We start from the raw sequence: 55,143 nt of genomic DNA on the forward strand, positions 1-55,143 counted from the left end.
ACCGGGATGGACGCACCGCTGGTGTACCAGTTGTTCTGCCAAGGGCATAGCTGGGTAGCTATGTGCGGAAGGGATAAGTGCTGAAAGCATCTAAGCATGAAGCCCCCCTCAAGATGAGATTTCCCATAGCGTAAGCTAGTAAGATCCCTGAAAGATGATCAGGTTGATAGGTTCGAGGTGGAAGCATGGTGACATGTGGAGCTGACGAATACTAATAGATCGAGGACTTAACCATATAATATGAAGCAAATGTTATCTAGTTTTGAAGGAATATAAAAAACTTGTTGACTTTTAAAGTTAAATAAGTTATAATGATTCTTGTCTTAAATGAATACAGTCTGGTAATGATGGCAGAGAGGTCACACCCGTTCCCATACCGAACACGGAAGTTAAGCTCTCTAGCGCCGATGGTAGTTGGGACCTTGTCCCTGTGAGAGTAGGACGTTGCCAGGCAAATGGAGGATTAGCTCAGCTGGGAGAGCACCTGCCTTACAAGCAGGGGGTCGGCGGTTCGATCCCGTCATCCTCCACCATTTAGCCGACTTAGCTCAATTGGTAGAGCAACTGACTTGTAATCAGTAGGTTGGGGGTTCAAGTCCTCTAGTCGGCACCAGTTTTTATTGCAAGAGCCATTAGCTCAGTTGGTAGAGCATCTGACTTTTAATCAGAGGGTCGAAGGTTCGAATCCTTCATGGCTCACCATTTTAATGAAATATGCGGGTGTGGCGGAATTGGCAGACGCACTAGACTTAGGATCTAGCGCCTTTGGCGTGGGGGTTCGACTCCCTTCACCCGCACTTTTAATGAAATATCTCAAACATGTCTTGCGGAAGTAGTTCAGTGGTAGAATACAACCTTGCCAAGGTTGGGGTCGCGGGTTCGAATCCCGTCTTCCGCTCCAATTTCCAATATGACATGCCGGGGTGGCGGAACAGGCAGACGCACAGGACTTAAAATCCTGCGGTGGGTGACCACCGTGCGGGTTCGACCCCCGCCCTCGGCACCATATGCGCCCGTAGCTCAATTGGATAGAGCGTTTGACTACGGATCAAGAGGTTAGGGGTTCGACTCCTCTCGGGCGCGCTTTTATTAACGGGAAGTGGCTCAGCTTGGTAGAGCACCTGGTTTGGGACCAGGGGGTCGCAGGTTCAAATCCTGTCTTCCCGATTTTCCAAAAACATGGGGCCTTAGCTCAGCTGGGAGAGCGCCTGCCTTGCACGCAGGAGGTCAGCGGTTCGATCCCGCTAGGCTCCACTTATTTTAATATCTTTTATGGCGGTGTAGCTCAGCTGGCTAGAGCGTACGGTTCATACCCGTGAGGTCGGGGGTTCGATCCCCTCCGCCGCTACCATAAAGGACCTTTAGCTCAGCTGGTTAGAGCAGACGGCTCATAACCGTCCGGTCGTAGGTTCGAGTCCTACAAGGTCCACCACTAAAGCTTTATATCTCGGAGGTATACCCAAGTTCGGCTGAAGGGATCGGTCTTGAAAACCGACAGGCGGCGAGAGTCGCGCGGGGGTTCGAATCCCTCTACCTCCTCCATTTTTTCTAAATTAAATATTTTATCATCGCGGGGTGGAGCAGCACGGTAGCTCGTCGGGCTCATAACCCGAAGGTCGCAGGTTCAAATCCTGTCCCCGCAACCAAATGGTCCCGTGGTGTAGTGGTTAACATGCCTGCCTGTCACGCAGGAGATCGCCGGTTCGACCCCGGTCGGGACCGCCATTTATGTTGGCTCGGTAGCTCAGTCGGTAGAGCAGAGGACTGAAAATCCTCGTGTCGGCGGTTCGATTCCGTCCCGAGCCACCATTTTTTTATGCCGACTTAGCTCAATTGGTAGAGCAACTGACTTGTAATCAGTAGGTTGGGGGTTCAAGTCCTCTAGTCGGCATCCTTTAGGGGCATAGTTTAAAGGTAGAACTGAGGTCTCCAAAACCTCCAGTGTGGGTTCGATTCCTACTGCCCCTGTAAAGTATATGGGCCTATAGCTCAGCTGGTTAGAGCGCACGCCTGATAAGCGTGAGGTCGATGGTTCGAGTCCATTTAGGCCCACCATATATATTATTCCGCAGTAGCTCAGTGGTAGAGCTATCGGCTGTTAACCGATCGGTCGTAGGTTCGAGTCCTACCTGCGGAGCCATGGCCCGTTGGTCAAGTGGTTAAGACACCGCCCTTTCACGGCGGTAACACGGGTTCGAATCCCGTACGGGTCATAAAAAAAAGAGTCAGCAATATGCTGACTCTTTTTTATTTTGTGGAATTCTCCTTTATCAACTGATTTTCCTGAAATAAATAAAGGGATTTAGGAAAAGCTATGGTATGTATAAAAAGGAGGAGATACAAATGACACGAGTGAGAGACTTTATGAGTACTCATGTTGTACATTGTACACCGCTAGACAACGTATATGAGGCTGCTGTAAAGATGAAAGAAGAATCGATTGGATTGATTCCAGTTGTTGAAAATGAGCAAGTTGTTGGGCTTGTTACGGACCGAGATTTAGTTGTTCGTGGGATTGCTGAGAAACATCCTGGATCTAATAAAATTACAAATGTAATGACAACAAATATTGTTTCAGTTTCTCCAGATGATTCTATTGAAAAAGCTACAGAGTTAATGGCACAGTATCAAATTAGACGATTACCAGTAGTTGAGAGTGGTCAACTCGTTGGGATGTTAGCACTAGGTGATTTAGCTATAAGAGAATCGGCAGATGATCAAGCGGGATTTGCTTTAAGTGAAATTTCGGAGCATACGGAATGAAGAGAGACGTTCCTTAGTGGGATAAGTTACGTATAAAAATCAGATGCATTATTCTAGTATATATGGATTAAACTAATATGTTAGCATGATGTATCTGAGACATTATATAATATAAGTATACAGTTAGTAATTTCGACAGTTATTTAAAATTTGTCATTCCTAATTTTAAATAAGAGAAAAAATGATATACTGATAGATATAAGTATTATGAAAGATTTCGAATATAACAATATTTATTGTTAACGATGTAATAATGGATTAATATTTCCTATGTAGACAAAAGGGAAGGGGAATTATATGAGGGCTGTACAGCGCGATCCAAATTGGAATTTGGTTACAGATACATATATAGAACCAAATAATTTCGCTGAATTATTTTCTTTGCTTGTACCTTGTCATCCAAAAGGTGAAGGGAAAGAACGAACTATATTAGTGTGGAAAGAAAAAGAATTTTATAAAGAAGAAAATTTAGCGGCATTTATCGTATATGGAATGGATAAAGTAAAGAATTTACCGCAGTTTCATAAAGATGAAATTCCAACTCTAGTACGTATTCTTCGCTTATGCCAAGAGATTGGTTGGTATGAAGAAGCAAATACTTTTATGATAACTCAAGGACTAGCTGAGTTTGTTCACACTTCATTGGAATATGAAACGTGGGATCTGTTGACGCAAGCGGTTGCTTTAAACTATTTAATTATTAAATATCGTATTGGTGAATTGACTGATGGGGATGTAGAAATTTGGGATAGGGTTAAATTTAATGAGAAATGTATAACGGATTGTAAACATTTATTATCTCATAAAGAAGTATTGGAATTTACATTCTTTTATATGTGTAAGAGAGCTAAATTACTATCAAAAGAGCAATTAAATAGTGATATGATGAGTCTAGCGATGTATTGTAATACGTTTGTGTATGACTTATACACACATGACTTATTACGAAAATATCGTAAGTGTACAGATTTCCTATCATATTATGGACCTAGTCAAGCGGTGTTAGCTTGTCAAAGAGCTGTACTTTCTCAAATTTCAGATCGATTAGACCCACTCAAGACTACTCATGTAGATGATTATTTATATGTAATGAAAGAAATGATGGAGCATATGACGATAGGAATAATGGATCGATATGATCATTTTATCGGGAAGTTATTATCATATGTGCCATTTTTCGAAATGATTCAAGTTCCACAACATGCATATTATTGTGAAGAATTGCTGTATATTTGTAAAGGCATTGAATATAAAGAAGAAATATTACGCAATTATATATTTATACAATTACATGATTGTTTACCATCATTCTTTAAACTATTTCTTAAAAATAAACGTTATGCAACAATTCATGATATTCTGTTCTATTGGTGTGATGATGAACAAAGAATGAGCTTAGAGAAAAAATATAACCTTAGCTTTATTTATGAAAAATATGCTTGTGGATAAAGAGCATTTTCTATATAAAAAATTTATATAAATTAAAAAGGATCTCAAGTTTATGTGAGATCCTTTTTTTATTAGTAAAGCAAGGAGAATGTAATTAAGACGAGAAATAACATTCCACAAAGGATAAATTGTGCTGTATTGCTTCCTTGTATACCAAAAAAAGTATTTATTTTGGTGTATACATTCAATATATATTTTAGCGGATTATCTTTGAAAGATTGATACACAGTGTCTCCTCTTTCTAAGCTTCTTGTTCGTGTTTTTTGGTATTAGGAACATGAATGTATCTAGCTATGAATAATAAAACAGCCATAAAGAATACAGGAAATACGGTAGATAAATAAAAACCATTACTAATAATATTTGTTATTAGGGCACTTAATAGAAAGATGGCATTATATATATGGGCAATTTTTTGTTTTAGTTGTACTTGAAAGTATTCCATCATAATTTCTAAAGCAACAAAAGCAATGATAATAGATAAAAATACAGTGTTTGTATTGTAAATGATTAAACAACAGATTAAACCTAAAAAGGCTAAGTATTCAATTAAGAGAGGTATATTGCGTTGCATACAATTTACCTAACTAAATATGGCAGTGGGTTTACTGCATTTGTTTTTTCAAAATTCCATTCTCCATTGTGTAACTCAAAATGAAGATGTTGCCCGTATGAATGACCTGTGTTGCCCATATGACCTACTAATTGTCCAGCTTGTACTTGATCACCAGCTTGTACAGTGCGATCTTTCATGTGTGCATAGACTGTTGTATATAATTTCCCGTTTATTTGATGGGCGATGAACACAACATTGCCATAGCTAGCTGAATAATATGATTTCACAACTTTACCTGCAGCTGCCGCCTGGATAGAGACATTACCTTGAGCTGCAATATCTATACCATAATGCATTTGTTCCCAACGTATATCAAAGGTTGAGCTAATTCTTCCTTGAGTAGGGAATTTGAAAACTGCTGGAATGGAAGTAGGTTGAGCCGTTTGAGCTTGTGATTGTGATTGATTTTGCATCACATAATGTTTTGCTACGTATCCGTATCCTGTGCCAAAACGAATTTTATACCAAGTTCCTACAGTTTCCACTACTTGTATTTGTGTACCATTTTGTAATGAACCAAGTAGTGCACTATTTGTACTAGCGTTGCCACGTACATTAAGTTTAGGTGTTGCAACTGTGTATTTCGTATTATTTTGAACTGTGATGCCTTTTACTAAAGGCTGTGAACCATTAGATACGAATGCTTTTTGTACGTAACCTGTTTTGCCATTATGTAAAATTTTATACCACTCGCCTTGTTCTTCTTGAATGGTAACGAATTTCCCATTTGGTAATACATCTAAAATTGAAGATTCTAAATTAGGTTCAGAACGAACGTTTAATGCATTGGCATTAACGATGTATTGATTAGTAGATTGAAGTTTGTTTTTTAGTAGAATAGCGTCTTTTTGTACGTAACCTACTTTATTATTAACAGATACTTTATACCAGCCATTAGTTGTTTCAAGTATGTTTACTTTCGTATTAAAGCGAATTGTATCAATTGAAGAGCTATTTGCGTTATTTTTTGTATGTAAGGCTACTTGATCGACTTTGACATATCCAGTTTTCACATTAGATAATTGTTCAGCGTTGGCTGTTTGTACATTTGTTTCTCCCATAGAAGGAAGTAAAGAGGCAATTGCGACAGTAGTTGCTGTTAAAGCAGTAGCTTTCATATTCATATAATAGAGACCTCCTCTAGTTGTATAGTTGTAATTTTATTATAGTATAAAGATATAATATAGTGGGTGTATTCACATAAATGTAATATGAAATCAATATAAAAATAAATTTTTTGAGGATAATGATTCCTTTTTATTCAATTAATTAGGATAATAATTTCTAAGATAGAATATAAGTATTATATAGTTTTGTTATTTTGTTGACAATTGAGAAAATTAAAACAGTTGATGATGTCTTATTACGATGTTATACTGACAGTGATAATTTCATAGTTTGCTAGGAGAGCTGGTGTTGCCAGCTGAGAGTAGGCCGTAAGCCTTTGATCCTTTTCATTACCTGATCTAGATTATGCTAGCGTAGGGAAGCAATTCGGACACTAATAATAAGTCCCCGTTTCTTTGCGTATAGAAACGGGGCTTTTTTGTTTAAAAATTTCATATTGAAACCACTAGGGGTGCTTGTTGTGCTGAGAGAGGAATAATCCTTAACCCTTACAGACCTGATCTAGGTAATACTAGCGAAGGGAAGTGGAGCAACGAATAAATTATAATTTTATTTGCTGTAACCACTTCTTATTTAGAAGTGGTTTTTTATTTAAATACACATACCGGAAGGGGATAGGGAAATGAAATTTTGCGATAGATTATTAGAAACTGTACAACCAGTTTGGGAGATGAGTCATAATCATCCGTTTGTAGTAGGTATGGGGGATGGCACGTTAGAAAAAGATAAGTTTCAGTATTACATTATTCAAGATTATTTATATTTGTTAGATTATGCAAAGCTATATGCGATTGGTGTTGTAAAAGCAACGAATCCACAAGTAATGGGGAAATTTGCTGAACAAATTGATGGCATATTAAATGGAGAAATGACAATCCATAAACAATATGCAAAAAGACTGGGAATTTCTATAGAGGAGATAGAGTCTGCAAAGCCATCTGCTAAAAATTTAGCTTATACAAATTACATGATGTCTGTATCTCAAAATGGCACACTTGCGGAATTAATAGCAGCACTTCTTCCATGTATGTGGAGCTACTGGGAAATTGGAAAGCGTTTAAATGATATTCCTGGAGCAAGAGATCATGAGTTCTTTGGTGAGTGGATTCAAGGATATAGTTCTGAAGAATACGGTAACCTTTGTATTTGGTTAATCGATTTATTAAATGAAATGGCAGTTGGAAAGTCTGAAAAAGAGCTAGATCGATTAGAGGAGATTTTCCTATATTCCAGTCGATTTGAATATTTATTCTGGGATATGTCCTATCGTAAGGAGATGTGGGGATTTGAGGAGCAAGAACATACTACAGTTTCATAATGTTTCTTTTCATTATGATGAGAAACCAATCATCAATGAATTAAATGCTTCTATACAAGATAAAGAGTTTGTAAGTATTATCGGACCGAGTGGATGCGGGAAAAGTACTCTATTTCGCCTTATTACAGGTTTAGAAGAAGTAAGTACTGGGCAGATAGAGCTGACAGAAACGAAGAGCCATCCTGTAGGGTATATGCCCCAAAAAGATATGCTCCTGCCGTGGCGAACGATTATTGAGAATGCTGCTCTGCCGCTAGAGTGTCAAGGTGTACAGAAGAAAGAAGCACAAATAAAGGCCAAGGAACTGCTACATAAATTTGGCTTACAAGGGTATGAGACAAAATATCCGAAAGATTTATCTGGTGGTATGAGACAACGCGTATCTTTTATTCGAACTTTATTAACAGGCGGGGAAATATTGTTGTTAGATGAACCGTTTAGCGCGTTGGACGCTTTAACGAAGGCATCTTTGCAAGAATGGCTGTTTGAACAATGGAAAGAGTGGGAAAAAACAATTTTATTTATCACTCATGATGTGGAAGAAGCGTTGTTTCTTTCTAATCGAATTTTAGTAGTAGAGCAGCAACCGATAACTACTTTAACCGAGAGGATTGTACCGCTTGATCGTAATCGAACAAGAAAAGATTTATATAAGCCTGAAGTGTTAGCGCTTAAAGATGAGCTTCTTAGTATGTTACAAAGGCAGGTACTCGTATGATGAACCGGTTGAAGGAGCTATTACCTGCCCTTACACTTTCTAGTATTTTACTTGCCTTTTGGGAAGTAGGCGCAAGAATCGTAGATGAAATGTACATTTTACCGTCACCGTCTGCAATTGTGATGAAGATATGGAAACTAAAAGATATATTATTTACGGTTCATTTGCCGGCAACCTTATCGGTCGTTTTAATAGGGGTGGCTATTTCTATCGTACTTGGGGTAGGGCTAGCGATGTTAATGAATGCGAGTAATTGGATGGAGAGAGCATTTTATCCATTATTAGTTGCCTCACAAACGATTCCTATTACAGCGCTTGCGCCGCTTTTCGTTTTATGGTTTGGATATACGATCTGGAGTAAGGTTGTTGTTACTGTTTTAATTACGTTTTTCCCAATTGCGGTCAATACGTATGATGGACTACGCAGTACGAAAAAAGAATGGGAGGAGCTCTTAGTTACCTATGGGGCAACGAAAAAAGATGTTTTTCTTAAATTAAAGTTACCATCTGCTCTTCCTTATTTTTTCTCAGCTTTAAAAATTGCAGTTCCGCTTAGTGTAATTGGGGCAGCAATCGGTGAGTGGCTCGGTGCACAAGCTGGGCTTGGATATTTCAGTAAAAGAATGATGACACAGTTAGACGGAGCCGGTGTATTTGCACCCATTGTATTGTTATCATTATTAGCTATTTTCTTCGTCATACTTATCTCAGTATTAGAAAAGAAATTTATTAGTTGGAGGAAGTATTCATGAAATTTTTAAAACGCATCTTTGTGTTGACATTATTAGTTGCAATGATTACTGGATGTTCTAGTAACTCAGCGTCAGATAAGGGTAAAAAGGAAAAAGAAATAACGGTCATGCTTGATTGGTACCCAAATGCGGTACATAGCTTTATTTATGCAGCAATTGAAAAAGGCTATTTTAAAGAAGAAGGAGTAAAGGTGAATATAAAATTCCCTTCTAATCCGACTGATCCATTAACTTTAGCAGCTGCAGGAAAAGTAACGGTTGGTTTATATTATCAGCCAGATGTTGTTATGGCAAAAGCAAATGAACAAATTCCAGTGAAATCAATTGGAGCTGTCGTACGTTCACCATTAAATCATGTTGTATCGCTGAAATCAGCAGGCATTCAATCGCCAAAAGATTTAGAGGGGAAAACAGTTGGATATTCTGGAACACCTTTAAGTGAGATGTATTTAAAAACGATGGTAAAAGAAGCTGGTGGTAATCCAGATACAGTGAAAGTAGTCGATGTTGGCTTTGATCTAGTACCGGCATTAATTACGAAGAAAGTGGATGCGGTAACAGGGGCATACATTAACCATGAAGTACCTGTTATGCGTCATGAAGGTCATGAACCGGCGTACTTTAATCCAGCTGATTACGGTGTACCGAATTATCATGAGCTTGTATTTGTAACAGGTGATAAAACGTTGAAAAAAGATAAAGAAGCGTTACAAGCCTTCTTACGTGGTACGAAAAAAGGCTATGATTTCATGAAGAAAAATCCAGATGAAGCATTAAATATTTTATTAAATCATCAAGAAAAAGAAAACTTCCCACTTGTACCAGAAGTTGAAAAAGAAAGTATGAAAATTTTATTAGAGAAAATGGAAACGAAAGATGAGCCATTCTTATCAGATTCAAAAGAATCATGGGAAAAACAAAATAAATGGCTGAAAGATAAAGGAATGACGAAAGAAATCGTTCCGGCCGATGAGTTATTCGAAAACATTTTAAAGTAGGCGAATGAATATGAAAAATGAGCTTCATGTAATCTCAAATGGTCACATGTCATTCGAAGAGTTAGTGAATGTAGCGATGCAAATTGAAAGTGAGATTGACTATTTGCATATTCGTGAGCGTGAGAAAAGTACGAAGGATTTGTATGAAGGTGTGGAAAGTCTTTTGAAGAAAGGCTTTCCGGCATCAAAAATAGTGATAAATGATCGAATTGATATCGCTATTTTATTAAACATTCCACGCGTGCAGCTCGGATATCGAAGCGCCAATGTAAGGTCAGTGAAAGAAAAGTTTTCTTATTTGCATGTCGGCTATTCTGTACATTCTTTAGAAGAGGCGATCGATGCATTTAAGAATGGAGCGGATTCCCTCGTCTATGGTCATGTATTTCCGACAGATTGTAAAAAAGGTGTGCCAGCGAGAGGGCTTGAAGAGGTTTCAGGCATTGCAAAGTGTTTATCCATACCGATTACAGCAATTGGCGGAATTACCACGGAAAATATCGGGGATGTTCTTACTAACGGTGTCAGTGGTATTGCTGTTATGTCTGGGATCATAAGTAGTAGTAACCCGTATAGCAAAGCGAAATCTTATAAGGAATCAATAAGAAAGTGGGCGGAAAAACATGTGTAAGAAGTATGATGTAGCGATAATTGGCGGTGGTGTAATCGGTAGTTCAGTTGCACATTTTCTAGCAGAAAGAGGACATAAAGTAGCGATTGTAGAGAAGCAAAGGATTGCATCTGAAGCTTCGAAAGCAGCTGCTGGTTTACTCGGGGTTCAGGCAGAATGGGATGCATATGACCCGTTATTTGAACTTGCTAGAGAAAGCCGTGTTATATTTCCACAACTTGCAGCAGTTTTACGTGAAAAAACAGGCATCGATATTGGGTATGAAGAGAAAGGCATTTATCGCATTGCCCAAAATGAAGATGAGAAGGAAAGGATTCTTCACATTATGGAGTGGCAGCAGAAAACAGGTGAAGATTCTTACTTTCTAATGGGAGATCGTTTACGAGAGAAAGAGCCGTGTCTATCTGAGTCAATTATAGGTGCTGTATATTATCCAAAAGATGGTCATGTTATTGCACCAGAGCTTACGAAAGCATTCGCACATTCCGCATCAATTTCGGGTGCTGATATATATGAACAGACAGAAGTGTTTGATATTCGTATTGAAAATAATAAAGTGACTGGGATTGTTACAAGCGAAGGTATTATGGCGTGCGAGAAAGTTGTGATTGCGGGTGGTTCATGGAGCACGAAGTTACTAGGTTATTTTCACCGCGAATGGGGTACATATCCAGTTAAAGGAGAAGTAGTAGCGGTAAGAAGTAGAAAACCACTTTTAAAGGCACCTATTTTCCAAGAAAGATTTTACATTGCCCCAAAGCGTGGTGGACGTTACGTAATTGGAGCAACGATGAAGCCTCATACGTTTAATAAAACAGTGCAACCAGAAAGTATTACTTCTATATTAGAGCGCGCGTATACAATATTGCCAGCTTTAAAAGAAGCAGAGTGGGAAAGCGCATGGGCAGGGTTAAGACCTCAATCGAATCACGAAGCTCCTTATATGGGAGAGCATGAAGAAATAAAAGGTTTATATGCTTGTACTGGACATTATCGAAACGGTATTTTATTAAGTCCTGTTTCTGGTCAGTATATGGCTGATTTAATAGAAGGAAAGCAGGAGAATCATTTGCTAGATTCATTGCTTTCTAAAACAGTTTAGAAAGGGGATGGAAGTTTGAATTTAAAAATTAATGGTAACCAACTTGAAGTGCCAGAGAGTGTGAAAACAGTGGCTGAGCTACTTACGCATTTAGAGTTAGATAACAGAATTGTAGTAGTAGAGCGTAATAAAGATATTTTACAAAAAGATGATCATACAGATACATCTGTTTTTGATGGAGACCAAATTGAGATTGTAACTTTCGTAGGAGGCGGTTGATTATGTTAAACATTGGACCATTTTCATTTCATTCTAGACTTTTATTAGGAACAGGGAAATTCCCTGATTTTGATGTACAGCAAAAGGCAATTGATGTATCTGAGGCTGAGGTTTTAACGTTCGCAGTACGTCGTATGGATATATTTGATGCAAAGCAGCCTAATTTATTAGAGAAACTTGATGTGAAAAAATATACGTTATTACCGAATACAGCTGGAGCAAAAAATGCTGAAGAAGCTGTTCGTATTGCAAAATTAGCAAAAGCTTCGGGGCTTTGCGATATGATCAAAGTAGAAGTTATTGGTGATGATAGAACGTTATTACCTGATCCAGTAGAAACGTTAAAGGCATCTGAAATGTTACTAGAAGAAGGATTTATCGTACTTCCGTATACATCTGATGATGTTGTATTAGCACGTAAATTACAAGAACTAGGTGTGCATGCAATTATGCCAGGAGCATCACCAATCGGTTCAGGGCTTGGTATTGTAAATCCGTTAAATTTAAGCTTCATTATTGAACAAGCGACAGTACCAGTTATCGTTGACGCTGGTATCGGTAGCCCAGCTGATGCGGCATTTGCGATGGAATTAGGAGCGGATGGTGTGTTATTAAATACTGCTGTATCGGGAGCAAAAGATCCAATAAAAATGGCACAAGCAATGAAATTAAGTATTGAAGCAGGACGATTAGGATTTGAAGCGGGGCGTATTGCACGTAAGCGTTGTGCAACAGCAAGTAGTCCTTTAGAAGGAATGAGCGTAGTTGAATAATCGATATTCTCGCCAAGAATTATTTTCTCCAATTGGAGAAGAGGGGCAACGAAAGATAAGAGAAAAGCATGTACTCATTATCGGTGCAGGTGCATTAGGTAGTGCAAATGCAGAGATGTTTGTAAGAGCAGGTGTTGGCATAGTAACGATTGTTGACCGAGATTATGTCGATTGGAGTAATTTACAAAGGCAACAATTGTATGCAGAGAGCGATGTAGAGAATAACCTACCGAAGGCTGTAGCGGCAAAAAAGCGTCTAGAAGAAATTAATAGTGAAGTAAGAGTAAAAGCTCTCGTTCAAGATGTAACTGCTGAGGAATTAGAAGAACTCGTTACAAAGGTTGATGTAATGATTGATGCAACTGATAATTTTGAAACACGTTTTATTGTAAATGATATAGCGCAAAAGTATTCTATTCCATGGATTTACGGAGCATGTGTAGGGAGTTACGGCCTTTCTTACACAATTCTTCCTAGTAAAACGCCATGTTTATCTTGTTTATTACAATCGATTCCGCTTGGCGGAGCGACATGCGATACAGCGGGCATTATATCTCCTGCTGTATCTCTCGTCGTTTCTCATCAAGTAACGGAAGCTCTTAAACTGTTAGTGGAAGATTACGAGTCACTTCGAGATGGACTTGTATCGTTTGATGTATGGAAGAATGAATACTCATGTATGAATGTGCAAAAGCTTCGTAAGCATAATTGTCCTTCGTGTGGAGAGAATGCGATATACCCGTATTTAAATAAAGAAAATACATCGAAAACAGCAGTTTTATGCGGGAGAAATACAGTTCAAATTAGACCACCTCATAAAGAAGAAATGGATTTTGAACGATACAAAGAGCTGCTGAATGATCGTGTGAATGATTTAAATGTAAATCCATATTTATTATCATTTTCTGTGGAAGAAAAGAGATTAGTTGCTTTCAAAGATGGACGTGTACTTGTACATGGAACGAAAGATATAAGCGAAGCAAAAACGATTTATCATCGCTATTTTGGATAGAAAAGGATGAGTGGGATGAAAGTAAATAAAGCTTTAACAATTGCAGGATCTGATAGCGGCGGCGGTGCCGGCATTCAAGCAGATTTAAAAACATTCCAAGAGCTTGGTGTGTACGGGATGACGACTATTACGGCAATTACTGCTCAAAACACGCTTGGCGTTCAAGGGGTATATCCAGTTCCGTTAGAAGGCATTACGGAACAGCTGAATTCAATTGGTACGGATTTAACACCAGATGCTGTGAAATTAGGTATGTTATTTAGCAGTGAAATTATTCAAATTGTAGCAGAATATATTAATAAATTTGGCTGGAATAATATTGTGCTAGACCCTGTTATGATTGCTAAGGGCGGTGCATCATTATTACAACAAGAAGCAGTACAAGCATTAAAAGAATATTTGTTACCAGTAGCAACCGTTGTAACACCGAATGTTCCTGAGGCAGAAGTGTTAACTGGGATGGAGATTCATAATGTTGAAGATAGTAAGGAAGCTGCGAAAGTACTGCATGAATTAGGTGCGAAATACGTGCTTATGAAGGGTGGACATGCAGAATATCAAGGTAATGAGGTAATTGATTTACTCTTTGATGGTGAACAATTTATTGAATTTAGAAGTGAACGAATTCCTTCAAAGCAAACGCATGGAAGTGGGTGCACATTTGCTTCAGCGGTTACTGCAGGACTTGCGAAAGGATACTCGATTGAAGAGGCAGTTCAAGAAGCAAAACGATTTATTAGTATAGCAATTGAAGAGCCGTTGAATATTGGAAGTGGTCATGGGCCGACGAATCATTTTGCATATAATTTGAATAAAACGCAAGCATAGGTAAGTAAAAAGTCAGTTGTATAGCTGGCTTTTTTTGTTTACTTTTTCCAAATACAGGAGTAAGATATCAGCCAGAATACATTTTTTTGTAAACGCTGAGTCCAAATATAAGGAGCGGAGGAACCAATTTGTGCAGTGTCACTAGGGGTGAATCTTTCAATTTTGAAAGTAGGGCTACTCTCAAAGTCCGAATCCGACAGCTAACTTCGTAAGCGTCTTGAGAGAGGACGGTGCCATGATGGATACATCACTTCATCGATCTGATTAGTATAGGGGAATATCAATCTATGTTTGATTTCTTTTATGCTAAGGAGGATGAGGTACATGGAGCTAACACTTATTTGTGTTGGAGAAGAAAGCAAGGTAAATAGTTTAAGAGATTTAGTAGCATTTCAACATGAGTTAATTATTTTTACAGCAAATGAAGAGATAGCTGCTGAAGTTAGGAATTGTGGGTTTGATTGGACTTATAGCTGTAGTAAGGCGCAGGATTTTACTAGTATTTGTGAGTGTATTAAGAAGGTGATTTTACTAGGGGATGAGCTTCCAATCGTTAGCTTCTTCACAGAACACATTCGCTTTTCTTTTCAAGCACCTATTACTGTTGTTACAAGGAATAAACGATATCCAACGAGGCTCTATGAAACAATTGGAGCTACATTTGTCTTGTTTACGAATTGTGATAATATTTCTTTTTTATTTTTTGAATAGGGTGGAGGAAAAGAAGATGAAAGTGTTGTTACTAGGAGATATAGCGAATCGTTGGGCGGTATCAGTAGAGCGAGTTCAAGCATTGGTGGTGCTGGATCCTATTTTTCCAAGGCCCTATATCATATTGCCATCGAAAGACGCTTTATATTTAAAAACAGATGTTATCGAATATGAGCAGCTACATGCAGAATTGTCACAAGTTTATATTCGCGGGAGAAATTTACGTGCTTTTTTACGAGGAGAATAAATAGTGAAATAAAAAGAGCGAATGCTAAGTGCAACAAGCTATGCACTTTATGTCATTCGCTCTTTTTATTTCGTATTGAAAAGATCATTTCTGTGAAAATGAAAGAAAAGACGAGTAAATAGATGAAAGAATATTAATAACACTCAATGTAAGCGTTTAAATAGATGGATATTTTCTTATTTTCAGTAATTTAGCTCTTTACAAGTTAAATATAGAGGAGTATATTTACTCTCATAAATCATTCATAAAATTTCCAAAAAAACCTAAAATCGCTGAGTTCCAGAAATGGAGCGGGGGAACCAATTTTGTGCATCGTCACTTGGGGTGAATCTTTCAGTTTTGAAAGTAGGGCTACTCTTTAGGCCCGAATCCGACAGCTAACCTCGTAAGCGTTTAGAGAGGAGGTTTACTTTGTGTTGTTCATTTCGAACACTAAGTAGAGCTTAGTGTTCTTTTTTTGATCATTTAATGGTAAATTTTTACAAAAAGAGAGGGATAGCTATGTTAGATGTTGTAATGATCGGGATTTTTGTTGTGTTAGTCGCATCGATGGCAAGTCTTACAAGTTGGTCAGATAAAGTTGTGAAAGAAGGGAAGCAATCATGACGGTTGCCTTATCGGTTATTGTTGCAGCAATTACGGTGTACTTAGTGTATGCATTATTAAATCCAGAAAAGTTTTAATTAGGGGGAATCATTCATTATGATTTGGGTCGCAGTTGTTATTACAATGCTGTTGTTTATTCTTGTGGCAAAGCCAACGGGAATTTATTTAGAGAAAGCATTTCAAGGTAGTAAAAAGTTAGATAAAGTATTCGGGCCTTTTGAAAAACTTATTTTTAAAATTACGGGTGTAAAAGAATACAATCAAACGTGGAAACAGTACGCACTATCATTAGTTTTATTAAATGGATTTATGATTGTTGTCGTATATTTCATTTTCAGACTACAAGGGGTATTGCCATTAAATCCAGCACACATTGAAGGAATGGAGCCTACGCTCGCTTTTAATACAGCAATTAGTTTTATGGCTGATACAAACTTACAGCATTATAGCGGTGAAAATGGTTTATCTTATTTATCACAATTAATCGGAATTACATTTTTAATGTTTGCAGCACCGGCAACGACATTAGCACTCGTTATGGCATTTATAAGAGGGCTCGCTGGAAAAGAACTTGGTAACTTTTTCGTTGATTTTACGAGAGCACTAACGAGGGTTTTTCTTCCTATCGCATTTATTGCGGCGCTAGTCTTTGTCGCACTTGGTGTACCACAAACGTTAGACGGGGCCGTTACAGCACAAACGATTGATGGCGCGAAACAAAGTATATTACGTGGGCCAGTTGCATCATTCGTTTCCATTAAGGAACTTGGAAATAACGGCGGTGGATTTTTCGGAGCAAACTCTACGCATCCTTTTGAAAACCCAGGACAAATGAGTAATATTTTGCAAATGATGCTTATGATGTTATTGCCAACAGCACTTCCATTTACGTACGGACGAATGGTAGGAAATAAAAAACAAGGTCGTATTCTCTTCGTATCACTATTCATGGTGTTTCTACTAGGGTTTATAACGATTACGACATCTGAACTAAATGGAAATCCAGCGTTAAACGGAATGGGTATCGAGCATGTACAAGGAAGTACAGAAGGAAAAGAAGTACGATTTGGAACGGTATTTTCTTCCCTATACGCAACAGTGACGACAGCTGCTGAAACAGGAGCCGTTAATACGATGCATGATACGTTAACACCAATTGGCGGGTTAGTACCACTCGTAAATATGATGTTAAATACAGTGTATGGCGGCGTTGGAGCAGGCTTTGTGAACATTATTATGTATGCGATTATCGCAGTCTTTATATCTGGATTGATGGTTGGACGGACACCAGAGTTTTTAGGTAAGAAAATTGAAGGTAAGGAAATGAAATTAATTGCGGTAACGATACTATTTCATCCACTGCTTATTTTAGGGTTTTCAGCATTAGCTCTTTCAACAAGTTTAGGAACGGATGCCATTTCTCATTCTGGTTTCCATGGTTTAACGCAAGTGGTATATGAATACACATCGTCGGCTGCGAATAATGGATCTGGATTTGAAGGGTTAGCGGATAATACACCGTTTTGGAATATTACAACTGGCTTAGTTATGTTTTTAGGGCGCTATTTCAGTTTAATTACGATGCTAGCTGTTGCAGCTTCATTGAAAGAAAAGACGGTAGTACCAGAAACAGTCGGAACGTTCCGTACAGATAATAGTTTATTTGGCGGCATTTTCATCGGAACAATTGTAATTGTCGGTGCATTAACATTCTTCCCGATGTTAGTACTCGGCCCAATTGCAGAATTTCTTACATTGAAGTAATGGAGGGTAAATGATGAGACCGGTAGTAGTAAAAGAAAAGAGAGTAAATGAGTCACAAATACATGCTGTAGAAGATGAAGTTAGACAAGCAAAAACGATGGATCGTGATATCGTGACACATGCGATGAAACAATCCTTTGCGAAATTGAACCCGAAAGTCATGATAAAGAATCCGATTATGTTCGTTGTAGAAATTGGATTTATCATTACGTTCATTTTATCTTTTCTTCCAAGTCATTCTAGTAGTGTACCAGGATGGTTTAATATAACAGTTTCTCTCATTCTCTTGTTTACAGTTTTATTTGCTAACTTTGCAGAAGCGTTAGCGGAAGGGCGGGGGAAAGCGCAAGCTGATTCTTTAAAACAGTCGAAGAAAGATGTGTTTGCAAATGTTGTAAAAGAAAATGGAGACATTGTTCAAGTTTCGGCAACTGATCTGAGAAAAGATGACGTTGTTATTGTAAAACAAGGAGAAATGATTCCAAGTGATGGGGAAGTAATTAAAGGATTAGCGTCTGTTGATGAATCTGCGATTACAGGGGAATCAGCTCCTGTAATAAAAGAAGCGGGCGGTGATTTTTGTTCCGTAACAGGCGGAACGATGGTCGTAAGTGATGAGATTACAATTGTCATTACGAGTAATCCTGGTGAATCATTTATTGATAAAATGATTTCGTTAGTAGAAGGAGCTGCTCGTCAAAAAACGCCGAATGAAATTGCTTTAAATACAGTATTAACGAGTTTAACGCTTATTTTCTTAATCGTTGTTGTGACGTTGCCGATTTTTACAAACTATTTAGGATTTCAAATTGATACAGCTGTACTTGTAGCGTTGTTAGTTTGTTTAATTCCAACGACAATTGGTGGTTTATTATCAGCAATTGGTATTGCTGGGATGGACCGCGTGACAAAGTTCAATGTGTTAGCGATGTCGGGTAAAGCAGTAGAAGCTGCGGGTGATATTAATACAATCATTTTAGATAAAACAGGTACGATTACTTTCGGGAACCGAATGGCACATACATTGCTTCCTGTAGGAAATGAGACGATTGAGCAAGTAGGGAAATGGGCCGCGATTAGTTCAGTCTTAGATGAAACACCAGAAGGTCGATCAGTTATAGAATATGTAAAAACGAAAGCTATATCATATAATCGAGAAATTGCAGAGCAAGGTGAGTTTATCCCGTTCAAAGCAGAAACGAGAATGAGTGGTGTGGATTTACAGGACGGAACGAAAGTGAGAAAAGGTGCTGTAGGTAGCGTAATTGAATGGGTTAGGTCACAAGGTGGAACGATTCCGAAAGATGTAAATCAAAAAGCAGATTCCATTTCCAAAGAGGGCGGGACACCACTTGTAGTTGCAGTGGATAATCGTATTTACGGTTTAATTTATTTAAAGGATACAGTAAAGCCAGGTATGCGTGAGCGTTTTGAACAATTGCGCCAAATGGGGATTAAAACGGTTATGTGTACAGGTGATAACCCGTTAACAGCAGCAACGATTGCAAAAGAAGCAGGGGTAGATGAGTTTGTTGCTGAGTGTAAGCCAGAAGATAAAATTGCGGTTATTAAAGCAGAGCAAGATAAAGGGAAACTTGTAGCGATGACAGGTGATGGTACAAATGATGCGCCGGCATTAGCGCAGGCTGACGTTGGATTAGCGATGAATAGTGGTACGACAGCTGCGAAAGAAGCAGCGAATATGATTGATTTAGATTCGAACCCGACAAAAATTATTGAGGTTGTAGGGATTGGTAAGCAATTGTTAATGACGCGTGGTGCGTTAACGACGTTTAGTATTGCGAACGATATTGCAAAATATTTTGCAATCATTCCAGCGATGTTTACACTTGCGATTCCGCAAATGGAGGCATTAAACATTATGAAACTAACATCACCACTGTCAGCGATTTTATCAGCATTACTATTTAATGCAGTTATTATTCCATTACTCATTCCATTGGCGATGAAAGGTATCGCATATAAACCAATGAGTTCGAATGCACTACTTGGCCGAAACCTACTTATTTATGGACTTGGCGGAGTGATTGTACCATTCATTGGAATTAAAGTAATTGATATAATTGTCGGCTTGTTCATATAAGGAAGAGGGGAAAAAGATGGCGAAGAAACAAAGTATACTATCACCAATTATCCGTATTACTTTTACATTTTTAGTGTTGTGCGGGCTTGTATATCCGCTTATTGTTACTGGTATTGCACAAGCAGTAATGAAGGATAATGCGGATGGAAGTTTAATATATAATGATAAAAATGAAGTGATTGGTTCTAAATTAATTGGCCAAAATTTTACAGATCCACGTTATTTTCATGGGCGTGTTTCTAGTATTGAATATAAGGCAGAAGCATCTGGTTCAAATAACTATGCACCGTCTAATCCAGATTTAGAGAAACGAGTAGAGAAAAGTATTGAAGAGTGGAAGAAACAAAACCCAACTGTTCCAGTTACAGAAGTGCCGATCGATTTAGTGACAAATTCAGGTTCAGGGCTTGATCCTGATATTAGTCCGAAGGCAGCTTCTGTACAGGTAGAGCGTATCTCAAAAATAACGAAAGTTCCAAAAGAAACGTTAGATCAATTGATTAAAGATCAAACGGAAGGTGCGGCACTTGGCTTATTTGGGGAGAGCCGCGTAAATGTTTTAAAGTTAAATTTAGAATTACAGAAACTACTGAAATAGTAACAGTGCTACCTCAATCTAACGGATTGAGGTAGTGTTGTTTCGAAAGAAAGGTTGTGAGTGTTTTGTATGCGGATGACTATAAACCAACGTTTCAAAGGCGAACACCAGAAGAGTATTTAGAATATATTCGTCAGCAAAACCGCGGGAAGTTAAAGCTATATGTAGGGGCGGCTCCAGGAGTAGGGAAAAGTTATAAAATGCTACTTGATGCTAGAGAGATGAAAAAGGATGGTATTGATATTGTAATTGGTTTAATTGAAACACATGGGAGGGAAGAGACAGAAGAAGCGATTGCTGATTTAGAAAAAGTCCCTTTAAAAGAAATAGATTATAAAGGAAAGGGATTTTATGAGCTTGATGTGGAAGGAATCATAAAGCGGGCACCACAAATTGTTGTTGTGGATGAACTTGCGCATAGTAATATTCCCGGATCGAAAAATAAGAAACGTTACATGGATGTGCAGGAATTGTTAGATGCCGGTATATCTGTATTATCAGCATTTAATATTCAACATTTAGAAAGTGTTCATGACATTGTAGCTCAAATTACAAATGTAAAAGTAAGAGAGCGTATTCCAGATTTTATTTTGCAAAAAGCAAATGAAATTCAACTTGTTGATGCAACACCTGAGGTACTCCGGAAGAGATTAATCGATGGAAAGATATATAAGGAAGAAAAAATTCAACAAAGCTTACAAAACTTCTTTACGCTTAATAATTTAGGGGCACTCAGAGAATTATCCCTTCGGGAAGTGGCAGATGATATGGACGAGAAAATTAGCCAAACCGTTATAGAACCGATTGGTGTAAAAGAAAAAATTCTCGTTTGTGTACAATACAGTTCAACAGCAGAGAAATTAATACGGAGAGGTTGGCGTATGGCGGATCGCTTAAACGCTGAATTGTATGTATTAAATGTTGAAAGGGAAAATATAGAGTCCCTTTCAGCAGGGAAAAAGCAAACGATTGAAGAGTGGAAGTTGCTAACGAATCAATTTGATGCGAGTTTTGTTTTAGAAGAAGCAAAAGGAAGAAAGCCAGCGGATGTTATTATTGAAGTCGCGAAAAGACTACAAGTAACGCAAATTTTACTCGGACAATCAGCAAGAACAAGGTGGGAAGAAATTCGAAAAGGTTCAATTGTAAATGAAATTATGAGAGAAACGAAGTATATTGATATTCATATCGTTGCAGATCAAAGAGTTTAGAATAGAGACCATCTATAGGTCTCTATTTTGCTTTTTGTACAGCCTGAAAACGTAGCATTTTCATTGCGCATAAAATGATAAATAGAAATGTAATTGCACCTAGGAAGAAAATCCAAAAGTAATTTTGATTAAATACAAGAAAGCCACCTACAAGTGGCCCTGTGCCCATACCGAGATAGCGTATGAAGTTATACATACCGATGGCTGTTGCGCGTTCTTGTACGAATTCTTCCGTTAATAAAGTAGTGTGAGTTGGCATAGAAAGTCCCATACTAAAACCGTATAAAGATGTAACGATAATGATGAATGAGATATTGATGCTATATGTGAAAGAGAATAAAGTGACACATATAATATTGAAGAAACTAGTGATGAATAAAGCTTGCTTTGTTGTGAGGCATTTTTGCAAAAGCTTGTAGCAATAACTTCCTAACATAATAGAAAGGGACATCGGTACAAATATAAGACCAATTTTACTTGCAGTTAAGTGAAATGAATTTGTTAAAATGCTTGGTAAAAAAACGAGGAAGCAAAAGTAAATACAAAATTGAATGAAGCCAATAAGAGTAATAGAAAATCCAGTTTTATTTTTTAAGATAAACCAGTAACTCTTTTTTGCTTGCGGTTGCTTAATTACAGTTGGTTTTGTTTCTGGAAGTAGTGAAATGTTTATAATTAATAAGAGAATGCCAAGTGTAGATAAAAATAAAAATACGTATAAATGGCCATTTATACTGCCGAGATAACCACCTATAAGAGGGCCAATTGCAGGTGCGAGAGCAAGTAACATTTGATACAGGCTCATCGCTTCTCCGCGTTCTTTTCCTTCAAATAAATCACCGATAATCGTTGCTGCAACTACAGGGATAGCTGCTATTCCTATAGCTTGAACAGCCCTAAAAAATAGAAATAAATAAATGTTCGCCGAAAAAGCACATCCGATTGAACCAATTGTACTAATGATTAAACTAGGGATAAGGACAGATTTTCTCCCTTTTGTATCAATTAAAGGTCCATATATGAGCTGCATAATTGCAAGAACGAATGTGAATAGTGAGACTGTTACATTTATTAGATAAAGAGAAGTGTGAAAAGAAGCTTGAATCATAGGCAAGATAGGCGTGTAAATATTTTGAGCGAAGGAACCGAGTAAGGCACTCATACAGACAACGTATAAAATGAAATGTAGTTTGGATTTTTTCATTATGTTAACCTCCTTGTAATTTAGTTTCCTTGGAAACTAAATTTATTTTAACATGTTTTTCTCACTTGTAAATATGAAAAAATGATTTTAAAATGGTATATAGTTAAATTGTTTCTTTGGAAACTTAGGGGGCGAACGGATTGGAACGTACAATGAAACAAATGGAAATAATTTCGGACATTCGTACACTTTTGCATAAAAAAGAAGAACATTTGAAAGGGCAAAATGAGAAGTTTCTTCGTGAGACAGGTATAAGTGGTATGTCTTTATCTGAATTACATGTGATCGAGTGTATCGGAAAAAATGCTCTGATGAATGTAACTGCTATTACGACAGAAATGGGAATGACAAAGGGTGCAATCTCTAAAATTTGTACAAAGTTGTTTCAAAAGCAATTCGTTGAGAAGATGCAAATGTTAGATAATCAAAAAGAAATTTTCTTTCGCTTAACGGAAAGCGGAAATGAAATATATAAAGCTCATGATAAATTGCATAAACAAGCTGAAGAAAAGTGGCTGCTACTGTTAGATGGATATACGGAAGAAGAGCAAAATTTTATTCAAAGGTTTATAAAGGATGTCTCCAAACATCTGGAAATATAATTGGAAGAAAAAACTCCTTTATTTCAAGCCTTTTGAATATAATTTCTAAAAAAACTCATATATAATAGAGAAAGATACTTAACATAGTGAACAATTAAAGAGTCAATATATAAAGAGGAGAGAATAACATGCTTGAAAATACGGGATTAGTATTAGAAGGCGGCGGTATGCGTGGTGTATATACGGGCGGGATATTAGAATATTTTATGGAACAAGATTTATATTTTCCATATGTAATTGGTGTGTCAGCCGGTGCTTGTCATGCAGCGTCGTATCTTTCCAGACAAAGAAATAGAAATAAAACAGTAAATATTGATTATGCATCACACCCACAATATTTATCGTATAAAAATTTATGGAGAAAACGCCAATTGTTTGATATGGAGTTCATTTTTCATGAAATTCCAGAAAAACATGTCCCGTTTGACTTTGAAACATATTTTAATAGTCCAGAGCGTTTCCTTGTAGGCACAACAGATTGTGAAACAGGACAGTCTGTTTATTTTGAAAAAGAGGGAACGAATGATGATGCACTAAATTTATTACAAGCATCTAGTTCATTACCTTTCATTGCACCTGTAGTAAATTACCGTGGTAAGCAGTTATTAGATGGCGGGATTTCGGATCCGATTCCAGTTCGTAAAGCGCAAGAAGATGGATTTAAAAAATCAGTCGTTATTTTAACGAGAAATCAAGGTTATGCTAAGAAAAAGTCAAAGTTTGGATGGGTGGCAGCGAAAGCTTATAAAAAATATCCGAAACTTGTTAATACGATGTTGAATCGTTATGAAGTATATAATGAAACACTTCACTACATTGAAAAAGAAGAGCAAGCTGGGAACTTATTTGTTATTCGTCCAGAAGTACAGCTTCAAGTAGATCGTATGGAAAAAGATACGGCAAAACTACAAAACCTATATGAGCAAGGCTATGAAGATGCAAAGAGACAGTTTGCAAATTTACAGTCGTTTTTACAAAAATAAGTATTAGGCTGTGGAGAAGAGTTTCTCCGCAGCCTTTTTATATTGCTTTTAAAAAGATGTATTAATGTTTAAGTGTTTAAAGAGTTTGTAAAACATCGGGTTTCTTATTGAGGAGAATTTATTTGAAGGATATTATGATGATGTAGCGCTACTAAACTATTAAATTTATGAGGTGATTGTTAATGAAAGGAAAAGTTTTTTCAATTACGACTTTAGTAATATTAGCAACATCAATCTCAACAAGTGCATTCTATCCAACTCTAAGCGGTCACAAAAGCGGTAACCTACTATCTTACAGAGCTCAAACTACTACGAATCAAAATGCATCTCGTTGTTCAGTAGCAATTTCTTTTATTAAATCAAATGGAAATAATTCATATATTGAAAGCGCTTCGGACAAATTAGGATCCCATGAATCTGGAAGAGCATTAAACGCAACTGTGAGTAATGGTGCATATAACGCCTTTGGTGCAAAAGGACTATACTCTGAGCATTATGCTAATGAGAATAATGACTATCAAGAAGATACACACAAAGGTACTTTTGATAGTAATGGTAACTTACGATTACAGTGGTAAAAAGCATTAAACAGTTGTCTTAATAAATATTTGCATAAGGAGAAGGGGATGTTCATCATCTCCTTCTTATTTAAAAGGAGCACAGACATGTACCTAGCTTTTAAAAATATAAAAAACAACAAACTATTTTCCGTAATTCTTCTTATGGCATTTTTTATTTCTTTTCTTTCTATATCAGTAGCTGCGCTTTTAACAGAATCTAAACGGAATTTTATATCTGCTTTTCAAATCGGTTTCCCAGAAAACAATCAAATTTTAACTGTTCCGATAGCGAATGCAACTGAATTGGAAGAAATAATTCCTTTCATACAAGATACTTTTGTGAAAAGTGATATTTACGTAGAGTATTTAAAAGCATTAAATAGTTCAGGGGCAACAAAGATCATAGCTGTGAATTTAAAAGATGATTATTATTGGAAGCCATATATTTCTGAAGGACAATATTTTCATCGTGAAAATGTAAATCATATGGTTGTTGGTGATCAAACGAATGTAGAGGAATTATATGAATTTGATGATACATATAAAAAAATAGGAACTATATCGAGAAAAGACAGTGACATCGGTGTAGCAGGCATATACGTTCCACTTCAAAACTTACCTACTATATCTAAAAAAGGTATTATCGCGAGTAAACAATTACAATTAACAGTTGTTAATCCTACATCATCTATTCATAACGAAATAAAAAAGTTTATGGATAGGAGTAAAGAAGTGCTTTCGGGAGATGTTCAAATACTGAATGAACGAGATCTTCAGGAACTACATGTGACACATATAGATCCAGCAAATAAGTATTATTATAAATTCATTCTTGTTGCAATTGTTTCTGGCATTTCTGCAGTTTTATTTTGGATTTATAAAAAAGAACGAGAGATTTCATTAAAAAAGGCAGTAGGTGCTTCTAATATATCTATTTACTGCGAACTATATATTCAAATTTTGTTTATTTCTCTAGCAGCGATGTTCTTAGTTTTTATTACGCTAGAAATATTTTCGGGAACAATTCATACGTATTTTCAGACATACTTAGTAAAACCGTTAACACTATATGTATTGATATGTAATGTTGTTTTTATAATTTTTCTTACATTTTTTGTTACTGTAATTCCAATCAAGCACGTTATAAATATATATCCCGGAAAACATTTAAGAACGTAGGAGGTCGTCATGTTTTTTATATTTGATTCTATACGGTCTGTGAAAAAACGGTTGTTACCAAGTTTGATTATAGTAATTTCTTTAATTATTGCATTTTCTTCAGCAATAGAATTTGTTAGTAATCTTTCGGGATATCGAAAAATGATGACGGTAGCAAATAATTTATCGACTCATAAAAATTTCTATGAACTTTATGCGACGCAAGATATAACATTGTTTAGCGAAGAAAAAGCGAAAAGTGATTATCAACATTTCATTCAAGGGTTATCTAATACGATACCAATAACAAATAAAACTAATTATCTGTTCCGTAACTATTCACTTAGTTTAAAAAATGAAAATGGAACGATAAAGACTCTTATTGTTGATAAAGATATTAATAAATACTTTCATATACGAATTTCACAAGGAAGATATTTTGAGGAATCGGAATTTCATAAATCAGTATTTGATAGTAGACCTGTTATATTAGGGGCTAATTATAAAGGAAAGGTATCTATTGGTGATATCATACCATCTGGAAAAATGAAACTAAAAGTAATTGGCTTTTTAGAAAGAAATTCAGCATTTACATATCCTCGAAGCGGTGAAATATCGGATAATCGTATTACATTATTAGATGACATGGTGATTTTACCAATTGGAACAGAAGAAATAGAGTTCTATAGTGTAGACCTTTTATACAATGGGTTAATTATAGAAACAAATGAGAAGATAAATATGAATGAATTTCAAAAGAAAGTATTAAAGGTAACAGAAGGTAAGGGGTATTCGTATTATGTTACAAATCCGGATAAATTATTAGAAAATGAAAAGCAAGGCATTGATAATATGTCATATCCCTTATTATTAAGCGGTACAGTCTTATCTTTTTCATTTATATCTATTTTATTAACATCAATGGCCACGCTTTATATGGAACGTAAAAATATTTCTATTAAATCAGCATTAGGAGCAAGTACTTTTCAACTATGTCTTCCGTTTGTTATTGAGTATATGTTGTTATTCACTTTATCTGTATGTATAGGAATTATGTATTTCCAATGGGAGAATAGCGGAGTAATTGAAATTCAGAAAGGGCTAGAAAATAGTATAGTATCTTTCTTTGGAACGTTAAAAGTCTCTATAGAATCATTGATTGTTATAGGTGCTCTATCAATTGTAATGATCCTCATTATATATGCAATCATTTATTTCAATGTACTAAAAATAAAAAATACATATATGAAAGAGGTGCTATAGATGATTCAGCTCGCAAATGTGGCTAAGGGATACGGAAAGAGTAATTTTAGTGCTTTAAAAGATATTAATCTTACAATAGAAAAAGGCGAAATGATAGCAATTATGGGACCATCTGGTTCAGGGAAATCCACCTTGCTTAACATTATTGGTTTAATTGATAGCCCCTCTACTGGAAAGTATTTTTTAGATGGCATGGATACGAGTACATTAAAGTCAAACTATCATAAGTATAGAAATAAGGAAGTTGGATTTGTGTTTCAGAACTTTTCGCTACTAGATGATTATACAGTTATTGAAAATGTAATGCTCCCGCTTATATATAGAAAAATTTCTCATAAGAAACGTATACAAATATCAAAAGAAATGCTGGAAATGGTAGGGATTGAGAGGCATATTAACAAATATCCTTACGAGTTATCAGGTGGAGAACAGCAAAGAACAGCAATAGCAAGGGCTTTAGCACAAGACACAAAAATTATACTCGCTGATGAACCAACTGGTGCTCTTGATCAAGAAAACGGGAAGAAAATTATGAGCATCTTAAAAGAGATTCATAAACAAGGGAAAACGGTGCTAGTTGTTACACATGATCAAAAGGTAGCTGCATACTGCCAGAGGACGATACGTTTGCTTGATGGATATATGGTGTAATGTGGATAAAAGTATGTGGAGAGGTGATAATGGTTATTTCATCTGTTTTCATTCAAAAATATAGTAAAGAATTACAGGTGAATGAAAAATATTCATAATTTTTAACTCCTTTTATCTTTTTCATAGTTTAGGAATAGTGGAGGCTTTCGTATGATTTTCTTATTTATAGTATATTTTGTGATCATTATGACATTAGTAATGACGTTTCTTCTTTCAAAAAAATCATATAAGAAGCCTATTATTAAATATATACCAACGTTAATATTGTTTATTTTTGCTTTCATTTCTTCCGTTATGTTTGTATTGAATAACGGAATGGGAGCGCTGATGATAGCGGTCTCTTTAGGAATTACAGCGATAGTGAACGGTCTTTTACTTCTTGCATTGAAAGTAGCTCGTTTGATTGTTGCAAAAGGAAAGTAGCGCATCGAATTTCGATGCGCTACTTTTTTATGTAAAAAAAAATCCCTCTTTATGAGGGATTTTAATGTGGTAAGAATACCAATTGATAAGCAAACAAAATTCCAAATACGTATACAAGTGGGTGAACAGAACGGAATTTACCTTTTGCCACTTTCATAAGTGGGTATGAAATAAATCCAAGTGCGATACCTGTTGCGATACTTGATGTAAGTGGCATGCTTAAGATTACTAAGAATGCTGGGAATGCTTCATCAAATGCGTCCCAATCGATGTGGCGAACTGATCCCATCATAAGACTACCAACGATAATTAATGATGGTGCAGTAATAGCTGATACACCAGAAACGGCACTTACTAATGGTCCGAAGAATGCTGCTAGTGCGAATAAAACAGCTACTGTAACAGTTGTTAAACCAGTACGACCACCAGCTGCAACACCAGCAGATGATTCAATGTACGCTGTTGATGGTGTTGTTCCGAACATAGAACCGATTGTTGCTGAGAATGAGTCAGATAGAAGAGCTCGTCCAGCTTTTGGAAGCTTTCCATCTTTCATAAATCCACCTTGTTGAGCAACGCCAAGTAATGTACCTGTTGTATCGAATAATGTAACAAGGAAGAATGAAAATACAACGCCGTATAATCCGTAGTTAATTACATCAGATACTGCAGTAATTGGATTGGAAACGATGATTCCTTCTGGTAATCCAGGCATTGATGTAACGCCGTTTGAGAATGTTAATTGTCCTGTGAAGTAAGCAATAATACCAGTTAATAGCATTCCAATAAATAGTGCACCATTTACATTTAAAGACATAAGGACAATTGTAATTCCAAGTCCAGCTAATGCTAGTAGTACTGGAGCAGAGTGAAGATCACCAAGTCCAACTAAGTTTGCTTCATTTTTTGTAACTATACCTGTTAAACGTAAACCGATAAAGGCAATGAAAAGGCCGATACCCGCAGTAATTGCATGTTTTAAGTTTTCAGGAATTGCTTCCATTAATTTTGTACGGAAAGAAGTGAATGATAACAAAATTAAGATCATACCTGCTACGAATACAGCAGAGAATGCAATTGCGAAAGTCATGCCTTCATGAGCTTTTACAACAGAATAAGAGAAGTAAGCATTTAATCCCATACCTGGTGCAATTGCGATTGGTAAGTTTGTAAAGATCGCCATAAATAATGTTCCGACAACAGCAGCGATAATTGTTGCTGTAAATGCTTGTTCAAATGGAACTCCTGCATCCCCAAGGATGACAGGGTTTACGACAATGATATATGCCATTGTTAAGAAGGTAATAATACCTGCCATAATTTCAGTTTTAATAGAAGTTTTATGTTTTGAAAGGTTAAACATATAAACATCCTTTCTGTTTACGAATAATTTTCACAACAGTTATATATAATATTCGTTTTTTAACTATTTTGCAATAGTTTTGCATAAAAAGTTTATAACAATTCATATTTTATGTCCTAAATTCGAATATTAATCGTAAACCGATTTGCGAATTTCAGTTTTTATTGTGCGCATTATAAGGAAAAGGAGTTGAAAGAAGCTATGCCACAGCAAAAAAACTTTGTAACAATGCCTGCGCAACATCAAAATAAACAGCCTGGTATTGAATCATTAATGAATCCACTTCCGCAGTTTGAAGATCCAAATTATAAAGGAAGTGAAAAGTTAAAAGGAAAAAATATATTAATTACAGGAGGAGACAGTGGGATTGGAAGAGCTGTTTCCATCGCTTTTGCAAAAGAGGGAGCAAATATCGCGATTGCTTATTTAGATGAAGATGGAGATGCAAATGAGACGAAGCAACGTGTAGAACAAGAAGGGGTAAAGTGTGTATTGTTGCCGGGTGATTTAAGTAATGAACAACATTGTAAAGATATTGTAGAAGAGACCGTTCGGCAGCTAGGTAGTTTACATGTTTTAGTAAATAATGTCGCGCAGCAATATCCGCAGCAAGGATTAGAGTATATTACAGCAGAACAGCTAGAAAAGACTTTTCGTATTAATATTTTTTCTTATTTTCACGTTACGAAAGCAGCACTTTCTCATTTAAAACAAGGAGATGTCATTATAAATACGGCGTCTATCGTTGCGTATGAAGGAAATGAAACTTTAATTGATTATTCGGCAACGAAAGGAGCAATCGTAGCTTTTACAAGATCACTGTCTCAATCGTTAGTGCAAAAAGGAATTCGTGTAAATGGTGTTGCGCCGGGACCAATTTGGACGCCACTTATTCCATCGAGCTTTGATGAGAAGAAAGTCTCTCAGTTTGGGAGTAATGTCCCGATGCAAAGACCTGGTCAACCATATGAATTAGCACCAGCATACGTATATTTAGCGTCTGGTGATTCCACATATGTGACAGGGCAAATGATACATGTAAACGGAGGCGTTATCGTCAATGGATAGTTTTCATTTATAAGAGCAAAGTAAAGCTAATCGCATTTATTATGATACTAGTGCTAGGGAGGATTTAGATGAAGAAAGTATTGTTTATCGTAATCCTATTTTTCTGCCTACCAGCTAGCGCTTTTGCTAATACAGATCATTTAATTTTAGTGAACCTTACGACGAATCAGCTATCTTTTTTTGAAGAGGGAAATTATACGAAAACATTTCCAATAACGACGGGAAGGGATAGTACCCCAACGCCTGAAGGTAATTTTTGTATTATAACTAAATATAAAAATAAAGAATACCATCGAAAAAAAATAGCTGGGGGTGCGCCGAATAACCCTCTTGGTACGAGGTGGCTTGGGCTAGACAAGAATGAATATGCGATTCACGGGACAAATCGAGAATGGACGATTGGAAGCAGAGAGTCGAATGGTTGTATTCGCATGCATGACCGGGATATAAAATGGTTATATGATCGGGTGCAATTACAGACGAAAGTAATCATTTCTCGTTTTCATACGAGCCCTGAATATGAAGCGAATAAGCTTGGTTACCGCGTTGTGAGCTGGAACGGTCGTAAAGTAGAAGAAGAGCAAATTGGCATGCTTACGTTAGTAGACCGTGCCGAAATATATTGGCAAGAACCAAATGGGCAGTTAACAAAAGTGAAAACGGTATTGCCAAACGAAAGATATGCAGTGTATTCAAAACGAAAAGAAGGAATATATTATATAGGAAACAATTTGTATATAGTGGATGAAACTGGAGAAAAAATTCGTTATGAGCAAATTCCTACTTCGACCTTAAGTAATATATATAAACGGAAATATAATATTCCGTAATGGCTACCGTATTATAGACGGTAGCTTATTTCTACTTCGAGTTTAACTGCAACTATTGTATTTTGCTGAATATAATACAGTACAGATAGGGGGCGGTTACATTATGAAAAGTGAATTTGCTTTTAAAATTTTCTTAGTAACGACCTGTTTATTTATCGTGTATTTGTATGCGTTTCTCGTTTTTTCTTTTTATGTTCCATATGTTGATTTAATATTGTTCTTCGGATTTATTTGGGCATTTGTGAAAGCAAGAGAAGGAGAGAAGAGTATATATCGGCGCATTACCTTATGTGGGACAGTTGTTCTCGTTATTTTGTACTTTTTTATCATGCATGATTTTTGGAGAGGAATGTAAAAAAGCATACGAGTAATCGTATGCTTTTTTGTTTAATATTTTGGCTTAAATGTATGACAACAAGTTTCTACACTTGTTGTTACAGAACTTTCTAGCGTCTCGTTTGTTAAAACCGCGCCTGTATATGAACCATTTGCATTTGATCCAGATTCTTGTGCATCTGGTTGAACAACAATTGCATTTGCTTGACAAAAGTTACCTTGTCCCCAAAATGAGCAATTGGAAACAGAGCATTTTACTTCTGGCATAAAACCCCCTCCTTATACATTAGTTTGGGATTTTACGCCCATTTCATGTGTAGAAGGAGTTTCCTTTTCTCGTTATTTTTTCGTTTGCTCAAGCCATTCTTTTAATTTGTCTTCCGGTTGTTCACCACTAATACGGCTTACTTCTTTGCCATCTTTAAAGTGAATGATTGTTGGAGTTCCTTTAATTTTATATTCATCCCAAGGAACATCTAGTTTTTCAATATCCATAACTTTCATATCAACGTTCAAGTCTTTAGCCATTGGTACTACGACAGGAGATAGCTTTTGACAATGAACACAAGATGTTTGATAAAAGTATACTGTTTCTTCTTTTTTCTCTTGTAAATTCTTTTGAAGATCTGAAAGAGAGATTTTGTTTGTGTAGTAGTCAGGGCCATTTGTCTTACTATCAGTAGCATTATCAATTTTCTGGCTAGTAGCGTTTTTTTCTTCCATTTGTGTAACAGCAAAAATTGCTGCAAACAAGGCGATAATAATACCACCAAATATAAGCATTTTTTTCATTTTTTCATCTCCTTATTTGTTTTTTATTACAATAAAACTACAAACAGCGATTGTAATAAAGCCGATAAGTGCTAAAAACGGGATTGTAATAAAACCAAACCAGTTTATGAATTCTCCGGTGCAGGGTACACGTCCGCAAGCTGCTCCAGCAGCTGAAAATGCTGCGACTTTTTGAATTGCATAGTGATATAAAGAAATACAAGCACCAATACTTGCAATTGGTAAAGAATAACTTGCGATGCGATAATCTTTCTTTGCTACAGCTATACCAAGCCATAAAACGAATGGATACATAATAATACGTTGATACCAACAAAGTACACAAGGTTCAAATTTCATGATTTCGGAAAAATAAAGACTTCCTAGTGTAGCGATAAAAGAAGCTCCCCACGCGGTAAGTAAAGCATATTCTTGCTTTTTTTCTCGTCTCATATTTTATACCTCTCTTATAATAGTTACATACTAAATTATAGTATGAAGTGGCACAGAAAAGAAAGAAAAAATATGTTTATCAATAAAAGTTTTATAAGAGGAAACTTTTATTGATATCAATATTTAAAAAAGCGCCATTCTCCTGAAGAGAATAGCGCTATATTTTACATTTGAATTTGCTCTACTTCTTCTATATGTGACTTTTGAGATGCATGGTCAATATATTGAAATAGGAGCTGCAATTGTTTATCAACTTCTGGCATTTCTTTACTGTATTGATAAGCGTGTAAAAAATGTTCAATACGCTTAGAAAATAATTGATCGTTCGTTTGAACCATAAGAACGAGTAATTTATCCCAATTACAGCTATACGTGTAATAGAGAGCTTTGTCATAGTCGTTATATGTTTGCACTGTGTACCCTCCTTACTGAGGAGTTATATATAGTGTGTGACAAGCAAGGAGAAATACACTTGAAAGAATTTGTTAAGAAAAAAAGCGAATGAAAAGAAAAAACGAGGAATTTCCTCGTTTTTAAGCTTTTGGCATTGGCGTAGGTGTTGGTTTGCCATAGCCTTCTTTGTATTTATTGTCGATATAGTTACGAATTTCGAGCGTTGATTTTCCTTTTTGTTTCATGGAAGCAGATTCAACTGCGATTTCTAAGCAATTGACACAAGTCGTTGCGTGGGAATCCCAGACAACTTCACCGTTCTTTTTAATTTCACGAATAAAGCAGTTTTTATTATTTTTATGTCCCACACTCTCACCGCAACCGCAGTAACATGGAATCCAATCTAATAGCTCTGCATTTTGTCCAGCTACAGTATAGATATCTTTCATTTGTGGATCAAGCTTGTCTAAGAAGGTAGGAAGTGTGTCGACCCCTTTTGTTTTTTCTTGAATGTCAACTTGCTGAGTATGCGATGCGTGGTCATGCTCTTCTTTTGATTCAGATGATTTCTTTTCATTTGTACTAGTAGCTCCGCAACCAGCAAGAATTAAACTCAGTACTGCAAGTAAAGAAAATACATATTTCTTCATACGCTTGTCCCCTTTACAAATGTATTAATCAAATTGTATCAGACTAAAACACCTAGGGAGAAGCTTTTTTTGAACGATTTTTGAAGTGCCATCGTAGTGAATGAAATAGAAATAAAATTGGGATATAGGCGTATACAATATATAAGCCAGCTTGAGATAGTACTGTATTTAATGTGTTGATACTTTCACGGTTTGTAAAAAATAAGGACGAAATAAAGATAGCTGCGATAAAAAATGGCAGTGTGATTTTAAAAGGTATGTGAAAAGATTTTTTACTAATGCAACAAGAAGACCAAATGGTTAAACAAAGATTAGGTAAAATAATAAGATACCATATGAAAATAATGATGTACTCAAACCTTTGAATAAAAGGCACCTTAATAATTTTTAGCATCGTTAAGGTTGGCCAAATTGTATGATGTAGTTGCCCTTGGCTATAGTACATAAGGGAAACGATGGCTAATATTACGTAGAGGAGCGTCGTAAAAGCAATACCACCATGTGCCCATTTATTTAACGATTTTCCTTTTTTAATAAATGGATAAAAAACAAGGATTGCTTCAAATCCGAGAAATTCTAATGCAGATGCTTTCGCTGCAGTTAAAATGTCTAAAGGTGAATGAGTTAGAATTGGAAAGATGTTACGAACATGCGCATATTTCATTGGGAAAACTAAGAAGAACAGGACGAAAATCGGTATTATGACGCCCCAAAAACATATTCCTGTTACAGAACGAAAGCCGCCTCTAATTATGTAATAAGCTACAAGTAAAAATAGTAAAGTTAATTTCCACGGTTTAATTGTAGGAAAGACCCAAACTTGAATAACTTCAATATATGTACGAAGAACAGTAAGGCAAAATAATAGAAGATATGCCGCAAAGCATACGGAAAAAAATGTTCCAATCCACTTTCCGAAACATGTCGTATGGATATTCATTAAATCATTATCTTTTTCTAACATTTTCAGCATACAAAATAATACGATATGAGTTGCAATACCAGCGATAATAAGAGAAATCCAAGAGTCATAACCGGCAAATTGCGCAATAATCCTTTGGTATCCTAACACCCCTACTCCAATTTGAAGAGAGTGTAATAGAAGGAATGTGAAATACGGGGAAACTGTATGTGTTTTATCTTGTCCAGTCATGATAGCACCTCACTATTCTCCGATACCAGATTGTACGACATTAATCTTTACATTGACAGCAACGTCTACGTTAGGATACATATCTTGAATTTGTTTCATGCTCCATTTTCTTGAATGACTACGAATTTCTTCACGTATACCGATTGGATCGATTTTTTTTTCTTGGAATGTTTGTATTAATTCGTTTAAATCCTTCTCAAGTGTTTTTTCTACATGTCTTTTTACGTAAGTTACATTTTCACTCTTTGATAAATCAAGCCAACTAGGAGCATTTTTTATGAGTCCATTTAATTTTAAGTGTATGTTAACTTTCGGAATATCACCGTTTGGTGAAAGAGAACATACACTTTTTCCAGATAAGTTTTGAGTAGCAATCAAACCTTTATGTTTACCTTGACGTATCGGAACTTCGTAACGCCCATTTTTCGTTGGATTAATGAGTAATTTAAATAAAAAAGACCTTTTCTTATCTGTATACATAGCCACTTTATCCTTTTTTAAAAAAGCTAGTCCTTTAATGGAAGCAGATTTGTCTTCTGATACTTGAATGTAAGGAAGAAATGGATCGCATCCAGATGAATAGAAGTTATATAAAAAAATATTTAAAGCTGTCCGCGGGATTGTCTCGTTTTTTATATTTTGCTCCAGTAAATCAGATAGATAAAGTGATCCATTTGTTCTGACATGTTTAAGTAATTCTTCTGCTGAACCATCTACAAGCGCTAGTTGTACATCTCGTCCAATGTTAGGATCACGTTGTAAGTTGTTAATAACATCTCCAAGTCCATGTTCACCAAATGCTTTTCCAAATAGGACAACACGCATTTGACCTACAGCAATCGTATGTGGCGATTTGGCGTTTAGAAGGGAAGATATAGTTTCAATTGTACCTGCATGGGTTGATTGAGTTTCTGGTTTAGATTGTACGCCTTTTGTGTAATCGGGATATAAAATTGTCCCGCGAAATTTTTTATCTTTTATTATATCGAATCCACCTACGTGAATCATTCGCTGTGTATCAACTATATTTGCTTCTGTACAACCAGATTGAAAAATTAAAATGATAATGAAAAAGCAGAATAAAATATTTTTCATTTTTCCTCACCGTCGTGTTTTTCTTTCGCTTTGTTTGGATCATAGCGCCATTTCTTTTTTGGTCTTAGAAAAGAAGCACGTCCTGCAGTTTGACTAAATGGAAGGCGAAGGAGTCCTTCAGCTGTACCTAACCCGCGAAATGGGTATAAAGGTAATAAATAAGGTGATCCAAGTGATTTTAAGCGAATTAAATGAGCCAATATGAATACAAATCCGACGATAAGCCCTACACCTCCAAATGCTCCAGCTAAAATGATGAGAGGGAAGCGTAATATCCGGATAGTAGAAGACATTTTTACTGTTGGTGTTGTAAAAGAAGCTAGTGCAGACAACGCAACAGCAATTAATAAGATGGTGCTCGTTAAAGCAGCCTCAACAGATGCCTGCCCAATTACAATGCCGCCAACAATACCAATGGTTTGGCCGACTTTAGTCGGTAAACGCGCCCCAGCTTCGCGCAGTAATTCGATTGTAATTTCTAAAAAAAGTGCCTCCAAAACAGGTGGAAATGGTACGTTGGCTCTAGAATAAATAATAGGGCCGAGTAAATCTGCTGGAATCATTTGATAGTGATACGTTAATACAGCTGTATAAATAGCTGATGAAAATAGAGAGAATGCTGCACCAAAAAAACGAACTAATCTAAGAAATGACCCTGCTATCCATGGTAAATAATAGTCTTCTGGAGAGACGAAGAAATCGAGTAGTGTTGCGGGTCCAGCTAATGCATATGGTGAACCGTCTGTTAAAATGACGACTCCTCCATTCAGTAATGCATAAACGGATCGGTCTAAACGCTCTGTAGGCAGTAAAACAGGGAAAGGTGAGTTGCTATTATCACTAATAAACTGTTCAATCATAGTTGCATCAAAAGGGTAATCAAAATCAATATCTCGCAGGCGTTGCACTGCAGTGTTCACATGCTGTTCATTTGTAATATCCGCCATATAAGCGACTACAATTTTTGTTTTTGATATAGAGCCAACGGACAGTTCTTTGAAAATTAATTGCTCTGTTACAATGCTTCGCCGAAGTAAATGTATATTCGTATCAATATTCTCAACGAATCCAATTTTGGGACCGATGACACTATATTCATTTTCTGTATCGTTATATAATCGTGTACCTAAAGCTAAACTTTCAGCACGAATCAGTGCATATTCGGCTGTTTGGGAATCAACTTTTAGCTGCAAGAGTACATATCCACTTAATAGTTTTTCACGGATATCATCAATAGAAGGATTGGTAATAATCTCCTCAAGTGTGACGATGTTTGCTATGTCATTTATATTTTGAATGCGATCTAATTCTTTTTTGATAGGTGTTAAAATGAATCGATTAATAATAAGTGATTCAACTGTAGATTTATAATAAAACAAACATAATGACCCATCCTCTATGACATTGTAAGAGGAAAAATCGCTGGATTCTTTCATAGTGTGGATGAATTCTGGAACAGAGCATACGGATTGTTTCTTCTTTTTAGATGATAAACGAAACATTTTCTCACCCCTGACATACATCATTTACTTGTGTTAGTTTTTGGGAAAGACGGGAATTTATACTTGAAAATTGAAAGTTCATAAAGAAAAGGAAGAGTATTAAATATCTCTTCCTTTTTGGCATGTTAATTTGTGTTCTTTTCTTTAATAGACTTCACTAATTTAATCATTTCTGCACGTATATCTTCTTTTTTCACGTTTAGTTTTTCTGCAATTTGCTTAATGTCCATTCCATCTTTTTTCATTTTTAGTACATCATCGAGAGGGGTATTACTTTTTTGAGAGATGATTGTTAATACTGTAAGTTGACGTAATCCGATATTATATTCTTTCATTTTTTGTTTGAGTCCATCTGGTGTAGATTTTTGCATATTTGCTAATTCTTGCAGTAGTGCTTTTTTCGTCTCTTTATTTATATGATGTTTTTTCAACTTACTTGGATCTACGCCGAAATGCTGGGCTGTTTTCTCCCAAGATTTATTTTGTTTATAGTAAGCTAAAACGTCTTCTATTTCTTTTTTACTCATTTTTGCAATATGAGCAGCTTTCCAAATTTCATGTTTGTTATAGCCGAGTTTTTCGAGCGACTGCATTTCTTCTTCTGAAATAGGCTTATGATGGTGCAATGTTACTTCTTTTGGCGTGGCAGCGAAAGTAGGGAAGACGGTTGCCCCGAATAATAATGTTGCCATGGTCATACTTACTGCGATTTTTTTGTACATATAAACTCCTCCTAGATGGATAATGTGGAAAACTGTACACATATCATTTCCATAAAATGTGAAATACTTGTGAACAAGTTAAGTTTTTTTATTCACAGTATAAAATGACGTTTTTGGAAGTTTTCCAACATAAAACATTGATTAATAGTAAAAAACTAAGGTATAATCGAAATTGAAAATCAATATCAATAACAAATGTATACATATAGATGAAAATAAGGGAGAGAAAAATATGACTACATATACTTCCATCGCAAATGTGATTAAAGAAAGACGCTCTGTACGTACATTCACAGATAAAGCTGTAGATAAAGAGTTATTAATTGAACTATTAAACGACGCAACGTGGGCACCGAATCATAAACACCGTGAACCATGGAATTGTAAATTATACATTGGAGAAGGTCGCAAAAAATTAGTAGATGCAGTATTAAACTCTTTCACAGAAGAAGAAAGAGCGAAACGCGGTAAAATCTTATCAGATCGTTTCTTAAGCACGCCTGCACAAATTGTTGTTTATATTAATGAAGATCCACGTCAAATTCAACGCGACGAAGATTACGCTGCAACATGTGCATTTATGCAAAACTTCCAACTACTTGCTTGGGAGCGTGGATTAGGATGTGTTTGGAAATCAGGCGGATTAAACTACAATCCATTATTTATAGAAGGACTCGGTTTAACAAGAGGTCAACGCATCGTTGGAATTCTTCACCTTGGCTATTTCGATAAAGCACCAGAAGGAAAAGCTCGTACACCGATTATGGAGAAGATGGAGATTATTGAAGGTTAATAGATGAGACATTCTCGTTTTTATGAGGATGTCTTTTTATTATGCAATCAATCCTCATGAAAGCTTGTTCCTCATCATACACTTTCTTAAGGGAAAGTGTAAGGAGGGAAAATAATGAGAGCAAGTGACGATAAAGCACTGCAATATGCGATTGCGGAAATTACGGAAATTGCGACTGGATTTGGGCTTGATTTTTATCCGATGCGTTATGAAATATGTCCAGCGGAAATTATTTATACATTTGGTGCATATGGGATGCCGACGCGGTTTTCACATTGGAGTTTTGGAAAACAGTTTTTTAGAATGAAATTACAATACGATTTAGGTCTTAGTAAAATATACGAACTCGTTATTAACTCTGATCCATGTTATGCCTTTTTATTAGATACGAACTCGTTAATTCAAAACAAATTAATTGTAGCGCACGTTTTAGCGCACTGTGACTTCTTTAAAAATAATATTCGCTTCTCTAATACGAAACGAGATATGGTGGAGAGTATGGCGGCAACGGCTGATCGCGTGAAAGCATATGAGCATAAGTATGGAAAGGCAGAAGTCGAAACATTTTTGGATGCCGTACTTGCCATTCAAGAGCACATTGATCCGTCACTTATGCGTCCAAAACTGGCGTGGAGTATTGAAGATTTAGAAGAGGATGTAGAAAAGAAAAAGATATCACAGTACGATGATTTATGGAATTTAGATGATCGAAACAAAAAGAGAGAACGACCTAATATGCATAAAAAGAAGAAAATTCCGCCGCAACCAGAGAAAGATTTACTCCTCTTTATTGAAGAATATAGCCGTGAGCTAGAAGATTGGCAGCGCGATATATTAACGATGATGCGCGAGGAAATGTTATATTTCTGGCCGCAGCTTGAAACGAAGATCATGAACGAAGGTTGGGCTTCTTACTGGCATCAACGCATACTCCGTGAAATGGACTTAACATCTTCTGAAGCGATTGAATTCGCAAAGCTTAATGCAGGTGTAGTTCAACCATCAAAAACAAGCATTAACCCATACTACCTCGGTATTAAAATGTTCGAAGATATTGAAGAACGCTACAATAACCCGACAGAAGAAATGAAACGACGCGGCGTAAAGCCAGGATCTGGTCGGGACAAAATCTTTGAAGTACGCGAAATCGAATGGGATGTATCATTCTTAAGAAACTACTTAAACAAAGATCTCGTAATGAGAGAAGATATGTACTTATTCCAGCGCCAAGGAAAAGAATATAAAGTAATAGATAAAGAGTGGGAACAGGTACGTGATCAGCTCGTAAATATGCGTACAAACGGTGGCTTCCCGTACTTAGTAGTAGAAGATGGAGATTACTTAAAGAACGGAGAATTGTACATTAAACATAGTTACGAAGGAATCGAGCTCGATTTAAAATACTTAGAAAAAGTACTGCCATATATTCATCAATTATGGGGAAGAACGGTGCATATGGAGTCGATTGTGGAAAGTAAGGGCGTTGTGTTTTCTTATGATGGGAAGATGGTTCATCGGAAGTATGTGTGATAAAAAAGAACGGACATAGAATGCTATGTCCGTTCTTTTTTATTTGGAACAAGGTCAAATATGCTATTCTTGAAAAAGGGAGTTACATAGAGAAATGGAGCGATTCAAATGAGCAAAATAGGGGTATGCAAGGTGGATATTATGCCGCCTGTAGGTATTGATTTTGTCGGATACCATAGAGAGACAGGAATAAATAATATTGAAGAGTGTATTTATGGGACAGTTTTTGTATTTGAAAAAGATGAGACGAAAACTGTGTTTATAAGTATTGATAATATTGGAATGTTAGTAGAAGATACAAATATGATTCGTGAACAAATAGCGAGAGAGCTTCATATATCATTTGAGCGAATAACTGTTGTTTATACACATACACACTCTGGTCCGGAAACAGTCGGTGATCATCCTTTAATAAAGTCGTATAAAACGATTTTAGTAAATAATGTAGTGCACGGTGCTGTTACTGCGAATAACAACTTGAGGCCATGTGAAATTGGCTGGAGTGTTACGACAGGTTATATTGGGGTAAACCGAAGAGAGAGAACATCTGATGGAAGAGCGAAGATGGGAACAAATATAGAGGGTGTTGTAGATAAACGAATTGGCATGTTAGCCATAAGAAATGCTGAAACGAAGGAGCTATCTGGGATTATAGTATTTTGTACGGCACATCCGAATGTGTTAAAAGGTGATAGCGATGTACTATCGGCGGATTATCCGGGAATGACGAGAGAGATTCTTGAGAAAATCGTAAACTGTCCTGTTATTATTGTGCAAGGTGCTGCTGGCAATGTAAATGCAAAGTATCGCGGTTCAAGGGAAGCAGTAAAGCAAATGGCTTACACAGTTAGTGGACATGTATTAACGATGTTGCCAATAGTTACATATAGCCCAATTGTAAGTTTAAGAACAGTTTCAAGTACGATGCAAATGAAGTTGAAAGATATTCCTGAAATTAATGAAATACGAAGCATGGCTCAATTAGCTGAGAAGCAGTGGGATGTGAATACGGATGAATGGCTTACTATAATTTTAGAGAAATATAAGCAAGGTATTCGGCAGTTACGTATTGATTTAGAAGTTCAACTGTTTCAAATTAATGATGGTATGTTCTTTGGTATACCGATGGAACCTTTTTCAGAAACAGCTTTAGAAGTGAAAGAGCGTCTTCAAAATGAAATAGCTTTTTTAGGTGGATATACGAATGGATATATTGGTTATTTACCGACAAAAGAAGAGTTTGCATATGGTGGGTACGAAGTAGAGCTAAACCCTGTTGTATATGGGCCTGTTACGAATTTATTGATGCCACCGGAGGAGAATACGGCAGAATTAGTCGTGCAGAGAGCTATGGAATTATATAATGCGTAAAATATAGACTCTTGCATATTTGATATGAAATTTAAAAGAAGCAATAATTATTAATAAAACTGTAGAAAACGAATCCATTTTGAAAGGGACTGATCAAAATGGATTCGTTTTTATATGGAGTTTTTGCTTACCAAACAGGTCGTATATTTGATGATAATTTCTCTGTATTTTCTTTAGTAACGAATGTTGTTAAATCTTCCTTGAGCATTTGCATTCGTTCAGTACCTATGTTTTCAATCCATCGTTGCTCTATTTCAGCTACTATTTCTTCTTTCGTTTTCATTACAGCTAAACCTCGTTCGGTTAAAATAATGATTTTACCTCTTTTATCAGTAGGATGCTTTTTGCGCGTGACATAACCACTATTTTCAAGAGAATCGATCATTTTACTTACAGCTTGTTTAGAAACTCCTAAATACTCAGCCAATTCTATACCGGTTGCTCCATTAGGAAGGATACGTTTGAACATAAAGCCGTGTGCTGGCCTAATATCTTCAAATCCCAATTCACTTAATCTGTCATGCAGTTCAGTAATTAATGTACTGAAAGATAATGATAAAAGTGAAGTAAGGTCTAGTTCGTTAAATGTTTGATGATTCATGTATAACCTCCACAATTGTAGTCAATTAAGTTGACTATGTATAAAACCTATTGTACTATACAGGATATGGTCAATCAAATTGACTATATCTTGTATAGTACAAATAATGATCTATATAAATAGAATCAACGGAGGTTTCACATGGTTAATATCGTAAAAATTAGAGGGAGTGTATTTGCACCGTATGCGTTGCTGAAGCCTATTAAGGATGCTGCAACAGGAAGAGTTTTTGAATACGCTGGAGATGCACGTGAATTTACACCATTCGCTGTAAATACAAAGCGTTCAAGATTAGAACAAGAAGTGATTGTTGATTTTTATAAAAGAGAAATTTTCACATATGTAGATGCTTGCATCGTTACTGTGAAAATTACAAATTCAGATGGTTCAATTGAGTATCAAAAAGGAGAAACAAGTACAGAAAATATTGTATGTACTAATATCGTATGGGGCGAGGATGAAGTTTCATTTGAAATGAGAGCAAGTGCAAGTAATCCGTTAAACGCAGCGGCACCCGCAGCAGATTATTTTTTGGTTATAAGAGTTAATACAAGTGGCATTGTGCATATTGAAGGTTTACATGATGGTTTCCCTTGCTATGAATTTTATAAACAAATAGACTTTCGTTCATTTGAAAAAATATATACACATGATTTCAGAGAAACGAATGATACCCCAGCAGCGCTAGCTGGAGAAATGGAATATAGCTTTAAAACGAAAATCTAGCTATAAATATAGCGTCATTTTTAAGAAAGAAGTAGCCAATGTAAAAGAGAAAGATTTTAATTATGTGGCTGAAATGGTGTTTTTTTATTAAATAATGCAGTATATAAAATTAGAATTATAGAGGTGTTTCTTATGACTAATATCGTAAAAGTTAGAGCCAGCGTATTTATTCCAATGTCTTGGACAGAACCGAGGAAGGATATGGAAACAGGGAAAATAATTCAATTCGAAGGTGATTCACGCGAATTTACACCACATGCGGTAAATACTATGCGCTCTAGAGTGGAGCAAGAGGTAGTAGTGGATTTTTATAAAGAAGAAGTGTTTTCATATGCGAACACGGGTATTACGACAGAGAAGGTTACGAATCCAGATGGTTCTGTGAATAAAAGAACAGGAAAAGCGAGTACTGAAAATATTGTGTGCACTAATATCGTATGGAATCCTGATGGTGTGCAATTTAAAATGAGTGCGAGTGCAAGTAATCCATTAAATATATATGCACCTCCTGTAGATTATGTATTACATGTATGTGTGAACAAGGATGGTAGTATTGAGATTCAAGGGGAGCATGATGGATTCCCTTGTTTTGAATTTTATAAGCAAGTAGATTTCGGTTCATTTGAAAAAATATATACACATGATTTTAGAGAAACTGGTGATACAGCTGCAGCACTAGGTGGAGAAATGGATTATAGTTTTACAAGGAGTTTATAAGAAGTAAGATAATAATGCAGTGTAGTTGAGAAATGCAAAAGTCAATAAAATCAGTGACTTTTGCATTTTCACTATACGTTAGAAAGTTTCAAAAAAATAAAACGCTTTACAATATACCCTTCAGGGTATATGTTATTATACAAAGTTACAAAGTAATGTATAATATAGTTATAAATACGGAGGTGGTCTACAGTGGAATATAATCAAGATATGAAAAATAGATTGAAACGTATTGAAGGTCAAGTTCGTGGTGTACTTCGTATGATGGAAGAAGGAAAAGATTGCCGAGAGGTTATTACACAGTTAACGGCATCTCGTTCTGCACTTGATCGTACAATTGGACTTGTTGTTGGAACGAATTTAGAGCAATGTTTGCGTGAACAGTTTGAAAGTGGTAATGGTTCAAATGAAGAGTTAATTAAAGAAGCTGTTCAATTACTTGTAAAAAGCCGATAATCTGTCAAACGTAAGTGTTGACAGATTTTCAAAAACATTTTAATATACCCCTACAGGTATATGTATATAAGTTATGGAGGAATCGACTATGAGTATAAAAGTGAATAGGAGTTTAGATTGTAAGGGATTGGCTTGTCCGATGCCGATTGTGAAGACGAAGAAGGCGATGGAAAGTCTCGCATCAGGGCAAGTGATTGAAGTTCAGGCAACAGATAAAGGGTCTACTGTAGATATACAAAGTTGGGCGAGTAAAGTAGGTCATCAATATATCGGGACGAAACACGAAGGAGATCTATTGATGCATTACGTTAGAAAAGCACATGAGCATGAAGTGAATGAAGTAGTGAAATATCCTCAAACAATTACAAATGCGGAATTGCAAGAGATATTATTAAGTGGTGAAGAGTGTATTATATTAGATGTTCGTGAAGCAGCGGAATTCGCTTTTGGTCATATTCCAACGGCTATTTCATTCCCATTAGGCGAACTGGGTAGTGCAGAATTAGATCAGACGAAGCAAATTTATGTTATTTGCCGAACTGGTAACCGTAGTGATGTAGCTTGCCAAATGTTGAAAGAGAAAGGGTATTTAAATGTGAAAAATATCATTCCAGGTATGTTAGAGTGGCAAGGGGATGTGGAAAAGTAAAATTTTTTAAATAAAAATATACCTATGGGGGTAATTAGATGATTGTTAAACCGTTACAAGCAAAAGATGTTGCAGAGAAAGTTTTATTCGGAGAGCTGTTTATTTTAGATGTTCGAAATGAGACGGATTATGAAGATTGGAAAATTGAAGGGAAACAAATTTCTTCTATAAATAAACCGTATTTTGATTTGTTAGATGGTGTAGATCATATTGCAAGTGAATTGCCGAGGGAGAAAGAAATTTTAGTCGTATGTGCGAAAGAAGGTTCTTCACAGTTTGTCGCTGAGCAATTGCTGGATGCTGGCTTCCATAATGTTTTTTATTTAGCTGGCGGTATGAAAGCTTGGAGTGAATATGTGAAGCCGTTAAAGGTAGGAGATGTACAGGGGGGAGGAAGTATATATCAATTTAACCGCCTTGGAAAAGGCTGTTTATCTTATATGGTCGTTTCAAACGGTGAAGCAGCAGTTATTGATGCAGTAAGAACAATTGAAGCATACGAAGAGTTTGCGAAAGAGTATGGCGTTACGATTACGAATGTAATGGATACACATTTACATGCAGACCACATTTCTGGAGGACGTAAGTTAGCTGAAAGAGTAGGTGGCACGTATTGGTTACCGCCGAAAGATGCGGAGGAAGTTGTTTTCTCATATAAACCGCTCGTTGAAGGTTCTGTTATTACGGTGGGGGGTACTAAAATTGAAATTGATGCATTATACTCACCTGGGCATACGATTGGAAGTACATCATTTATTGTAGATGATTCCTATTTATTATCAGGCGATATTTTATTTGTAGATTCAATCGGGCGTCCAGATCTTGCTGGAAAGGCTGAGGATTGGGTGAGTGATTTAAGAGAAACTTTATATAACCGATATAAAGTACTATCTCAACAATTAATCGTGTTACCAGCTCATTATTCAAAAATAAGTGAAATGGATGAGAATGGTGTTGTGAGCGCAAAGTTAAAAGATTTATTTGTGTATAATGCAGGACTAAATATTGAGAGTGAGGGAGAGTTTCGTAAAGTGGTAACGGAGAATTTACCACCTCAGCCGAATGCTTACGAAGAAATTCGTCAAACGAATATGGGTAAGATTCATCCGAGTGTGGATGAAGAACGTGAAATGGAGACTGGTCCAAATCGTTGCGCAGTTCATGAATAAATAAAAAATGGAGGAATAGATGATGAATGTAAAACAAGTATTAGATGCGAAAGGTTTAGCATGCCCAATGCCGATGGTAAGAACGAAGAAAGCGATGGATACTTTGCAAACTGGAGAAGTGTTAGAAGTACATGTAACAGATAAAGGGGCAGTTAAGGATATTCCAGCGTGGGCAAATAAAGGTGGTCATGACATCGTAAAGCATGTAGAAGAAGCTGATGTGCTGAAGTTTTGGATTAAGAAGGCGTAGTAGTTTTATAAATGTAGAGAGGTTGGTTATATGAATACAATATTAAGTACGCTTTTCATTGTACTCGCTGCAGTGTTTGTTATTTCACGTTTTTTACCGGTAAAAGGTGTTCAAAATATAAGTGGGAAAGAATTAAAGAGTATAGCAGGAAAAAAGGGAAAACAATTTATCGATGTTCGTACAGTAGGTGAATATAGAGGAAATCATATGAAAGGGTTTCAGAATATCCCATTAAATGAGTTAGCTAGTAAAGCAAATCAATTAGATAAAAATAAGGAAGTAATCGTTATTTGTCAGAGCGGGATGAGAAGTAAGCAAGCGGCAAAAGTACTAAAGAAATTAGGATTCCAGCACGTTATCAATGTTTCAGGTGGTATGAACGCTTTATAAGGAAGGAATATTAAAATGAAAGAAATAACAGCGAAAGAAGTAGAGGAAAGATTGTTACGAAATGAAGAGTTATATGTAATCGATGTTCGTGAAGTAGAAGAAGTGGCGGAAGGGAAAATTCCAGGAGTGCTTCCTATTAGGTTAGGACTACTAGAGTTTCGAATGCATGAGTTAGATAAGCATAAAGAATATATTATCGTTTGTCGCTCTGGCGGAAGAAGTGCAAGAGCAGTTCAGTTTTTAGAGAGCTACGGTTTTCGAGCAATCAATATGGTAGGTGGTATGTTAGCGTGGAAAGGTAAAGTCATATGAGAATGAGGTAAATGATTTCAGCCTTTTTATAAACAAACAAATACCCCTATAGGTAATTGGAGGGAGCACAACATGGAACAACAGAAGAAAACAACAATTGTTTTATTTAGCGGAGATTATGATAAAGCGATGGCTGCTTATATTATTGCAAATGGTGCAGCGGCGTATGATCAAGAGGTGACTATTTTTCATACTTTTTGGGGATTAAATGCTTTAAGGAAAGATGAACATGTGAAGGTAAAGAAAACTTTCATAGAAAAAGTATTTGGAAAAATGATGCCACGTGGTGCAGATAAGATGGGATTATCAAAAATGAATTTTGCCGGTATGGGGCCAAAGATGATTAAAGGTATTATGAAAAAACATAATGCGATGCCTTTACCAGATTTAATGGATTTAGCGAAAGAACAGGGAATTAAACTTGTAGCTTGTCAAATGACGGTAGATTTATTAGGGTTAAAAGAGGAAGAGATTATGGAAGGGGTAGAGTTTGCAGGAGTAGGAGCTTATTTAGCAGATGCTTCGGATGGGAATGTGAATTTATTCATTTAAATCACCTTCTTTTTAGAAGGCGGGGGATATAAGGTGAGTTTAGTCGTATTACTTTTTATAATTGGGTTTATAGGATCGTTTATATCAGGAATGGTTGGAATTGGCGGTGCGATTATTAATTATCCAATGATTCTATACATTCCGGTATTGCTAGGGTTTACTAGTTATACGTCACATGAAGTGAGTGGTATTACAGCGGTGCAAGTATTCTTTGCAACTTTTGCAGGTGCATGGGCTTATCGGAAAAGTAATGATATGGATAAAACGTTAGTTGTGTATATGGGAGCTAGTATTTTAATAGGAAGTTTCATAGGGAGCTTTGGTGCTAACGTATTAGAGGAACATACGGTCAATGTTGTTTATGCAGCGTTAGCAACAATTGCTGCTATTATGATGTTCGTACCGAAACGAAATAATAGTGGTGAAGTGACATATAATAAATGGTTAGCAAGCTTGTTAGCGTTTCTTGTAGGAGGAGCATCAGGCATTATAGGTGCTGGCGGTTCTTTCTTATTAGTACCGATTATGTTAGTTATTTTAAAATTGCCGATACGTACAACGATAGCAACATCTATCGCTATTACGTTTATTTCCTCAGTAGGGATTACGACTGGAAAAGTGATAACTGGTCAAGTAGTTGTAATTCCAGCTCTTATTATCGCGGTTGCAAGTATCTTTGCTGCGCCGCTTGGAGTGCGAGTCGGGAAGAGGATCAATCAAAAAGCATTGCAATATATGTTATCGATTTTGATTGTAGGCACTGCTGTTAAGATGTGGATTGATATGATATCGAAATAAAAGGATGGGCTGCTTGTAGCCCATCCTTTTATTTATGCCCAAATAACTTTCATTAAGTTTTTATATTCGTCATTTGCTAATTTATATAGCATTCTCGTATGTTCAAAGACAAGCGCTGGATTAAAGTTTGGTTCTGAGAATGCAAGCGATGCTGAAATATCAATTGCATTTTGCTTGTTTAATGTGAATTTTGCAAATCGATAAGATGTGTTTAATTCATTGATAACATGCAAAATATCATTTGTTGATGTTGCATCCGGTACGTGAGCAACATTGAAGCAGTATATATCTACAGTAGGATGTTCGTTTTGGAAAGCAGCGATAAGTTGAATTTTTGCGCCAGCTTCTGTCTCTAATCCTACTGAAAAATGAACAGAACCATCATTTTCATCTATATTTTCTTCCATGAATATATCGTTTGATTTTAAGTAGTCTTTAAAATCTGAGATGTTATGTTTTACTGCAGCTTTCATATGTATGAGCCCCCTGATAATTGGAATAGATTGCTACTATTTATTATAATTTAAAAATATTAAAAAAGATAGTTAGAAAGTTCTGATTTTTGATTCCAAAGAAATAAAAAGAAGCAGCACTCTACCTCCATAGAGAACTGCTTCTTTTTTATTCATTGCCGTTAGACGATGTTTCTGTATCTTCACTGCTATTTTTATTTTTCACTTCATTGTTACTTGATTGGCGTTCACTTGAATTTTCAGACTTAGATTCTTTTGTTTTCTCTGTGCTTGTTTTCTTCGAATCAGAGTCTGTTTTTGTATATGCAGGTAATCCAAGGTGAGTACGAAGTTCGTTTGTAACAGTTGCTAATTCTTTTTTATCTGGATTGTAGTAATACGTTCGGCCGCCACCAGCAGATTTGCTACATGTATCGTCACCTTTTTCCATATAGCAGTCTTCACCTTGAATTTGTAATTTCTCAATTTCCGAGTCCGATCCGTACTTGTAGAATGAAAGCATATCATCGAATGTTAAGTTAGTAACGAATTGTCCGTTAATATCATCAATGATGTTACCAACTTTTGTTACAGATCCAACGCTTGTTAGTTTCTTTAAAATTGCTTCAATAACGAGTTGTTGACGTTGTCCACGCATTGCATCACTATCGATGTGGCGCGTTCTAGCAAGAGCAAGAGCTTCTTCACTATTTAGCTTTTGAACACCTTTTTTCAGATGAATTGCATCAGCATTATCATTGCTATCTTGTTCAGTAAATTCAACTGGTACATCGACTTCAATCCCGCCTAAATCATCGACAATTTTCATAAATGATTTGAAGTTAAACTTTACAAAGTAATCGACAGGAACATTCATTAATTTTTCAACTGCATCAATACTTGCTTGTGGTCCACCATCTTTTCCGTTTTTAGTAGAACCGTATGCATGAGCGTGTGTAATTTTATCTTTTTTCTTTTCCACTGGAATATAAGTATATGTATCTCGTGGAATGCTTAATAGTTTTACAGTTTTGCTATCTTTATTAAACGTTGCAAGTAATAGTGCATCCGTTCTTATAGCTTCACCATATTCTTTCCCGCGGACATCGCTTTCATCAACACCCATGACTAAGACAGAGACGTTATTTGCGATAGGTTTTACAGCTTTATCACGTAAATCAGATTTATCACCGCGTGCTAAATCGTGTGCGGCATTTCGAACAGCAGAAGATGCTTTATTTACTAAAAACCAAGTATAACCGCCACCTATTATTAAAAAGAATAGAATAACGCTTATAATAATTTTTGTTTTTTTCTTACCTTTTTTCGGTTTACTGCGTGTATTTTCTTGCAAAGATGGGTTTTGCTCCATTTCTTGTACTCCTTCATTTGAATTGAAATACGACACTCATATCCACTTATTATAATGAAATTTGACGAAAAAAAACATTACAAATCATTTACATTTCGTAAAAATTCAATATATTTATAAAAAGTCAGATTTTTTATATTTTATTTTTGAGATGTAGAATAAGTATAAGTTGTTTTAGTAGAAATGAAAATATGTATTGTGAGAAAGTAATAGAGAAGTAAGATTTGTTGAAATATAGCCAAGAAGAAATGAGTAGGTTTACTTATTTCTTCTATATAATAAAGAAGAAATTTACGGATAAAGGAGAGAGCATAATGAATCATACATCATTCCGAGCAATCGTTGTGAACGAAACAGAAAGTAAGCAGTTTGTAAGAAACGTTGTAGAGAGAGAAGTAAGTAGTTTACCTGAGGGAGACGTATTAATACAGGTTCATTATTCTTCATTAAATTATAAAGATGCGCTTTCAGCCACGGGTAATAAAGGGGTTACGAGGAGATATCCTCATACGCCAGGAATTGATGCTGCGGGAGAAGTTGTGAGTAGTGAAGATGCAACCATTAAGGTAGGCGATCAAGTCATCGTAACGGGTTATGATTTAGGTATGAATACTTCTGGTGGTTTCGGAGAATATATTCGCGTGCCAGCATCTTGGATCATCCCTTTACCAGAGGGAATGTCATTAAAGGAAAGTATGATGTATGGGACAGCAGGTTTTACAGCTGCTTTATCAGTATATAAGCTTATTGGAGCAGGCATAACGCCTAGTATGGGAGATGTTTTAGTAACGGGTGCAACAGGCGGCGTAGGGAGTGTAGCTGTTAGTATTTTAAGTAAGCTAGGATTTAGCGTAGTAGGAGCAACAGGGAAAATGGAAGAGGAAGAGATGCTACTACGTCTAGGAGCGAAACAAGTGATTCATCGTACGGAGTTGAATGATGAATCAGGAAGACCAATGTTAAAAGGGATATACGCCGGGGTTATCGATACTGTAGGTGGACATATGCTAGAAACCGCTTTAAAAACGGTAAAGTATGGTGGTTGTGTAACGACGTGCGGTAATGTGGCAGGGCAGGAATTACAAACAACGGTATATCCATTTATTTTGCGAGGCATAAGTCTTTTAGGAATAGATTCTGTGCAATGCCCAGTGGATGTGAGAAGAGATGTGTGGACGCTCTTAGCAAGTGAATGGGAAAATAATGAGTTACTATCTTATACAGAAGAATGTACATTGGAAGAGTTAGATGAAAAGTTTACACTTATATTGCAAGGAAAGTTAAAAGGAAGAACGGTTGTAAATATGAAATGAAAAAAGAGACGCTAACTTAAGCGTCTCTCTTTTCATTATAATGATTGTTTTAAATTGATTTTACCTTGTTCACCTAAAACACCATCAGCAATATTTACAGCGTGATCACCGATACGCTCTAAGTTACTTACCATATCAACGAAGATGATACTTGCATCACCTGAACAGCTACGTTCGTTTAGGCGTAATACGTGACGTTTACGAAGAACACGTTCCATTTGGTCGATTTTGCGTTCTTTTGCAATAACTGTTTGAGCTAATTCAGTATCGAAGTTTGTTAAAGCATTGATTGCATCTTGTAATGTTGAAATTGTTAACTCAAGCATTTCATTTAATTCAGCTAGTGCTTCGTCTGATAGTGAAACACGGTTTGAAATTTGGAAATCTACAAGTTCTACAAGGTTTTCTACATGATCACCAACACGTTCAATATCTCCAACAACACCAGCTAAAACGGAGTGTTTTTCAGAGTCTGAAGGTGAAAGCGGCTTTTCTGATAGTAAAACTAAATACTCGGTAATTTTTTTATCTAAATTGTTAATAGCTCCTTCTAATTGAGTAGCCATGTTTTCGTGCTTTTTGTCTTGTGTATTTAAATATTGATTCGCTTCTTTTAAGCCGTGTAATGAAAATTCAGCCATACGCACAACCTCTTTTTGAGCTTCAGTTAAAGCGATAGCTGGAGATTGCTCAATAAAGATTGGATTTAAATGTTGTGGTTTGAAGTTAATAGATGAATCTTCACCACGAATAATTTTTGTTACGATCCATGCTAATACTGCAATGAATGGGAACTGAATAATTGTATTCGTTACGTTAAATGTTCCGTGTGCAAATGCAATTGTCATTTCTGGATTTAAATTTAATGACGTTTGGAAATATTGAATTAAACTTGTAAATGGTATTAATATAATCGTAAAGATAATGGTACCGATAATATTAAAGATAACGTGAACTAATGCTGCACGTCTTGCGGCAATTGAAGTACCGATTGCTGCTAAGACTGCTGTAATTGTCGTACCGATATTATCACCGAATAATACAGGAAGAGCAGCTTGTAAATCAATAGCACCTTGACCGAATAGTTCTTGTAAAATACCGATTGTTGCGCTTGAGCTTTGTACAATTAAAGTGAACACTGTACCGACAATAATTCCTAAAATTGGATTGTCACTCATGCTAACCATTAACTCTTGGAATGCCTCTAAAGAACGAAGAGGTTTCATACCTGCGCTCATTAATTCTAAACCGAAGAATAACATACCAAAACCGAATACAACTTGACCTACAGAATGTACTTTTTTATTTTTAAAGAAGAATAGTAAAATTGCTCCAACTGCCATAACTGGGAGAGCGTATTCTCCGATTTTAATTCCGATAATAAATGCAGTAACTGTCGTTCCGATGTTCGCACCCATAATAACACCAATCGCTTGTCTTAATGTCATAAATCCGGCACTTACAAGTCCGACTGTTAAAGCGGTTGTTCCTGAACTTGATTGGATTAATACAGTAACTAACATACCTGCTAGTACACCCATAAGTGGGTTTGTTGTAAAGCGATCTAAAATATCGCGAAGACGATCTCCAGCTGCTTGTTGCAGTCCATCGCCCATGTATTTAATACCGAATAAGAAAATACCTAATCCACCAATGAACTGGAAGATCATATCTTGAACATTATATTCCACGCATTCCACTCCTTAAATTTCATGTACGATGTAATTATTAACTGAACCTTGAGGCACTGTAAACGGTTTGTTAGTAAAATTTACACTAACTTTACAAAGAGATAAAAAGTTTACAATTACTTAAAGAACCAGCTGTATTTTATTGGTTTTCATCTTATATAAATCTTAATTTTGTAAAGAAATCACACTTTTTAGAATAGTATTTTTCAGTTAAATATCAAGGAAAGCGTCTGCGAGTTCATCGTATATTTTTTGATGAAAGGTAAAAAAATATGTAGGAAAATGCATGTAGTTTTATAACAGCAAAAATACGATAAAAAAAGCTACTGAAATTATCCAGCAGCTTTTTCTCTGTTTTTATCTCCATGCTTTTGCTTTCTTATACTTGTGATGTAAATGAACAGGAATGCAATAAGTAATAGAGAGGAATAGCGATATACAGTTGCGTAGTTTGTAAAATGTGCAATGAATCCAAATATAATTGCGCCAGCGCCAATGCCGAGATCAAATGCTGAGAAGAATGTAGCTGTTGCGACTCCTCGTCGGTGCGGTGCTACTCGGTCGATCATCCATGCTTGTAGTGCAGGTTGAATCGCTCCAAAACCACTTCCGTAGCATGCTGCTGCAATAATTAAACTCGGAATGGTAGTTGTATACGACAATAAAATAATACCTGTAAACGTAATGATAACCCCTGGAATAATAACGAATGCATGACCTTTCGCATCGTATAACTTTCCAGAAAACGGACGAGTGACAGCGATTGCAAGTGCATTAAATAAGAAGAAGAGGCTTATATCAGCAATTCCGACTTCCGTAGCAAATAATGTAATAAAGCTCCCGATTCCTCCGTACATTAATGTAATACATAATATTAATAATGAAGGAAGTAAAGCTTTGCGCTCAATAAATCCATCGAGAAAAGTACCAGATGTTTGCTTTGGTGGTTGCGGCGATTTTTTGATTTGAAGTAGTTTCGTTAATATTAATGAAACAATTGTACATGAAAGTGCACATAAAAAAAGAATCGTGAAGTTATATGTTTGCATGAGCCAAAGTCCGATAAGTGGACCGAGCGCCATTGCAATCGTGCCAGAAAGACCGAAATATCCCATGCCTTCTCCGCGGCGAGCTTGTGGAATTAAATCTGAAACGACAGTTCCATATGTAGTCGTTGTAATACCAAAACCAGCTCCGTGTAAAATTCGCACGGCAAGCAATAGGAAGATGGTTGAAGCGAAAAGATAACTGCCCATAGCGAGTAAACAAATAG

Annotated in this window: 62 protein-coding genes, 20 tRNA genes, 2 rRNA genes and 4 riboswitches (2 of these 88 running past the window's edge); of the genes, 66 read left to right on the forward strand and 18 right to left on the reverse strand. The window is 36.2% G+C overall.

Going from position 1 to position 55,143, the window contains the following annotated elements:
• From MKX31_RS01955 to MKX31_RS02070, 24 genes are all read left to right on the forward strand, one after another.
• Positions 1-235 (forward strand): 23S ribosomal RNA (locus MKX31_RS01955); it begins 2,687 nt to the left of the window's first position.
• 102 nt (positions 236-337) lie between these two features.
• Positions 338-453 (forward strand): 5S ribosomal RNA (gene rrf / locus MKX31_RS01960).
• Positions 454-457: 4 nt separating this feature from the next.
• Positions 458-533: transfer RNA gene (locus MKX31_RS01965), tRNA-Val, on the forward strand.
• A gap of 4 nt (positions 534-537) precedes the next feature.
• Positions 538-613 (forward strand) — tRNA-Thr (locus MKX31_RS01970).
• Between the two features lie 13 nt (positions 614-626).
• Positions 627-702, forward strand: a tRNA-Lys gene (locus MKX31_RS01975).
• Between the two features lie 14 nt (positions 703-716).
• Positions 717-797: transfer RNA gene (locus tag MKX31_RS01980), tRNA-Leu, on the forward strand.
• 29 nt (positions 798-826) lie between these two features.
• A tRNA-Gly gene (locus MKX31_RS01985) sits at positions 827-901 on the forward strand.
• 16 nt (positions 902-917) lie between these two features.
• Positions 918-1,006, forward strand: a tRNA-Leu gene (locus tag MKX31_RS01990).
• A gap of 3 nt (positions 1,007-1,009) precedes the next feature.
• Positions 1,010-1,083 (forward strand) — tRNA-Arg (locus tag MKX31_RS01995).
• A 10-nt stretch (positions 1,084-1,093) separates the two neighbouring features.
• Positions 1,094-1,167, forward strand: a tRNA-Pro gene (locus MKX31_RS02000).
• A gap of 14 nt (positions 1,168-1,181) precedes the next feature.
• Positions 1,182-1,254: transfer RNA gene (locus MKX31_RS02005), tRNA-Ala, on the forward strand.
• 20 nt (positions 1,255-1,274) lie between these two features.
• Positions 1,275-1,351 (forward strand) — tRNA-Met (locus MKX31_RS02010).
• Positions 1,352-1,355: 4 nt separating this feature from the next.
• A tRNA-Ile gene (locus tag MKX31_RS02015) sits at positions 1,356-1,432 on the forward strand.
• A gap of 17 nt (positions 1,433-1,449) precedes the next feature.
• Positions 1,450-1,542: transfer RNA gene (locus MKX31_RS02020), tRNA-Ser, on the forward strand.
• A gap of 27 nt (positions 1,543-1,569) precedes the next feature.
• Positions 1,570-1,646, forward strand: a tRNA-Met gene (locus MKX31_RS02025).
• Between the two features lie 3 nt (positions 1,647-1,649).
• Positions 1,650-1,725, forward strand: a tRNA-Asp gene (locus tag MKX31_RS02030).
• 8 nt (positions 1,726-1,733) lie between these two features.
• A tRNA-Phe gene (locus tag MKX31_RS02035) sits at positions 1,734-1,809 on the forward strand.
• Between the two features lie 9 nt (positions 1,810-1,818).
• Positions 1,819-1,891 (forward strand) — tRNA-Thr (locus MKX31_RS02040).
• Between the two features lie 6 nt (positions 1,892-1,897).
• Positions 1,898-1,968: transfer RNA gene (locus MKX31_RS02045), tRNA-Trp, on the forward strand.
• A gap of 10 nt (positions 1,969-1,978) precedes the next feature.
• Positions 1,979-2,055, forward strand: a tRNA-Ile gene (locus MKX31_RS02050).
• A 10-nt stretch (positions 2,056-2,065) separates the two neighbouring features.
• Positions 2,066-2,140: transfer RNA gene (locus MKX31_RS02055), tRNA-Asn, on the forward strand.
• A 1-nt stretch (position 2,141) separates the two neighbouring features.
• A tRNA-Glu gene (locus MKX31_RS02060) sits at positions 2,142-2,213 on the forward strand.
• 130 nt (positions 2,214-2,343) lie between these two features.
• On the forward strand, positions 2,344-2,763 hold the full coding sequence (locus MKX31_RS02065) for a CBS domain-containing protein (RefSeq protein ID WP_000199001.1): 420 nt from the start codon (positions 2,344-2,346) through the stop codon (positions 2,761-2,763).
• 297 nt (positions 2,764-3,060) lie between these two features.
• Positions 3,061-4,212: a DUF3965 domain-containing protein gene (locus MKX31_RS02070; protein WP_046956752.1), complete on the forward strand. Its 1,152-nt coding sequence runs from the start codon at positions 3,061-3,063 to the stop codon at positions 4,210-4,212.
• A 241-nt stretch (positions 4,213-4,453) separates the two neighbouring features.
• On the opposite strand, the gene MKX31_RS02075 is transcribed toward MKX31_RS02070, so the two are convergent.
• A complete protein-coding gene (locus MKX31_RS02075) occupies positions 4,454-4,786 on the reverse strand; it encodes a hypothetical protein (RefSeq protein WP_340979811.1) in 333 nt (110 codons plus the stop codon).
• Positions 4,787-4,791: 5 nt separating this feature from the next.
• A complete protein-coding gene (locus MKX31_RS02080) occupies positions 4,792-5,952 on the reverse strand; it encodes an SH3 domain-containing protein (protein WP_340979813.1) in 1,161 nt (386 codons plus the stop codon).
• A gap of 269 nt (positions 5,953-6,221) precedes the next feature.
• A riboswitch (TPP riboswitch) is annotated at positions 6,222-6,333 on the forward strand.
• Between the two features lie 60 nt (positions 6,334-6,393).
• A riboswitch (TPP riboswitch) is annotated at positions 6,394-6,496 on the forward strand.
• Between the two features lie 82 nt (positions 6,497-6,578).
• Here MKX31_RS02080 and tenA point away from each other — a divergent pair.
• The 18 genes from tenA (at position 6,579) to kdpDN (ending at position 21,548) form a co-directional block, all read left to right on the forward strand.
• A complete protein-coding gene (gene tenA / locus MKX31_RS02085; protein ID WP_000666826.1) occupies positions 6,579-7,274 on the forward strand; it encodes a thiaminase II in 696 nt (231 codons plus the stop codon).
• Entirely contained in the window at positions 7,243-7,992 is a 750-nt protein-coding gene (locus MKX31_RS02090; protein ID WP_088047983.1) for an ABC transporter ATP-binding protein, read from the forward strand. The genes tenA and MKX31_RS02090 overlap by 32 nt, the downstream gene beginning before the upstream one ends.
• Positions 7,992-8,744: an ABC transporter permease gene (locus MKX31_RS02095; RefSeq protein ID WP_078182938.1), complete on the forward strand. Its 753-nt coding sequence runs from the start codon at positions 7,992-7,994 to the stop codon at positions 8,742-8,744. Before MKX31_RS02090 ends, MKX31_RS02095 begins: the two co-directional genes overlap by 1 nt.
• Positions 8,741-9,742, forward strand: a complete 1,002-nt coding sequence (locus tag MKX31_RS02100; RefSeq protein ID WP_088047982.1) for an ABC transporter substrate-binding protein — start codon at positions 8,741-8,743, stop codon at positions 9,740-9,742. The genes MKX31_RS02095 and MKX31_RS02100 overlap by 4 nt, the downstream gene beginning before the upstream one ends.
• A 10-nt stretch (positions 9,743-9,752) precedes the next feature.
• Positions 9,753-10,373, forward strand: a complete 621-nt coding sequence (tenI, locus tag MKX31_RS02105) for a thiazole tautomerase TenI (protein ID WP_088047981.1) — start codon at positions 9,753-9,755, stop codon at positions 10,371-10,373.
• Entirely contained in the window at positions 10,366-11,475 is a 1,110-nt protein-coding gene (gene thiO / locus MKX31_RS02110) for a glycine oxidase ThiO (protein ID WP_340979817.1), read from the forward strand. The genes tenI and thiO overlap by 8 nt, the downstream gene beginning before the upstream one ends.
• A 15-nt stretch (positions 11,476-11,490) precedes the next feature.
• Entirely contained in the window at positions 11,491-11,694 is a 204-nt protein-coding gene (gene thiS, locus MKX31_RS02115; protein ID WP_001049510.1) for a sulfur carrier protein ThiS, read from the forward strand.
• A 2-nt stretch (positions 11,695-11,696) separates the two neighbouring features.
• Complete coding sequence (thiG, locus tag MKX31_RS02120; RefSeq protein WP_000931995.1) at positions 11,697-12,467, forward strand: thiazole synthase; 771 nt, start codon at positions 11,697-11,699, stop codon at positions 12,465-12,467.
• Positions 12,460-13,479 carry a thiazole biosynthesis adenylyltransferase ThiF gene (thiF, locus tag MKX31_RS02125; protein ID WP_064473923.1) on the forward strand — a complete coding sequence of 340 codons (1,020 nt, stop codon included), beginning with the start codon at positions 12,460-12,462 and terminating at the stop codon, positions 13,477-13,479. Before thiG ends, thiF begins: the two co-directional genes overlap by 8 nt.
• A 6-nt stretch (positions 13,480-13,485) precedes the next feature.
• Complete coding sequence (gene thiD, locus MKX31_RS02130; protein WP_098111380.1) at positions 13,486-14,307, forward strand: bifunctional hydroxymethylpyrimidine kinase/phosphomethylpyrimidine kinase; 822 nt, start codon at positions 13,486-13,488, stop codon at positions 14,305-14,307.
• 83 nt (positions 14,308-14,390) lie between these two features.
• Positions 14,391-14,538: riboswitch (cyclic di-AMP (ydaO/yuaA leader) on the forward strand.
• Positions 14,539-14,631: 93 nt separating this feature from the next.
• Entirely contained in the window at positions 14,632-15,018 is a 387-nt protein-coding gene (locus tag MKX31_RS02135; RefSeq protein ID WP_340979822.1) for a hypothetical protein, read from the forward strand.
• A gap of 16 nt (positions 15,019-15,034) precedes the next feature.
• Complete coding sequence (locus tag MKX31_RS02140) at positions 15,035-15,265, forward strand: hypothetical protein (RefSeq protein WP_064473920.1); 231 nt, start codon at positions 15,035-15,037, stop codon at positions 15,263-15,265.
• 260 nt (positions 15,266-15,525) lie between these two features.
• A riboswitch (cyclic di-AMP (ydaO/yuaA leader) is annotated at positions 15,526-15,671 on the forward strand.
• Positions 15,672-15,766: 95 nt separating this feature from the next.
• Positions 15,767-15,871, forward strand: a complete 105-nt coding sequence (locus MKX31_RS02145; protein ID WP_000887890.1) for a hypothetical protein — start codon at positions 15,767-15,769, stop codon at positions 15,869-15,871.
• Entirely contained in the window at positions 15,868-15,948 is an 81-nt protein-coding gene (gene kdpF, locus MKX31_RS02150; RefSeq protein WP_000214976.1) for a K(+)-transporting ATPase subunit F, read from the forward strand. The genes MKX31_RS02145 and kdpF overlap by 4 nt, the downstream gene beginning before the upstream one ends.
• A gap of 19 nt (positions 15,949-15,967) precedes the next feature.
• A complete protein-coding gene (gene kdpA / locus MKX31_RS02155; RefSeq protein ID WP_064473919.1) occupies positions 15,968-17,635 on the forward strand; it encodes a potassium-transporting ATPase subunit KdpA in 1,668 nt (555 codons plus the stop codon).
• A gap of 13 nt (positions 17,636-17,648) precedes the next feature.
• Entirely contained in the window at positions 17,649-19,739 is a 2,091-nt protein-coding gene (kdpB, locus tag MKX31_RS02160; protein ID WP_064473918.1) for a potassium-transporting ATPase subunit KdpB, read from the forward strand.
• Between the two features lie 16 nt (positions 19,740-19,755).
• Positions 19,756-20,337, forward strand: a complete 582-nt coding sequence (gene kdpC / locus MKX31_RS02165) for a K(+)-transporting ATPase subunit C (protein ID WP_088047978.1) — start codon at positions 19,756-19,758, stop codon at positions 20,335-20,337.
• Positions 20,338-20,393: 56 nt separating this feature from the next.
• A complete protein-coding gene (kdpDN, locus tag MKX31_RS02170; RefSeq protein ID WP_081257071.1) occupies positions 20,394-21,548 on the forward strand; it encodes a KdpD-like non-kinase potassium sensor in 1,155 nt (384 codons plus the stop codon).
• A gap of 22 nt (positions 21,549-21,570) precedes the next feature.
• Here the strand turns inward: kdpDN and MKX31_RS02175 are convergent, their stop codons facing one another.
• Entirely contained in the window at positions 21,571-22,752 is a 1,182-nt protein-coding gene (locus MKX31_RS02175) for an MFS transporter (protein WP_088047977.1), read from the reverse strand.
• 152 nt (positions 22,753-22,904) lie between these two features.
• On the opposite strand from MKX31_RS02175, the gene MKX31_RS02180 reads away from it, so the two are divergent.
• The 7 genes from MKX31_RS02180 (at position 22,905) to MKX31_RS02210 (ending at position 28,392) form a co-directional block, all read left to right on the forward strand.
• A complete protein-coding gene (locus MKX31_RS02180) occupies positions 22,905-23,354 on the forward strand; it encodes a MarR family transcriptional regulator (protein WP_370458114.1) in 450 nt (149 codons plus the stop codon).
• Positions 23,355-23,482: 128 nt separating this feature from the next.
• A complete protein-coding gene (locus MKX31_RS02185) occupies positions 23,483-24,337 on the forward strand; it encodes a patatin-like phospholipase family protein (RefSeq protein ID WP_000892705.1) in 855 nt (284 codons plus the stop codon).
• Positions 24,338-24,519: 182 nt separating this feature from the next.
• Positions 24,520-24,915, forward strand: coding sequence for a hypothetical protein (locus tag MKX31_RS02190; protein ID WP_064473913.1), 396 nt, complete (start codon positions 24,520-24,522; stop codon positions 24,913-24,915).
• A gap of 87 nt (positions 24,916-25,002) precedes the next feature.
• On the forward strand, positions 25,003-26,076 hold the full coding sequence (locus MKX31_RS02195; RefSeq protein WP_088047974.1) for an ABC transporter permease: 1,074 nt from the start codon (positions 25,003-25,005) through the stop codon (positions 26,074-26,076).
• Between the two features lie 9 nt (positions 26,077-26,085).
• Positions 26,086-27,318: an ABC transporter permease gene (locus MKX31_RS02200; RefSeq protein ID WP_064473911.1), complete on the forward strand. Its 1,233-nt coding sequence runs from the start codon at positions 26,086-26,088 to the stop codon at positions 27,316-27,318.
• Positions 27,319-27,969: an ABC transporter ATP-binding protein gene (locus MKX31_RS02205; RefSeq protein WP_088047973.1), complete on the forward strand. Its 651-nt coding sequence runs from the start codon at positions 27,319-27,321 to the stop codon at positions 27,967-27,969. It abuts the gene before it with no gap.
• 150 nt (positions 27,970-28,119) lie between these two features.
• On the forward strand, positions 28,120-28,392 hold the full coding sequence (locus tag MKX31_RS02210; protein WP_064473909.1) for a hypothetical protein: 273 nt from the start codon (positions 28,120-28,122) through the stop codon (positions 28,390-28,392).
• A gap of 61 nt (positions 28,393-28,453) precedes the next feature.
• Here MKX31_RS02210 and MKX31_RS02215 read toward each other — a convergent pair whose 3' ends face one another.
• A complete protein-coding gene (locus MKX31_RS02215; RefSeq protein WP_000482733.1) occupies positions 28,454-29,755 on the reverse strand; it encodes an NCS2 family permease in 1,302 nt (433 codons plus the stop codon).
• A 201-nt stretch (positions 29,756-29,956) separates the two neighbouring features.
• On the opposite strand from MKX31_RS02215, the gene MKX31_RS02220 reads away from it, so the two are divergent.
• From MKX31_RS02220 to MKX31_RS02230, 3 genes are all read left to right on the forward strand, one after another.
• Complete coding sequence (locus MKX31_RS02220) at positions 29,957-30,823, forward strand: SDR family oxidoreductase (protein WP_064473908.1); 867 nt, start codon at positions 29,957-29,959, stop codon at positions 30,821-30,823.
• Between the two features lie 68 nt (positions 30,824-30,891).
• Positions 30,892-31,653, forward strand: a complete 762-nt coding sequence (locus MKX31_RS02225) for a L,D-transpeptidase (RefSeq protein ID WP_064473907.1) — start codon at positions 30,892-30,894, stop codon at positions 31,651-31,653.
• 103 nt (positions 31,654-31,756) lie between these two features.
• Complete coding sequence (locus MKX31_RS02230; protein ID WP_000834190.1) at positions 31,757-32,008, forward strand: hypothetical protein; 252 nt, start codon at positions 31,757-31,759, stop codon at positions 32,006-32,008.
• Positions 32,009-32,040: 32 nt separating this feature from the next.
• Here MKX31_RS02230 and MKX31_RS02235 read toward each other — a convergent pair whose 3' ends face one another.
• From MKX31_RS02235 to MKX31_RS02275, 9 genes are all read right to left on the reverse strand, one after another.
• The gene (locus MKX31_RS02235; protein ID WP_064473906.1) at positions 32,041-32,256 is read right to left on the reverse strand and encodes a DUF1540 domain-containing protein; all 216 of its coding nucleotides are present in this window, start codon (positions 32,254-32,256) and stop codon (positions 32,041-32,043) included.
• 72 nt (positions 32,257-32,328) lie between these two features.
• A complete protein-coding gene (locus MKX31_RS02240) occupies positions 32,329-32,781 on the reverse strand; it encodes a thioredoxin family protein (protein WP_088047972.1) in 453 nt (150 codons plus the stop codon).
• Between the two features lie 12 nt (positions 32,782-32,793).
• Positions 32,794-33,213, reverse strand: coding sequence for a disulfide formation protein C (locus MKX31_RS02245; protein WP_064473904.1), 420 nt, complete (start codon positions 33,211-33,213; stop codon positions 32,794-32,796).
• A 164-nt stretch (positions 33,214-33,377) separates the two neighbouring features.
• Complete coding sequence (locus MKX31_RS02250) at positions 33,378-33,626, reverse strand: YhdB family protein (protein ID WP_001195461.1); 249 nt, start codon at positions 33,624-33,626, stop codon at positions 33,378-33,380.
• A gap of 120 nt (positions 33,627-33,746) precedes the next feature.
• Positions 33,747-34,256, reverse strand: a complete 510-nt coding sequence (locus MKX31_RS02255) for a PCYCGC domain-containing protein (RefSeq protein ID WP_064473903.1) — start codon at positions 34,254-34,256, stop codon at positions 33,747-33,749.
• A 52-nt stretch (positions 34,257-34,308) separates the two neighbouring features.
• Positions 34,309-35,409, reverse strand: coding sequence for a GerAB/ArcD/ProY family transporter (locus MKX31_RS02260; protein WP_000147538.1), 1,101 nt, complete (start codon positions 35,407-35,409; stop codon positions 34,309-34,311).
• Between the two features lie 12 nt (positions 35,410-35,421).
• Positions 35,422-36,504 (reverse strand): spore germination protein GerYC, encoded by a 1,083-nt coding sequence (gene gerYC, locus MKX31_RS02265; RefSeq protein ID WP_088047971.1) that lies wholly within the window; start codon positions 36,502-36,504, stop codon positions 35,422-35,424.
• Complete coding sequence (locus MKX31_RS02270) at positions 36,501-38,006, reverse strand: spore germination protein (RefSeq protein ID WP_064473901.1); 1,506 nt, start codon at positions 38,004-38,006, stop codon at positions 36,501-36,503. Before MKX31_RS02270 ends, gerYC begins: the two co-directional genes overlap by 4 nt.
• A gap of 125 nt (positions 38,007-38,131) precedes the next feature.
• Complete coding sequence (locus tag MKX31_RS02275) at positions 38,132-38,728, reverse strand: hypothetical protein (RefSeq protein ID WP_149174198.1); 597 nt, start codon at positions 38,726-38,728, stop codon at positions 38,132-38,134.
• Between the two features lie 232 nt (positions 38,729-38,960).
• Here MKX31_RS02275 and MKX31_RS02280 point away from each other — a divergent pair, with 232 nt between their 5' ends.
• The 3 genes from MKX31_RS02280 to MKX31_RS02295 all read left to right on the forward strand — a co-directional run bounded on the left by MKX31_RS02280 (position 38,961) and on the right by MKX31_RS02295 (position 42,422).
• Positions 38,961-39,521 carry a nitroreductase family protein gene (locus MKX31_RS02280; RefSeq protein WP_064473899.1) on the forward strand — a complete coding sequence of 187 codons (561 nt, stop codon included), beginning with the start codon at positions 38,961-38,963 and terminating at the stop codon, positions 39,519-39,521.
• Positions 39,522-39,635: 114 nt separating this feature from the next.
• Entirely contained in the window at positions 39,636-41,051 is a 1,416-nt protein-coding gene (gene spoVR, locus MKX31_RS02285) for a stage V sporulation protein SpoVR (protein WP_001202704.1), read from the forward strand.
• 108 nt (positions 41,052-41,159) lie between these two features.
• Positions 41,160-42,422, forward strand: coding sequence for a neutral/alkaline non-lysosomal ceramidase N-terminal domain-containing protein (locus tag MKX31_RS02295; RefSeq protein WP_064473898.1), 1,263 nt, complete (start codon positions 41,160-41,162; stop codon positions 42,420-42,422).
• A 127-nt stretch (positions 42,423-42,549) separates the two neighbouring features.
• On the opposite strand, the gene MKX31_RS02300 is transcribed toward MKX31_RS02295, so the two are convergent.
• On the reverse strand, positions 42,550-43,023 hold the full coding sequence (locus tag MKX31_RS02300) for a MarR family winged helix-turn-helix transcriptional regulator (protein ID WP_064473897.1): 474 nt from the start codon (positions 43,021-43,023) through the stop codon (positions 42,550-42,552).
• Positions 43,024-43,164: 141 nt separating this feature from the next.
• On the opposite strand from MKX31_RS02300, the gene MKX31_RS02305 reads away from it, so the two are divergent.
• From MKX31_RS02305 to MKX31_RS02350, 10 genes are all read left to right on the forward strand, one after another.
• Positions 43,165-43,749, forward strand: a complete 585-nt coding sequence (locus tag MKX31_RS02305) for a DUF3238 domain-containing protein (RefSeq protein ID WP_000247255.1) — start codon at positions 43,165-43,167, stop codon at positions 43,747-43,749.
• A 132-nt stretch (positions 43,750-43,881) separates the two neighbouring features.
• Positions 43,882-44,466, forward strand: coding sequence for a DUF3238 domain-containing protein (locus tag MKX31_RS02310; protein ID WP_000182107.1), 585 nt, complete (start codon positions 43,882-43,884; stop codon positions 44,464-44,466).
• A 192-nt stretch (positions 44,467-44,658) separates the two neighbouring features.
• On the forward strand, positions 44,659-44,922 hold the full coding sequence (locus MKX31_RS02315; RefSeq protein WP_000456206.1) for a metal-sensitive transcriptional regulator: 264 nt from the start codon (positions 44,659-44,661) through the stop codon (positions 44,920-44,922).
• A 73-nt stretch (positions 44,923-44,995) separates the two neighbouring features.
• The gene (locus MKX31_RS02320) at positions 44,996-45,571 is read left to right on the forward strand and encodes a sulfurtransferase TusA family protein (protein ID WP_103655907.1); all 576 of its coding nucleotides are present in this window, start codon (positions 44,996-44,998) and stop codon (positions 45,569-45,571) included.
• A 38-nt stretch (positions 45,572-45,609) separates the two neighbouring features.
• Entirely contained in the window at positions 45,610-46,740 is a 1,131-nt protein-coding gene (locus tag MKX31_RS02325) for an MBL fold metallo-hydrolase (RefSeq protein WP_088047969.1), read from the forward strand.
• Positions 46,741-46,759: 19 nt separating this feature from the next.
• Positions 46,760-46,990, forward strand: a complete 231-nt coding sequence (locus MKX31_RS02330) for a sulfurtransferase TusA family protein (protein WP_098111374.1) — start codon at positions 46,760-46,762, stop codon at positions 46,988-46,990.
• A gap of 30 nt (positions 46,991-47,020) precedes the next feature.
• Entirely contained in the window at positions 47,021-47,380 is a 360-nt protein-coding gene (locus tag MKX31_RS02335) for a rhodanese-like domain-containing protein (protein WP_048562489.1), read from the forward strand.
• Positions 47,381-47,395: 15 nt separating this feature from the next.
• Complete coding sequence (locus MKX31_RS02340; RefSeq protein ID WP_064473893.1) at positions 47,396-47,692, forward strand: rhodanese-like domain-containing protein; 297 nt, start codon at positions 47,396-47,398, stop codon at positions 47,690-47,692.
• A gap of 72 nt (positions 47,693-47,764) precedes the next feature.
• Positions 47,765-48,244 carry a DsrE/DsrF/DrsH-like family protein gene (locus MKX31_RS02345; RefSeq protein WP_000437730.1) on the forward strand — a complete coding sequence of 160 codons (480 nt, stop codon included), beginning with the start codon at positions 47,765-47,767 and terminating at the stop codon, positions 48,242-48,244.
• A gap of 33 nt (positions 48,245-48,277) precedes the next feature.
• Positions 48,278-49,042, forward strand: coding sequence for a sulfite exporter TauE/SafE family protein (locus tag MKX31_RS02350; RefSeq protein WP_064473892.1), 765 nt, complete (start codon positions 48,278-48,280; stop codon positions 49,040-49,042).
• A 32-nt stretch (positions 49,043-49,074) separates the two neighbouring features.
• Here MKX31_RS02350 and MKX31_RS02355 read toward each other — a convergent pair whose 3' ends face one another.
• On the reverse strand, positions 49,075-49,515 hold the full coding sequence (locus MKX31_RS02355; RefSeq protein WP_000642356.1) for a hypothetical protein: 441 nt from the start codon (positions 49,513-49,515) through the stop codon (positions 49,075-49,077).
• Positions 49,516-49,663: 148 nt separating this feature from the next.
• Positions 49,664-50,866: an LCP family protein gene (locus MKX31_RS02360; RefSeq protein ID WP_064473891.1), complete on the reverse strand. Its 1,203-nt coding sequence runs from the start codon at positions 50,864-50,866 to the stop codon at positions 49,664-49,666.
• A gap of 314 nt (positions 50,867-51,180) precedes the next feature.
• On the opposite strand from MKX31_RS02360, the gene MKX31_RS02365 reads away from it, so the two are divergent.
• Positions 51,181-52,179, forward strand: a complete 999-nt coding sequence (locus MKX31_RS02365; RefSeq protein ID WP_064473890.1) for a YhdH/YhfP family quinone oxidoreductase — start codon at positions 51,181-51,183, stop codon at positions 52,177-52,179.
• 35 nt (positions 52,180-52,214) lie between these two features.
• Here MKX31_RS02365 and MKX31_RS02370 read toward each other — a convergent pair whose 3' ends face one another.
• Complete coding sequence (locus MKX31_RS02370; protein WP_064473889.1) at positions 52,215-53,870, reverse strand: Na/Pi cotransporter family protein; 1,656 nt, start codon at positions 53,868-53,870, stop codon at positions 52,215-52,217.
• 332 nt (positions 53,871-54,202) lie between these two features.
• Positions 54,203-55,143: the 3' portion of an MFS transporter gene (locus MKX31_RS02375; RefSeq protein ID WP_088047966.1), read on the reverse strand. Its footprint extends 262 nt past the window's final position; only the last 941 of its 1,203 coding nucleotides appear in the window; its start codon lies beyond the right edge, outside the window — the gene reads right to left on this strand; its stop codon occupies positions 54,203-54,205.

The organism is Bacillus sp. FSL M8-0063 (assembly GCF_038005545.1).
In the GTDB taxonomy this organism is placed as follows: Bacteria; Bacillota; Bacilli; order Bacillales; family Bacillaceae_G; genus Bacillus_A; species Bacillus_A wiedmannii.

What these genes read in the sequence shown, in the direction of transcription:
- MKX31_RS02065 (WP_000199001.1), top strand. Translation starts at nt 2,344, where the DNA reads ATGACACGAGTGAGAGACTTTATGAGTACTCATGTTGTACATTGTACA.
- MKX31_RS02070 (WP_046956752.1), top strand. Translation starts at nt 3,061, where the DNA reads ATGAGGGCTGTACAGCGCGATCCAAATTGGAATTTGGTTACAGATACA.
- MKX31_RS02075 (WP_340979811.1), bottom strand. Translation starts at nt 4,786, where the DNA reads ATGCAACGCAATATACCTCTCTTAATTGAATACTTAGCCTTTTTAGGT.
- MKX31_RS02080 (WP_340979813.1), bottom strand. Translation starts at nt 5,952, where the DNA reads ATGAATATGAAAGCTACTGCTTTAACAGCAACTACTGTCGCAATTGCC.
- tenA (WP_000666826.1), top strand. Translation starts at nt 6,579, where the DNA reads ATGAAATTTTGCGATAGATTATTAGAAACTGTACAACCAGTTTGGGAG.
- MKX31_RS02095 (WP_078182938.1), top strand. Translation starts at nt 7,992, where the DNA reads ATGAACCGGTTGAAGGAGCTATTACCTGCCCTTACACTTTCTAGTATT.
- MKX31_RS02100 (WP_088047982.1), top strand. Translation starts at nt 8,741, where the DNA reads ATGAAATTTTTAAAACGCATCTTTGTGTTGACATTATTAGTTGCAATG.
- tenI (WP_088047981.1), top strand. Translation starts at nt 9,753, where the DNA reads ATGAAAAATGAGCTTCATGTAATCTCAAATGGTCACATGTCATTCGAA.
- thiO (WP_340979817.1), top strand. Translation starts at nt 10,366, where the DNA reads ATGTGTAAGAAGTATGATGTAGCGATAATTGGCGGTGGTGTAATCGGT.
- thiG (WP_000931995.1), top strand. Translation starts at nt 11,697, where the DNA reads ATGTTAAACATTGGACCATTTTCATTTCATTCTAGACTTTTATTAGGA.
- thiD (WP_098111380.1), top strand. Translation starts at nt 13,486, where the DNA reads ATGAGTGGGATGAAAGTAAATAAAGCTTTAACAATTGCAGGATCTGAT.
- MKX31_RS02135 (WP_340979822.1), top strand. Translation starts at nt 14,632, where the DNA reads ATGGAGCTAACACTTATTTGTGTTGGAGAAGAAAGCAAGGTAAATAGT.
- MKX31_RS02140 (WP_064473920.1), top strand. Translation starts at nt 15,035, where the DNA reads ATGAAAGTGTTGTTACTAGGAGATATAGCGAATCGTTGGGCGGTATCA.
- MKX31_RS02145 (WP_000887890.1), top strand. Translation starts at nt 15,767, where the DNA reads ATGTTAGATGTTGTAATGATCGGGATTTTTGTTGTGTTAGTCGCATCG.
- kdpF (WP_000214976.1), top strand. Translation starts at nt 15,868, where the DNA reads ATGACGGTTGCCTTATCGGTTATTGTTGCAGCAATTACGGTGTACTTA.
- kdpA (WP_064473919.1), top strand. Translation starts at nt 15,968, where the DNA reads ATGATTTGGGTCGCAGTTGTTATTACAATGCTGTTGTTTATTCTTGTG.
- kdpB (WP_064473918.1), top strand. Translation starts at nt 17,649, where the DNA reads ATGAGACCGGTAGTAGTAAAAGAAAAGAGAGTAAATGAGTCACAAATA.
- kdpC (WP_088047978.1), top strand. Translation starts at nt 19,756, where the DNA reads ATGGCGAAGAAACAAAGTATACTATCACCAATTATCCGTATTACTTTT.
- MKX31_RS02175 (WP_088047977.1), bottom strand. Translation starts at nt 22,752, where the DNA reads ATGAAAAAATCCAAACTACATTTCATTTTATACGTTGTCTGTATGAGT.
- MKX31_RS02180 (WP_370458114.1), top strand. Translation starts at nt 22,905, where the DNA reads ATGAAACAAATGGAAATAATTTCGGACATTCGTACACTTTTGCATAAA.
- MKX31_RS02185 (WP_000892705.1), top strand. Translation starts at nt 23,483, where the DNA reads ATGCTTGAAAATACGGGATTAGTATTAGAAGGCGGCGGTATGCGTGGT.
- MKX31_RS02190 (WP_064473913.1), top strand. Translation starts at nt 24,520, where the DNA reads ATGAAAGGAAAAGTTTTTTCAATTACGACTTTAGTAATATTAGCAACA.
- MKX31_RS02195 (WP_088047974.1), top strand. Translation starts at nt 25,003, where the DNA reads ATGTACCTAGCTTTTAAAAATATAAAAAACAACAAACTATTTTCCGTA.
- MKX31_RS02200 (WP_064473911.1), top strand. Translation starts at nt 26,086, where the DNA reads ATGTTTTTTATATTTGATTCTATACGGTCTGTGAAAAAACGGTTGTTA.
- MKX31_RS02205 (WP_088047973.1), top strand. Translation starts at nt 27,319, where the DNA reads ATGATTCAGCTCGCAAATGTGGCTAAGGGATACGGAAAGAGTAATTTT.
- MKX31_RS02210 (WP_064473909.1), top strand. Translation starts at nt 28,120, where the DNA reads ATGATTTTCTTATTTATAGTATATTTTGTGATCATTATGACATTAGTA.
- MKX31_RS02215 (WP_000482733.1), bottom strand. Translation starts at nt 29,755, where the DNA reads ATGTTTAACCTTTCAAAACATAAAACTTCTATTAAAACTGAAATTATG.
- MKX31_RS02220 (WP_064473908.1), top strand. Translation starts at nt 29,957, where the DNA reads ATGCCACAGCAAAAAAACTTTGTAACAATGCCTGCGCAACATCAAAAT.
- MKX31_RS02225 (WP_064473907.1), top strand. Translation starts at nt 30,892, where the DNA reads ATGAAGAAAGTATTGTTTATCGTAATCCTATTTTTCTGCCTACCAGCT.
- MKX31_RS02230 (WP_000834190.1), top strand. Translation starts at nt 31,757, where the DNA reads ATGAAAAGTGAATTTGCTTTTAAAATTTTCTTAGTAACGACCTGTTTA.
- MKX31_RS02235 (WP_064473906.1), bottom strand. Translation starts at nt 32,256, where the DNA reads ATGCCAGAAGTAAAATGCTCTGTTTCCAATTGCTCATTTTGGGGACAA.
- MKX31_RS02240 (WP_088047972.1), bottom strand. Translation starts at nt 32,781, where the DNA reads ATGAAAAAAATGCTTATATTTGGTGGTATTATTATCGCCTTGTTTGCA.
- MKX31_RS02245 (WP_064473904.1), bottom strand. Translation starts at nt 33,213, where the DNA reads ATGAGACGAGAAAAAAAGCAAGAATATGCTTTACTTACCGCGTGGGGA.
- MKX31_RS02255 (WP_064473903.1), bottom strand. Translation starts at nt 34,256, where the DNA reads ATGAAGAAATATGTATTTTCTTTACTTGCAGTACTGAGTTTAATTCTT.
- MKX31_RS02260 (WP_000147538.1), bottom strand. Translation starts at nt 35,409, where the DNA reads ATGACTGGACAAGATAAAACACATACAGTTTCCCCGTATTTCACATTC.
- gerYC (WP_088047971.1), bottom strand. Translation starts at nt 36,504, where the DNA reads ATGAAAAATATTTTATTCTGCTTTTTCATTATCATTTTAATTTTTCAA.
- MKX31_RS02270 (WP_064473901.1), bottom strand. Translation starts at nt 38,006, where the DNA reads ATGTTTCGTTTATCATCTAAAAAGAAGAAACAATCCGTATGCTCTGTT.
- MKX31_RS02275 (WP_149174198.1), bottom strand. Translation starts at nt 38,728, where the DNA reads ATGTACAAAAAAATCGCAGTAAGTATGACCATGGCAACATTATTATTC.
- MKX31_RS02280 (WP_064473899.1), top strand. Translation starts at nt 38,961, where the DNA reads ATGACTACATATACTTCCATCGCAAATGTGATTAAAGAAAGACGCTCT.
- spoVR (WP_001202704.1), top strand. Translation starts at nt 39,636, where the DNA reads ATGAGAGCAAGTGACGATAAAGCACTGCAATATGCGATTGCGGAAATT.
- MKX31_RS02295 (WP_064473898.1), top strand. Translation starts at nt 41,160, where the DNA reads ATGAGCAAAATAGGGGTATGCAAGGTGGATATTATGCCGCCTGTAGGT.
- MKX31_RS02300 (WP_064473897.1), bottom strand. Translation starts at nt 43,023, where the DNA reads ATGAATCATCAAACATTTAACGAACTAGACCTTACTTCACTTTTATCA.
- MKX31_RS02305 (WP_000247255.1), top strand. Translation starts at nt 43,165, where the DNA reads ATGGTTAATATCGTAAAAATTAGAGGGAGTGTATTTGCACCGTATGCG.
- MKX31_RS02310 (WP_000182107.1), top strand. Translation starts at nt 43,882, where the DNA reads ATGACTAATATCGTAAAAGTTAGAGCCAGCGTATTTATTCCAATGTCT.
- MKX31_RS02320 (WP_103655907.1), top strand. Translation starts at nt 44,996, where the DNA reads ATGGAGGAATCGACTATGAGTATAAAAGTGAATAGGAGTTTAGATTGT.
- MKX31_RS02325 (WP_088047969.1), top strand. Translation starts at nt 45,610, where the DNA reads ATGATTGTTAAACCGTTACAAGCAAAAGATGTTGCAGAGAAAGTTTTA.
- MKX31_RS02330 (WP_098111374.1), top strand. Translation starts at nt 46,760, where the DNA reads ATGATGAATGTAAAACAAGTATTAGATGCGAAAGGTTTAGCATGCCCA.
- MKX31_RS02335 (WP_048562489.1), top strand. Translation starts at nt 47,021, where the DNA reads ATGAATACAATATTAAGTACGCTTTTCATTGTACTCGCTGCAGTGTTT.
- MKX31_RS02340 (WP_064473893.1), top strand. Translation starts at nt 47,396, where the DNA reads ATGAAAGAAATAACAGCGAAAGAAGTAGAGGAAAGATTGTTACGAAAT.
- MKX31_RS02345 (WP_000437730.1), top strand. Translation starts at nt 47,765, where the DNA reads ATGGAACAACAGAAGAAAACAACAATTGTTTTATTTAGCGGAGATTAT.
- MKX31_RS02355 (WP_000642356.1), bottom strand. Translation starts at nt 49,515, where the DNA reads ATGAAAGCTGCAGTAAAACATAACATCTCAGATTTTAAAGACTACTTA.
- MKX31_RS02360 (WP_064473891.1), bottom strand. Translation starts at nt 50,866, where the DNA reads ATGGAGCAAAACCCATCTTTGCAAGAAAATACACGCAGTAAACCGAAA.
- MKX31_RS02365 (WP_064473890.1), top strand. Translation starts at nt 51,181, where the DNA reads ATGAATCATACATCATTCCGAGCAATCGTTGTGAACGAAACAGAAAGT.